The 57,671-nt window shown below is 34.0% G+C and carries 68 protein-coding genes and 2 pseudogenes (1 of these 70 running past the window's edge); 6 read left to right on the forward strand and 64 right to left on the reverse strand.

The window, feature by feature from the left end; genetic code table 11:
• Positions 1-517: 517 nt before the first annotated feature.
• The 8 genes from H7K77_RS11610 to H7K77_RS11645 all read right to left on the reverse strand — a co-directional run bounded on the left by H7K77_RS11610 (position 518) and on the right by H7K77_RS11645 (position 10,462).
• On the reverse strand, positions 518-1,009 hold the full coding sequence (locus H7K77_RS11610) for a YajQ family cyclic di-GMP-binding protein (RefSeq protein WP_186578014.1): 492 nt from the start codon (positions 1,007-1,009) through the stop codon (positions 518-520).
• Between the two features lie 154 nt (positions 1,010-1,163).
• Positions 1,164-2,423 carry a dihydrolipoamide acetyltransferase family protein gene (locus H7K77_RS11615; RefSeq protein ID WP_186578015.1) on the reverse strand — a complete coding sequence of 420 codons (1,260 nt, stop codon included), beginning with the start codon at positions 2,421-2,423 and terminating at the stop codon, positions 1,164-1,166.
• Positions 2,424-2,442: 19 nt separating this feature from the next.
• Positions 2,443-3,426 (reverse strand): alpha-ketoacid dehydrogenase subunit beta, encoded by a 984-nt coding sequence (locus H7K77_RS11620; RefSeq protein ID WP_186578016.1) that lies wholly within the window; start codon positions 3,424-3,426, stop codon positions 2,443-2,445.
• A gap of 1 nt (position 3,427) precedes the next feature.
• Positions 3,428-4,438: a thiamine pyrophosphate-dependent dehydrogenase E1 component subunit alpha gene (locus tag H7K77_RS11625; RefSeq protein WP_186578096.1), complete on the reverse strand. Its 1,011-nt coding sequence runs from the start codon at positions 4,436-4,438 to the stop codon at positions 3,428-3,430.
• Between the two features lie 13 nt (positions 4,439-4,451).
• A complete protein-coding gene (gene lpdA, locus H7K77_RS11630) occupies positions 4,452-5,876 on the reverse strand; it encodes a dihydrolipoyl dehydrogenase (RefSeq protein ID WP_186578017.1) in 1,425 nt (474 codons plus the stop codon).
• Positions 5,877-5,878: 2 nt separating this feature from the next.
• Positions 5,879-6,982: a butyrate kinase gene (gene buk / locus H7K77_RS11635; RefSeq protein ID WP_186578018.1), complete on the reverse strand. Its 1,104-nt coding sequence runs from the start codon at positions 6,980-6,982 to the stop codon at positions 5,879-5,881.
• 20 nt (positions 6,983-7,002) lie between these two features.
• Positions 7,003-8,097 carry a branched-chain amino acid dehydrogenase gene (gene bcd / locus H7K77_RS11640; RefSeq protein WP_186578019.1) on the reverse strand — a complete coding sequence of 365 codons (1,095 nt, stop codon included), beginning with the start codon at positions 8,095-8,097 and terminating at the stop codon, positions 7,003-7,005.
• Positions 8,098-8,419: 322 nt separating this feature from the next.
• Positions 8,420-10,462: a sigma 54-interacting transcriptional regulator gene (locus H7K77_RS11645; protein ID WP_186578020.1), complete on the reverse strand. Its 2,043-nt coding sequence runs from the start codon at positions 10,460-10,462 to the stop codon at positions 8,420-8,422.
• A 122-nt stretch (positions 10,463-10,584) separates the two neighbouring features.
• Here H7K77_RS11645 and H7K77_RS11650 point away from each other — a divergent pair, with 122 nt between their 5' ends.
• The 4 genes from H7K77_RS11650 to H7K77_RS11665 all read left to right on the forward strand — a co-directional run bounded on the left by H7K77_RS11650 (position 10,585) and on the right by H7K77_RS11665 (position 14,831).
• Positions 10,585-10,833, forward strand: a complete 249-nt coding sequence (locus H7K77_RS11650) for a DUF2627 family protein (RefSeq protein WP_186578021.1) — start codon at positions 10,585-10,587, stop codon at positions 10,831-10,833.
• A gap of 10 nt (positions 10,834-10,843) precedes the next feature.
• A complete protein-coding gene (locus H7K77_RS11655) occupies positions 10,844-12,763 on the forward strand; it encodes a DUF294 nucleotidyltransferase-like domain-containing protein (RefSeq protein ID WP_328701099.1) in 1,920 nt (639 codons plus the stop codon).
• On the forward strand, positions 12,763-13,515 hold the full coding sequence (locus tag H7K77_RS11660) for a 3'-5' exonuclease (protein WP_186578023.1): 753 nt from the start codon (positions 12,763-12,765) through the stop codon (positions 13,513-13,515). Before H7K77_RS11655 ends, H7K77_RS11660 begins: the two co-directional genes overlap by 1 nt.
• 260 nt (positions 13,516-13,775) lie before the next feature.
• Positions 13,776-14,831, forward strand: a complete 1,056-nt coding sequence (locus tag H7K77_RS11665; protein WP_186578024.1) for an NAD(P)/FAD-dependent oxidoreductase — start codon at positions 13,776-13,778, stop codon at positions 14,829-14,831.
• Between the two features lie 83 nt (positions 14,832-14,914).
• Here H7K77_RS11665 and H7K77_RS11670 read toward each other — a convergent pair whose 3' ends face one another.
• The 10 genes and pseudogenes from H7K77_RS11670 to H7K77_RS11710 all read right to left on the reverse strand — a co-directional run bounded on the left by H7K77_RS11670 (position 14,915) and on the right by H7K77_RS11710 (position 21,920).
• Positions 14,915-15,418 (reverse strand): GNAT family N-acetyltransferase, encoded by a 504-nt coding sequence (locus H7K77_RS11670; protein ID WP_186578025.1) that lies wholly within the window; start codon positions 15,416-15,418, stop codon positions 14,915-14,917.
• Between the two features lie 231 nt (positions 15,419-15,649).
• Positions 15,650-16,996, reverse strand: a complete 1,347-nt coding sequence (locus tag H7K77_RS11675; protein WP_186578026.1) for an aspartate kinase — start codon at positions 16,994-16,996, stop codon at positions 15,650-15,652.
• 285 nt (positions 16,997-17,281) lie between these two features.
• A complete protein-coding gene (safA, locus tag H7K77_RS11680) occupies positions 17,282-17,881 on the reverse strand; it encodes a SafA/ExsA family spore coat assembly protein (RefSeq protein WP_186578027.1) in 600 nt (199 codons plus the stop codon).
• Between the two features lie 156 nt (positions 17,882-18,037).
• Positions 18,038-18,133, reverse strand: a pseudogene (locus H7K77_RS11685) (sporulation transcription factor Spo0A); the annotation flags it as partial.
• A gap of 267 nt (positions 18,134-18,400) precedes the next feature.
• Positions 18,401-18,793, reverse strand: a complete 393-nt coding sequence (locus H7K77_RS11690) for a hypothetical protein (RefSeq protein ID WP_186578028.1) — start codon at positions 18,791-18,793, stop codon at positions 18,401-18,403.
• 117 nt (positions 18,794-18,910) lie between these two features.
• A complete protein-coding gene (locus tag H7K77_RS11695) occupies positions 18,911-19,411 on the reverse strand; it encodes a super-infection exclusion protein B (protein ID WP_186578029.1) in 501 nt (166 codons plus the stop codon).
• 93 nt (positions 19,412-19,504) lie between these two features.
• A complete protein-coding gene (locus H7K77_RS11700; protein ID WP_186578030.1) occupies positions 19,505-19,669 on the reverse strand; it encodes a hypothetical protein in 165 nt (54 codons plus the stop codon).
• Positions 19,670-19,672: 3 nt separating this feature from the next.
• Positions 19,673-19,834, reverse strand: coding sequence for a hypothetical protein (locus H7K77_RS21050; RefSeq protein WP_222599340.1), 162 nt, complete (start codon positions 19,832-19,834; stop codon positions 19,673-19,675).
• A 48-nt stretch (positions 19,835-19,882) separates the two neighbouring features.
• On the reverse strand, positions 19,883-21,106 hold the full coding sequence (locus H7K77_RS11705) for a hypothetical protein (RefSeq protein ID WP_186578031.1): 1,224 nt from the start codon (positions 21,104-21,106) through the stop codon (positions 19,883-19,885).
• 16 nt (positions 21,107-21,122) lie between these two features.
• A complete protein-coding gene (locus tag H7K77_RS11710) occupies positions 21,123-21,920 on the reverse strand; it encodes an AlbA family DNA-binding domain-containing protein (RefSeq protein WP_186578032.1) in 798 nt (265 codons plus the stop codon).
• A gap of 98 nt (positions 21,921-22,018) precedes the next feature.
• Between H7K77_RS11710 and H7K77_RS11715 the strand changes: the two genes are divergently transcribed.
• Positions 22,019-22,345, forward strand: a complete 327-nt coding sequence (locus H7K77_RS11715) for a hypothetical protein (RefSeq protein ID WP_186578033.1) — start codon at positions 22,019-22,021, stop codon at positions 22,343-22,345.
• Between the two features lie 31 nt (positions 22,346-22,376).
• Here the strand turns inward: H7K77_RS11715 and H7K77_RS11720 are convergent, their stop codons facing one another.
• The 42 genes and pseudogenes from H7K77_RS11720 to H7K77_RS11920 all read right to left on the reverse strand — a co-directional run bounded on the left by H7K77_RS11720 (position 22,377) and on the right by H7K77_RS11920 (position 52,992).
• On the reverse strand, positions 22,377-23,240 hold the full coding sequence (locus H7K77_RS11720) for a peptidoglycan-binding protein (RefSeq protein WP_186578034.1): 864 nt from the start codon (positions 23,238-23,240) through the stop codon (positions 22,377-22,379).
• A complete protein-coding gene (locus H7K77_RS11725) occupies positions 23,240-23,431 on the reverse strand; it encodes a hypothetical protein (RefSeq protein ID WP_222599341.1) in 192 nt (63 codons plus the stop codon). Before H7K77_RS11725 ends, H7K77_RS11720 begins: the two co-directional genes overlap by 1 nt.
• A 1-nt stretch (position 23,432) precedes the next feature.
• Positions 23,433-23,648, reverse strand: coding sequence for a hemolysin XhlA family protein (locus tag H7K77_RS11730; RefSeq protein WP_186578036.1), 216 nt, complete (start codon positions 23,646-23,648; stop codon positions 23,433-23,435).
• A gap of 52 nt (positions 23,649-23,700) precedes the next feature.
• A complete protein-coding gene (locus H7K77_RS11735) occupies positions 23,701-25,599 on the reverse strand; it encodes a phage tail spike protein (RefSeq protein ID WP_186578037.1) in 1,899 nt (632 codons plus the stop codon).
• An 82-nt stretch (positions 25,600-25,681) separates the two neighbouring features.
• A complete protein-coding gene (locus tag H7K77_RS11740; RefSeq protein ID WP_186578038.1) occupies positions 25,682-26,140 on the reverse strand; it encodes a hypothetical protein in 459 nt (152 codons plus the stop codon).
• A gap of 94 nt (positions 26,141-26,234) precedes the next feature.
• A complete protein-coding gene (locus H7K77_RS11745) occupies positions 26,235-26,471 on the reverse strand; it encodes a hypothetical protein (RefSeq protein ID WP_186578039.1) in 237 nt (78 codons plus the stop codon).
• A gap of 351 nt (positions 26,472-26,822) precedes the next feature.
• Positions 26,823-28,013 (reverse strand): hypothetical protein, encoded by a 1,191-nt coding sequence (locus H7K77_RS11750; RefSeq protein ID WP_186578040.1) that lies wholly within the window; start codon positions 28,011-28,013, stop codon positions 26,823-26,825.
• 241 nt (positions 28,014-28,254) lie between these two features.
• On the reverse strand, positions 28,255-30,963 hold the full coding sequence (locus H7K77_RS11755; RefSeq protein WP_186578041.1) for a hypothetical protein: 2,709 nt from the start codon (positions 30,961-30,963) through the stop codon (positions 28,255-28,257).
• A 17-nt stretch (positions 30,964-30,980) separates the two neighbouring features.
• Positions 30,981-31,802 (reverse strand): phage tail family protein, encoded by an 822-nt coding sequence (locus H7K77_RS11760; protein WP_186578042.1) that lies wholly within the window; start codon positions 31,800-31,802, stop codon positions 30,981-30,983.
• The gene (locus H7K77_RS11765) at positions 31,802-33,847 is read right to left on the reverse strand and encodes a phage tail tape measure protein (protein ID WP_186578043.1); all 2,046 of its coding nucleotides are present in this window, start codon (positions 33,845-33,847) and stop codon (positions 31,802-31,804) included. Before H7K77_RS11765 ends, H7K77_RS11760 begins: the two co-directional genes overlap by 1 nt.
• A gap of 11 nt (positions 33,848-33,858) precedes the next feature.
• Entirely contained in the window at positions 33,859-34,008 is a 150-nt protein-coding gene (locus H7K77_RS21055) for a hypothetical protein (protein WP_222599342.1), read from the reverse strand.
• 56 nt (positions 34,009-34,064) lie between these two features.
• The gene (locus tag H7K77_RS11770; protein ID WP_186578044.1) at positions 34,065-34,409 is read right to left on the reverse strand and encodes a hypothetical protein; all 345 of its coding nucleotides are present in this window, start codon (positions 34,407-34,409) and stop codon (positions 34,065-34,067) included.
• A 20-nt stretch (positions 34,410-34,429) separates the two neighbouring features.
• Positions 34,430-35,004, reverse strand: a pseudogene (locus tag H7K77_RS11775) (major tail protein).
• Positions 35,001-35,330: a hypothetical protein gene (locus tag H7K77_RS11780; protein ID WP_186578045.1), complete on the reverse strand. Its 330-nt coding sequence runs from the start codon at positions 35,328-35,330 to the stop codon at positions 35,001-35,003. Before H7K77_RS11780 ends, H7K77_RS11775 begins: the two are co-directional and overlap by 4 nt.
• Positions 35,327-35,674 carry an HK97 gp10 family phage protein gene (locus H7K77_RS11785; protein WP_407926433.1) on the reverse strand — a complete coding sequence of 116 codons (348 nt, stop codon included), beginning with the start codon at positions 35,672-35,674 and terminating at the stop codon, positions 35,327-35,329. Before H7K77_RS11785 ends, H7K77_RS11780 begins: the two co-directional genes overlap by 4 nt.
• Complete coding sequence (locus H7K77_RS11790) at positions 35,667-35,975, reverse strand: phage head closure protein (RefSeq protein ID WP_186578047.1); 309 nt, start codon at positions 35,973-35,975, stop codon at positions 35,667-35,669. Before H7K77_RS11790 ends, H7K77_RS11785 begins: the two co-directional genes overlap by 8 nt.
• Complete coding sequence (locus H7K77_RS11795; RefSeq protein WP_186578048.1) at positions 35,962-36,249, reverse strand: hypothetical protein; 288 nt, start codon at positions 36,247-36,249, stop codon at positions 35,962-35,964. The genes H7K77_RS11790 and H7K77_RS11795 overlap by 14 nt, the downstream gene beginning before the upstream one ends.
• Positions 36,249-36,434, reverse strand: a complete 186-nt coding sequence (locus H7K77_RS11800; protein ID WP_186578099.1) for a hypothetical protein — start codon at positions 36,432-36,434, stop codon at positions 36,249-36,251. The genes H7K77_RS11795 and H7K77_RS11800 overlap by 1 nt, the downstream gene beginning before the upstream one ends.
• 13 nt (positions 36,435-36,447) lie before the next feature.
• The gene (locus tag H7K77_RS11805; RefSeq protein ID WP_186578049.1) at positions 36,448-37,632 is read right to left on the reverse strand and encodes a phage major capsid protein; all 1,185 of its coding nucleotides are present in this window, start codon (positions 37,630-37,632) and stop codon (positions 36,448-36,450) included.
• The gene (locus tag H7K77_RS11810; protein ID WP_186578050.1) at positions 37,623-38,213 is read right to left on the reverse strand and encodes an HK97 family phage prohead protease; all 591 of its coding nucleotides are present in this window, start codon (positions 38,211-38,213) and stop codon (positions 37,623-37,625) included. The genes H7K77_RS11805 and H7K77_RS11810 overlap by 10 nt, the downstream gene beginning before the upstream one ends.
• Positions 38,214-39,386: a phage portal protein gene (locus H7K77_RS11815; protein WP_235988918.1), complete on the reverse strand. Its 1,173-nt coding sequence runs from the start codon at positions 39,384-39,386 to the stop codon at positions 38,214-38,216.
• 192 nt (positions 39,387-39,578) lie between these two features.
• Positions 39,579-41,351 (reverse strand): terminase large subunit, encoded by a 1,773-nt coding sequence (locus H7K77_RS11820; RefSeq protein WP_186578051.1) that lies wholly within the window; start codon positions 41,349-41,351, stop codon positions 39,579-39,581.
• Complete coding sequence (locus tag H7K77_RS11825; RefSeq protein WP_328701100.1) at positions 41,348-41,713, reverse strand: P27 family phage terminase small subunit; 366 nt, start codon at positions 41,711-41,713, stop codon at positions 41,348-41,350. The genes H7K77_RS11820 and H7K77_RS11825 overlap by 4 nt, the downstream gene beginning before the upstream one ends.
• Positions 41,714-41,811: 98 nt before the next feature.
• Positions 41,812-42,099 carry an HNH endonuclease gene (locus tag H7K77_RS11830; RefSeq protein WP_186578053.1) on the reverse strand — a complete coding sequence of 96 codons (288 nt, stop codon included), beginning with the start codon at positions 42,097-42,099 and terminating at the stop codon, positions 41,812-41,814.
• A gap of 17 nt (positions 42,100-42,116) precedes the next feature.
• Positions 42,117-42,326: a hypothetical protein gene (locus H7K77_RS11835; RefSeq protein WP_186578054.1), complete on the reverse strand. Its 210-nt coding sequence runs from the start codon at positions 42,324-42,326 to the stop codon at positions 42,117-42,119.
• Positions 42,327-42,518 carry a hypothetical protein gene (locus tag H7K77_RS11840; protein ID WP_186578055.1) on the reverse strand — a complete coding sequence of 64 codons (192 nt, stop codon included), beginning with the start codon at positions 42,516-42,518 and terminating at the stop codon, positions 42,327-42,329. It lies immediately after the preceding gene.
• Positions 42,519-42,538: 20 nt separating this feature from the next.
• Positions 42,539-42,826, reverse strand: a complete 288-nt coding sequence (locus tag H7K77_RS11845; RefSeq protein WP_186578056.1) for a hypothetical protein — start codon at positions 42,824-42,826, stop codon at positions 42,539-42,541.
• Positions 42,823-43,038: a hypothetical protein gene (locus H7K77_RS11850; protein ID WP_186578057.1), complete on the reverse strand. Its 216-nt coding sequence runs from the start codon at positions 43,036-43,038 to the stop codon at positions 42,823-42,825. The genes H7K77_RS11845 and H7K77_RS11850 overlap by 4 nt, the downstream gene beginning before the upstream one ends.
• A gap of 58 nt (positions 43,039-43,096) precedes the next feature.
• Positions 43,097-43,237, reverse strand: coding sequence for a hypothetical protein (locus H7K77_RS11855; protein WP_186578058.1), 141 nt, complete (start codon positions 43,235-43,237; stop codon positions 43,097-43,099).
• Between the two features lie 73 nt (positions 43,238-43,310).
• Positions 43,311-43,460 carry a hypothetical protein gene (locus H7K77_RS11860; RefSeq protein ID WP_186578059.1) on the reverse strand — a complete coding sequence of 50 codons (150 nt, stop codon included), beginning with the start codon at positions 43,458-43,460 and terminating at the stop codon, positions 43,311-43,313.
• Between the two features lie 88 nt (positions 43,461-43,548).
• Positions 43,549-44,043 (reverse strand): hypothetical protein, encoded by a 495-nt coding sequence (locus H7K77_RS11865; protein ID WP_186578060.1) that lies wholly within the window; start codon positions 44,041-44,043, stop codon positions 43,549-43,551.
• Positions 44,044-44,156: 113 nt separating this feature from the next.
• Positions 44,157-44,756 carry a hypothetical protein gene (locus H7K77_RS11870; RefSeq protein WP_186578061.1) on the reverse strand — a complete coding sequence of 200 codons (600 nt, stop codon included), beginning with the start codon at positions 44,754-44,756 and terminating at the stop codon, positions 44,157-44,159.
• Positions 44,757-44,819: 63 nt separating this feature from the next.
• A complete protein-coding gene (locus H7K77_RS11875) occupies positions 44,820-45,020 on the reverse strand; it encodes a hypothetical protein (protein WP_186578062.1) in 201 nt (66 codons plus the stop codon).
• A 236-nt stretch (positions 45,021-45,256) separates the two neighbouring features.
• The gene (locus tag H7K77_RS11880) at positions 45,257-46,951 is read right to left on the reverse strand and encodes a hypothetical protein (protein WP_186578063.1); all 1,695 of its coding nucleotides are present in this window, start codon (positions 46,949-46,951) and stop codon (positions 45,257-45,259) included.
• 199 nt (positions 46,952-47,150) lie between these two features.
• Positions 47,151-47,291 carry a hypothetical protein gene (locus tag H7K77_RS11885; protein ID WP_186578064.1) on the reverse strand — a complete coding sequence of 47 codons (141 nt, stop codon included), beginning with the start codon at positions 47,289-47,291 and terminating at the stop codon, positions 47,151-47,153.
• 61 nt (positions 47,292-47,352) lie between these two features.
• A complete protein-coding gene (locus H7K77_RS21530; protein ID WP_186578065.1) occupies positions 47,353-48,342 on the reverse strand; it encodes a helix-turn-helix domain-containing protein in 990 nt (329 codons plus the stop codon).
• Between the two features lie 701 nt (positions 48,343-49,043).
• Positions 49,044-49,973: a hypothetical protein gene (locus H7K77_RS11895; protein ID WP_186578066.1), complete on the reverse strand. Its 930-nt coding sequence runs from the start codon at positions 49,971-49,973 to the stop codon at positions 49,044-49,046.
• Between the two features lie 37 nt (positions 49,974-50,010).
• Positions 50,011-50,604 carry a hypothetical protein gene (locus H7K77_RS11900; RefSeq protein WP_186578067.1) on the reverse strand — a complete coding sequence of 198 codons (594 nt, stop codon included), beginning with the start codon at positions 50,602-50,604 and terminating at the stop codon, positions 50,011-50,013.
• 418 nt (positions 50,605-51,022) lie between these two features.
• Positions 51,023-51,442, reverse strand: a complete 420-nt coding sequence (locus H7K77_RS11905) for a hypothetical protein (protein ID WP_186578068.1) — start codon at positions 51,440-51,442, stop codon at positions 51,023-51,025.
• A 123-nt stretch (positions 51,443-51,565) separates the two neighbouring features.
• On the reverse strand, positions 51,566-51,709 hold the full coding sequence (locus H7K77_RS11910; protein ID WP_186578069.1) for a hypothetical protein: 144 nt from the start codon (positions 51,707-51,709) through the stop codon (positions 51,566-51,568).
• 30 nt (positions 51,710-51,739) lie between these two features.
• Complete coding sequence (locus tag H7K77_RS11915) at positions 51,740-52,786, reverse strand: AimR family lysis-lysogeny pheromone receptor (protein ID WP_186578070.1); 1,047 nt, start codon at positions 52,784-52,786, stop codon at positions 51,740-51,742.
• 29 nt (positions 52,787-52,815) lie between these two features.
• Positions 52,816-52,992 (reverse strand): hypothetical protein, encoded by a 177-nt coding sequence (locus tag H7K77_RS11920; protein WP_186578071.1) that lies wholly within the window; start codon positions 52,990-52,992, stop codon positions 52,816-52,818.
• Positions 52,993-53,255: 263 nt separating this feature from the next.
• Between H7K77_RS11920 and H7K77_RS11925 the strand changes: the two genes are divergently transcribed.
• Positions 53,256-53,522 (forward strand): helix-turn-helix domain-containing protein, encoded by a 267-nt coding sequence (locus H7K77_RS11925; protein WP_186578072.1) that lies wholly within the window; start codon positions 53,256-53,258, stop codon positions 53,520-53,522.
• Between the two features lie 141 nt (positions 53,523-53,663).
• Here H7K77_RS11925 and H7K77_RS11930 read toward each other — a convergent pair whose 3' ends face one another.
• The 4 genes from H7K77_RS11930 to spoIVB form a co-directional block, all read right to left on the reverse strand.
• Positions 53,664-54,497, reverse strand: coding sequence for a helix-turn-helix domain-containing protein (locus H7K77_RS11930; RefSeq protein ID WP_186578073.1), 834 nt, complete (start codon positions 54,495-54,497; stop codon positions 53,664-53,666).
• 179 nt (positions 54,498-54,676) lie between these two features.
• Positions 54,677-55,672 (reverse strand): tyrosine-type recombinase/integrase, encoded by a 996-nt coding sequence (locus H7K77_RS11935; protein WP_328701102.1) that lies wholly within the window; start codon positions 55,670-55,672, stop codon positions 54,677-54,679.
• A 162-nt stretch (positions 55,673-55,834) separates the two neighbouring features.
• Positions 55,835-56,617: a sporulation transcription factor Spo0A gene (gene spo0A, locus H7K77_RS11940; RefSeq protein ID WP_186578074.1), complete on the reverse strand. Its 783-nt coding sequence runs from the start codon at positions 56,615-56,617 to the stop codon at positions 55,835-55,837.
• 344 nt (positions 56,618-56,961) lie between these two features.
• Positions 56,962-57,671, reverse strand: partial view of a SpoIVB peptidase gene (spoIVB, locus tag H7K77_RS11945; RefSeq protein WP_186578075.1) — the 3' portion only. 574 nt of this gene lie beyond the right edge of the window; 710 of the gene's 1,284 nt are visible here — the last part of the coding sequence; its start codon lies beyond the right edge, outside the window — the gene reads right to left on this strand; the stop codon is at positions 56,962-56,964.

The raw sequence follows: 57,671 nt of genomic DNA on the forward strand, positions 1-57,671 counted from the left end.
TTTTGTTCAGTTTTCAAAGATCAATCGTTATCATCCTAATAGGAACGACAACTTTTATATTTTATCAAGTTATTTTGATAAAGTCAATAACTTTTCATATTTTAATGCTTCGTTCGCTTTAAAGGCGACTCCAATAATATATCACGTTTAATTAGTGAATGTCAACAAGAATTTCAACATTTATTAGTAGCTCCCGTTAACAGATTTATAATATACCATGGATTTTTGTGCTTATCAATAGAGAAAAACAATTTCTTAATAAATAATAGTATATTGCTATAAAATCCTCATTCCCAAATCATGCTTTCCAAATACCTTAAATAGTAAACTTAAAAATGCAATTTAATTTATCTACTATATAAAAGAGGGGTTAGTTATTATTCTTGCATGTAATTGACAACTATACTACTGGCTCAAGAAACAATATAATATATAAAAAGAGAGCACCAAATTCAGTGCTCAATACCGACCACCACTAGTTAGAGTAGAAAACTAACTAGTGGTGGTGTTTTTTAACTTATCTATAATTAATAAACTGAACATCAATAGGCAAATCAGCATCTTTTATAGCAGCAATAATACCTTGTAAGTCATCACGATTTTTTCCTGTAACACGCACTTGATCGTCCTGGACCTGACTTTTCACCTTAAGTCCCGTATTTTTTATAATTGTATTAATTTTTTTAGCTTGTTCCTTATCTATTCCTTGAACTAATTTGGCGCGTTGACGCACAGTGCCTCCAGAGGCAGCCTCAATTTTACCGTAATCCATACTTTTCGAAGTTACACCACGTTTTATTAATTTACTTATTAATACATCCTTTAACTGATCCAGCTTGTATTCATCATCAGAGATTAGGACAAGTTCTTCATTTTCCAAACTAAGATTACTTTTACTCCCTTTAAAATCATACCTAGTTTTTATCTCCTTATTCGCCATTGTTATAGCATTTGTTACTTCTGACATATCTATTTTTGATACAATATCAAATGAACTATCTTTAGCCATCATAAACCTCCAGATATTTTATTACTATATATTATAGAAGAAGATTAATAATCTGATCAACTAAAATATTATAATTGACTCCCCATAGCCTCTATTCCATTCTAAAGGTAGAACCTACATTTATATTAAAAGAAAAATCCGGGGGAGCCCGGATTTAATAGATTGGTGTTGTATCACTTGAGATGCTTTCTAGAATCCCTTTTATATGTGACATGAACTGACCACATATAACACCATCAAGCACTCGGTGATCTAATGACAAACATAGATTAACCATATCTCGAGCAGCAAACATGTCATTTATGATCACTGGTCGTTTTACAATTGATTCTACTTGTAGAATCGCTGCTTGAGGATAGTTGATTACCCCCATCGATTGAACGGAGCCAAATGAACCTGTATTGTTAACAGTGAAGGTACCACCTTCCATGTCCTGTGGTGTCAAATTTCCATTTCTCGCTTTCTTCGATAACGTATGGATTTCCTTAGCTATACCTTTTATACTTTTTTCATCTACACTTTTTATTACAGGGACAAATAATTCCTGTTCATGCGCAACTGCTATGGATAAGTTTATTTCTTTACGCTGAATAATCTTGTCACCTGCCCAAGAACTATTCAATTGAGGAAATTTTTTCAATGCTTTTGCCACAGCATTCAAGAAAAAGGCGAAATAGGATAAGTTATAGCCTTCATTCTCCTTAAATTTACTTTTCTCCGAATCCCTGTATTTAACCAGATTCGTTACATCAACCTCAATCATCATCCAAGCATGAGGGATTTCTGTTTTAGACCGTACCATATTTTGTGCTATTGTTTTTCTAATTCCTGTGACAGGGATCTCTTTATCACCAGGATCAGCTTGAACAAACTTCCGCTTAATAGTAGGTGGTGTGTATTCAGCCTCTTTCTGCTCCGGACTAGTAGCTACTTGCTCTTCTTTCACATTCGGAATCTGACCAGTTTGAATAATCTGTTCAATATCTTTACGAGTTATTCTACCACCACGTCCAGAACCGCTAACCTGACTCAAGTCTATACTATTTTCTTGTGCCAGACGCATTACTGCTGGGGAATATCTAGATTTCATAGATTGATCCTGTTGAGCGTCGGAACGAACCTCTTGTTGATCCTGTGATTGACTGATCACTTCAGCTTCTTCACCCTTAGAACCTTCTACTTCTATGTAGCACATTAATTCTCCAACTTCTATTGTTTGTCCTTCATCAGCTACAAGTTCTTTAATAACTCCAGTAAAGGAAGATGGTACTTCCGCATTTACTTTATCAGTCATGACCTCTGCAATGGGATCATATTTATTAACATGATCACCCTCTTGTACAAGCCAGTTGCTTACCGTTCCTTCCGTTACACTTTCACCAAGCTGGGGCATGAGTATTTTTTCTAAAGCCAAAGCATGTCCCTCCTTCACTTTAAAATTCTGCCAGATCTCGCATTGCTTTTTCAACTTTATCTGGGTTGATCATAAATTCCTTCTCCATAGTTGGGGCATATGGCATCGAAGGTACATCTGGTCCTGCTAAACGTTTTATCGGTGCGTCTAAGTCAAATAAACAATTTTCACTGATAATCGCTGCTACTTCCCCAATAATACTACCTTCTTTATTGTCCTCTGTTATTAACAATACTTTTCCTGTTTTAGACGCCGCTTCAATAATGGATTCTTTGTCTAAAGGATATACTGTCCTTAAATCAAGGATATGTGCATTAATTCCTTCTGTTGCTAATTTTTCTGCCGCCTGTAGAGCAAAATGAACACATAATCCATAGGTAATGACGGTTATATCAGAACCCTCTCTTTTTACATCAGCCTTTCCAATTGGTAAGGTATAATCCCCTTCCGGAACTTCGCCTTTAATGAGACGATACGCCCGTTTATGCTCAAAAAATAAAACTGGGTCATTATCTCTAATAGCTGCTTTTAAGAGTCCTTTCACATCATAAGGAGTAGAAGGCATGACAATTTTCAATCCCGGTTGATTTGCAAAAACAGCCTCCACCGATTGGGAGTGATACAATGCCCCGTGAACACCTCCACCATATGGAGCACGAATCGTAATCGGACAGTTCCAATCATTGTTCGAACGGTATCTTATCTTTGCTGCTTCTGAGATAATTTGATTTACAGCAGGCATAATAAAATCAGCAAACTGCATTTCTGCTACTGGTCGCATTCCATACATCGCTGCCCCGATTCCAACACCGGCTATTGCAGATTCCGCGAGTGGTGTATCTAATACGCGAGCTTCCCCAAATTGTTCATATAAACCATCTGTAGCACGAAACACACCACCACGCACTCCTACATCTTCACCCAGAATAAACACTTTCTCGTCTCTTGTCATTTCTTCCTTTAACGCCTGGGTCACCGCTTGTATATATGATATTACTGGCATGTTATTCCCCTCCTTGCTCCCCATAAACATATCTATAGATTGTATCCGCATCAGCATACGGCGCCCGCTCTGCATAATCCGTTGCATCATCAATTATGGAACTAATCTCATCATTCATCTGCTTCTCTAATTCTTCCGTTAGTATACCTATATCACGTAAATAAGAGGCAAATGTTAAGACCCCGTCTTTTTCTTTCGCACGATCTACTTCATCTCTTTCTCGGTAAGAGCGATCGTCATCATCACTAGAATGCGGTGTTAAACGGTAAGTAAGTGCTTCTATTAAGGACGGTCCTTCCCCTTTACGCGCTCGATCTGCCGCCTCTTTTACAGCACTATAAACCTCTAACGGGTCATTACCATCAACTGTCACTCCTGGCATTCCATATCCGATAGCACGATCAGATATTTTTTCACATGCTACTTGTTTACTAAGCGGAACAGAAATAGCATATTGATTGTTCTCAACCATAAATATTACAGGTAACTTGTGTACCCCAGCAAAATTCGCCCCTTCATGGAAGTCCCCTTGATTCGAAGATCCTTCGCCAAAGGTAACAAAGCTTACCAAATCTTTCTTTTCCATTCTAGCAGCTAATGCAATCCCTACAGCGTGCGGAACCTGTGTTGTAACTGGCGAAGACCCCGTAACCAAACGGTTTTTATGTTGTCCAAAATGCCCAGGCATTTGTCTACCACCAGAATTAGGATCCTCAGCTTTAGCATACGCCTGTAACATTAAATCTTGTGTAGTCATACCAAAGGCTAACACCACTCCAACGTCACGGTAATAAGGAAGAGCATAATCCTTGTCTCTATCTAAAGCAAAGGACGCACCTACTTGGGCAGCTTCTTGACCTTGGCACGAAACTACGAATGGAATTTTACCAGAACGGTTTAACAACCACATTCTTTCATCAATCCTTCTCGCAAGTAACATAATACGGTACATTTCTATTACTTGTTCGTCAGATAACCCTAATGACTTATGTCGATTTTCAACCACTTCCATACTCCTATCTGTTTTAACCATGTATTTTCCTCCCCTCTACTATTAACGCAGCCTCTCCAATTGCTTCCGATAATGATGGATGAGGATGAATCGTTTGTCCAATCTCCCACGGTGTTGCATCCAACACTTTGGCTAGACCTGCTTCCGATATCATATCGGTAACATGAGGGCCAATCATATGAACCCCTAACAAATCATCTGTCACTGAATCTGATATAACTTTAACAAACCCGTCTGTTTCCCCATAGACAAGAGCTTTACCTATGGCCTTGAAAGAAATTTTACCTTTTTTAATAGAATAACCTTGCTCAATCGCTTGTTGTTCGGTTAAGCCCACACTCGCCACCTCAGGATGAGAGTATATGCATGTTGGAATATTAAGATAATTGATTGGGTAAGGATCTTGACCAGCTATATGGTCAACAGCAACCATTCCTTCATGTGAAGCAACATGGGCTAATTGCATCCCTCCAATTACATCTCCAATTGCATAGATATGTCCTTCTTTTGTTTGGTAATTGGAATTCGTTTCAACAAACCCTTGTTCATTTAAAAGGATATCCGTGTTTTCTAAGCCAATTTGTTCTGTATTTGGCTTTCTTCCAACAGAAACTAATATTTTATCAGCAATGTGAATAGTTGTTCCCTTATTATCTTCTACTTCAAATTGAACTTGATCCGTTTTTACAATGGTATCAGGAAGTATGTTGGCACTAGTAACAATCGAAATACCCTTCTTTTTCAGACACCTTGTTATTTCCTTGGAAATGTCTAAATCCTCTAAGGGAACAATACGATCTGCATATTCTATAATCTTCACTTCTACACCAAAATCAGCTAGCATCGAGGCCCATTCCACGCCAATGACTCCACCTCCAACAATAATGATAGATGATGGCAATTCCGTCATTTCTAGCGCTTGATCCGAATTAAGTATTAATTCTCCATCAACCTTTAGATGCGGCAATTCCCTTGGCTTGGAACCTGTTGCAATAAGAACATTCTTAGGAATTAAGATATCATTTTCTCTACCATCTATATATTCTACCGAGATTGTTCCTGCTGTAGGTGAGAAAATCGAAGGACCTAACAATCTACCAAAACCTTCATAAACATCAATTTTTCCTTGCTGCATCAGTCCAATAACTCCTTTATGCAAACGTTCAACAACTGCATCTTTTCGTTCCAATACCTTTGAAAAATTTATACGAACATCTGAACATTCGATCCCATACTGGTCTGCATCCTTTGATTGTCGGAAGACTTCTGCACTTCTAAGTAGTGATTTAGATGGAATACAGCCTTTATGTAAGCATGTGCCGCCAAGTTTATCCTTTTCGACAATTGCCGTTTTAAGTCCTAATTGGGATGCGCGTATAGCTGCAACATAACCACCTGTACCTCCGCCTAAAATAACTACATCATAATCAGTTGCCATATTTAATTTCCTCCTCTCTCTATGTTTGCTCCTATGTAATCTTTTGAGATTTCTGTTCCTTGTAATACACGTAATGTACCCTGAGCAAGTGCAAACATCACATTTTCTCCTGGATAAACAAGAACATCGGCTATCCAATTCACTCGATCAGATATAGCATCAACTAATCGATTCCAGTTCGCCAACTCACCTGTCAGTACTATTCCATCTACTTGTCCACACAAGACACTACTCATGGATCCTATTTCTTTCGCTACTTGATACGCCATTGCATCTATAATAAAACGGGCATGGTGATCTCCCGCCTGTATCCTAGCTTCTATTTCATACCTATTATTGGTCTGTAAGTGACCAATTAGACCACCTTTGCCAACAATTTTATTGATTAATTCTTCTCTTGTAAACTGTCCTGTATACGCCATATCCACTAAATCACCCGCAGGTATCGTTCCTGCTCGCTCTGGCGAAAATGGACCATCACCATGTAAACCATTATTGACATCAATTACTTTACCGCAGTTATGAGCACCTACTGTTATACCTCCACCCATATGACCTACTACTAAATTAACATTCTCGTACGCCTTTCCCAAATCATTTGCAGCAATTCGCGCAACGGATTTTTGATTAAGGGCATGAAATATACTAATTCTCGGAATCTCTGGAATACCAGAGACCCGAGCTAATGGTTCTAATTCGTCTACTACAACAGGGTCGACTATGAAGGCAGGAACATTTAGATTTGATGCAATTTCGTGGGCTAATATCCCACCTAAGTTAGACGCGTGTTCTCCATTATACCCCATTTTTAAATCCTGAAGCATTTTTGAATTAACGCGGTAGGCTCCACCTTCAATTGGTCGCAACAAACCTCCCCTACCACAGACAGCATCTATTTTGGAAAGATTGATCCCTTGCTGACTCAATTCCTCTAGAATCATCTTTTTTCTATACTCATCTTGTTCCATAACTCTATTAAAATTGGATAATATATATTCTGAATGGTGAATGTTTCTTTCAAACAAACACTGGTCATTCGAATAGAGTGCAATTTTTGTAGAAGTTGTTCCTGGATTTATTACTAATATCCGGAATAATTCAGGCAATCTAAGACCCCTCCTACCGCTTACCTTCTACTAAGTATATGTTGACCATTTTGTAAAAACTGGCTTCGTGACTGGCGAAGACTTTCTATACGCTCTTCCGCCATACGATCAGCTGCCATATAAGTAGGGATATGATCCCTTTTGGCAATTTCAAATACTTTAGTTAAGTTATCATAAATGGTTTCTACACGTTTTAAAGCACGCTCTTTATTATATCCATTTAACTCATCAGCAATATTTATCACACCACCGGCGTTGATAACGAAGTCCGGGGCGTACAGTATTCCTCTATGTTGTAACTCATCACCATGCTTCGCTTCTTGTAATTGATTATTTGCTGCACCTGCAACGACTTTTGCTTTTAATTTAGGTATTGTGTCATCGTTTATGGTTGCTCCTAACGCACATGGTGCATATATGTCACAATCAACGGAGTAAATGTCATCTGGATCTACCGCTTTAGCACCAAATGCCTCTACTGCACGATTAACAGCCTCTTTATTTATGTCTGTAACAATTAGACTTGCGCCTTCTTTATGTAAGTATTCACAAAGGGTAAAGGCAACACTACCAACCCCTTGAATAGCTATTGTTTTTCCATCAAGCATGTCCGAACCAAACATTTCTTTAGCAGCAGCTTTAATTCCCTTATAAACTCCATAAGCAGTAACTGGAGAAGGATTCCCCGAAGAACCAAATGCAGGTGAGATACCTGTTACATAATCCGTCTCCTCATGGATAATGTCCATATCTTGGACGGTTGTTCCTACATCTTCAGCTGTAATATAACGTCCATTCAGTCCTTGGATATAACGACCAAACGCTCGGAACATTGCCTCATTTTTATCTTTTTTCGGATCCCCTATAATAACAGTCTTACCTCCACCAAGGTTGAGACCTGCTGCAGCATTTTTATAAGTCATTCCTTTTGCCAACCTTAAGGCATCCTCGATTGCTGCTTCTTCAGACTCGTAAGTCCACATTCTTGTCCCACCCAAAGCAGGTCCAAGTGTTGTATCATGTATAGCAATGATTGCCTTTAAACCTGATTGCTTATCTTGGCAAATCACCAATTGTTCATAGTCATAAGTTTCCATATAATCAAAAATTCTCATTCTTTTTGCCTCCTAATTTATATTACAGAGTAAGGACTAAAGAAACTAAGGCACACTAATCGTGCAACCTAGTTTTATTTAAACTGTCTTTGATAGTATAAAAGGAAATAAAAGAACCATTACTTATATATTGTTTCCTGTTTCTCCTCAAAAAAACGTCTGGTAAAATCACCCAAATCCGTGTCAGGTTCTATTATTGCTACCTCTTTTTATATTAGCTTGATTACACAATTGTTTTTTTAAAATTCCCTAGTCTACTCTAACTTAAAAAAATTAGATGCAGGCTTCCCTTCAATACATTGTTATTCAACCACCATGCAAATTATTGCAATTTTTCTCTAGAGAGATCATGTTTTTCCATTTTATAATACAAACTTCTAATTGAAATCCCTAGATCAGTAGCTGTTTTTGTTTTATTATAGCCATTTATGTGTAAGGCTTTCTCTATAACTTTTTTTTCATGTCGTTCAATCGCAACCTGTAATGTTTCCTTTTCCAAAACAAACTCATTTGAATTGATTTGGCTTGATTGTTGTAGTAGTGATGGCAAATGCTTTTTTAAAATCATTTGTTCACTCACTTCCATGTTTATCATAGCTTGACTAATCACATTCTCTAGCTCCCGTATATTACCAGGCCAATGATAGCTCTCTAGATAACGGAATACACCTTCTTCTACACCTTTGATCCTTCGACCATATTCTTTATTCATTTTTTCTATTAAATGCAAGGTTAAGATACGCAGATCCGCTAATCTTTCACGCAATGCTGGAATGAAAACAGGCAATCGATTCAATCGATAATAAAGGTCTTCTCGGAAGCTACCTTGCATAATTCCTTTTTCTAGGTTTTCATTGGTAGATGTAATAACCCTAACATCGACGTTAACTGGATTAGTTTCCCCAACCCGTACAACCTCATTTTTTTCTAGGACACGCAGTAATCTAGCTTGGACTGAGAGCGATAACTTACCTATCTCATCAAGAAAGATTGTCCCATTATTCGCTTCTTCAAAGTAACCAATTCTCGTCTCATAGGTATTATCTATATAACCAAACAATTGGTTTTCCATATCCGATTCTGCCCCTGCACAGTGTACATGAATGAATTTATTGTGCTTGCGACTACTCTCGTTATGGATAGCGTGAGCAAAAAGTACCTTTCCAGTCCCAGTTTCACCACGTAGTAAAACTGGAGCGAACATTTTGGCGCTAACTTTCGCTTGTTCCAATGCAACTATCAATTCGCTGGATTCCCCTATGATATCGTCAAAGGAATAATTGTTTTCTAATTTTCTAATGATTTGTCTTGCCTGTTTTAAATCATTTGTTAACCGTTGTATTTCCGAAACATCATGGAGCACACCGACGCTACCTTTTAACTTTCCATCCACTATAATCGGTGCTACATTAACAATTACCTCTTTATTTGTTGGACCGACTCTCATCCTAGCTCCACGAACAGCCCTTCTTGTCTGAAGAACCTTCATGTGGATACTTTCTCCTTCAGAGATATCTGTGGATGCTGGCTTCCCAACTACATCTTCTTCCTTCAACCCAGTTATGTTAGAATAAGCCGGATTAATCATAATTCCTCTTCCAGATTCATCGACAACACTTATGGCTTCTTGTGAGGAATAAAAAATAGCTTCAAGCATTTTCTTCACTTCTTTTAACCCCGTGACTTGTTCAGCAAGATTAGCTACATCTGTCATGTCTCTAAAAACCGCAAAAGCACCCACCAAAGTCTGTTTACTATCTATTATCGGAACCCTAGATGTAATTACCTTCTTCCCATTAGGCAATACAAACTCTCGATTCATTTCCTTCATACAAGACCGAAGAGTGTGAGGTAGCCGAGAATGGTCAATAATTTTTCGTATCGGCTTTCCTATCAATCGCGTGGGGAGATCACCAATTATTTCAACCGCCCGACGATTGACAAACGTAATTGTCTCATGTGCATCTACGACAATCATACCTTCATCCATATGATTTAATATTAAATCCTGATGTTGCTTTTGTTCTTGCAAATTATGTAGTAGCATATCTTTTTCTTGTAAAATGGAGGAAGTTATCCTTTCAACATCACCAGAAACAATGATTGTGCTATCTTGTTTTAATTGTATGATAGCTTCATAAACACTTTCTATACCCGTTGCCTCTATCACAATATCTATATCCCTATCAATCCAAGCTTTCCAATCTTCCCCTGTAGGATACTCGTATTTCTTAGCTAGTTTAATACCAAGCGCATCACTCCTTAAATCGATAACAGCAACAATCTTTAATTGGTCTGAATGATGAAGAAGTTCTATTAAAGCGGAACCTCCTTTTCCAGCGCCTACAATTAGTACACGTTTCATGGGCTTCACACCTTGCATTTTTTTGCATGGTTATATCTTATCCCTTTCTGCACATTTTAGCAAGATTCCTCTGTTTTCAATAGCTATAAGCTTTGCTATACTCAGTAGGAAGAGGTGATAAAATGAGGTTTTTTGCATTATTATTATTAGTAGTTCCAGGAATTATTGCGACCATTGGAATTAAACTTATTCGCGACGCCTTTTTCGGGATTTCCTACCCAATCTTTTTTCATATTGCTATACAGGTGATCATAGGTATAATTTTCTTCCTAATAGGATTAACTTTTATAGGTGGGTTTATTTTACATAGAGACCGAAAAAGAAATCTTACAAAGGGGAGATTTGGAAAAGAATCAGACCAGCAAAAGTAATAAATAGGTGGTGACAAGCTTGGAAGAATATATGGATATGTTTTTACAACAGTACCCTTTCGATTTACTCACAGAAGATGAATTCACTTTACTCACAGTAGGTGCAGAAATAAAAGAATTTAAAGAAAATGAGTTTTTGTTTCACGAAGATCAACACTCTGATTCTATAGAAATTCATTTTTTGGTATCAGGCCTCGCTAAAAACATTATGCACCGCGACAGTGGCAAACAAATACCGATTCGTTTCTATTACCCTAGTGACCTAATTGGAATTATGATCATTCTTTCCAGTGGGGAAATGCAGTTTTCTGTTCAAGCACTAGAGGATTGTCAAACCATATGTTTTAACAAAGATCATTTCATGACTGTTATGAACCAAAACACGAAGTTCTCTAAAGTTGTGTTAGATGAAATTAGTAATTTGATGAAAAGCTTGTATCAAGAAGTCAAATACAAGAGTAACGATGATGATCAATCTGGTGATGTTGAATTATATACGAAACGTGTAGATAAGTTTATGGAGACGCCGATCTTTATTAACCCAAATGCAACTATTAAAGAAGCCGCGTCTCTAATACAAGTTAGAGAACTGGAAGGATTAATCGTTAGCAAGGACAATACGCAGATGGATGGATTAATTAGCTATTCGGAAATAATTGATGCATGTATTGAGGGTAAACAGGACTATCCAGTTTGTGAATTTATGAAAACCGATCACTTTTCGGTAACCGCACAAACTTTCATTTATGATGCCCTCACCTTTTTAAAACATCATCCAACATCTATCATCCCTGTATTTCATAGGACGAAGGTTGTTGGTTTTCTCAGACAATCCTCCTTCTTTACCATTAATGACTCTATTTATTTTGATACGTCTTATAAGATTAGTATCGCTCGATCGCTATATGAATTAAAACAGCTGTCCCCAATTCATAATAAAACATTCCAACAGTTCGTTACCGATCTGATTACTGATGGAATGCTCGGTTACGACATTTGCGAATTAATTACAAATCTAAATGATAAAATACATCGTCAAGTTATTCAGTTAGCTGAGGAAGAAATGCAACAAGAAGGATACGGACCTCCTCAAATCAACTATTGTTTTATTGTCATGGGAAGTGGTGGAAGAAAAGAACAAGGATTTAGTACTGATCAAGATAATGGGTTAATTCTAGCTAATTATCATCATCTAGAGGACGCACCAAAGATTGAAGATTATTTCGCTAAGTTTAGTCATAAAATTAACTACATGTTAGAACAATGTGGATTCCCTTTATGTACAGGGGGGATTATGGCAAAAGAAGCTAAATGGAGAAAAACACTCGGACAATGGGAAAGTGATTTAGTTGATTGGATAAAGAAAATGGATGCGGAAGAGATTAGAGACTTTACTATTTTCACTGATTTCAGGCCTATATCTGGAGATTATGCGCTCGCATATCAATTAAGAGGTAAGTTAACAACCAAAATGCAAAATTCCTTACATTTGCAACAATTACTTATGAAAGATACATTACGATTTAAAGTTCCTCTTCACCCATTTGGTAGGATGATTGGAATCGGAAAGAACCGTGGTCTTAATCTTAAAAAGTCTGCCATCATGCAAATTGTCAATGCAATAAGAATTTATGCGATAAAGAATGGACTAGATACAATTAATACCATTAGCCGTTTACAGGAATTGACCGCACAGGAAAGGTATCACCATCGAGATAAGGAAAATGCCAAAATGGCCTTACACCGCCTTTTAACCTTTAGATTAGAACAAAATCTGAAAGAATTAAAGAGTAATCAACCATTAGGTAATTCCATTAGTATGTATGAGCTATCCAAAGAGGAAAAACGTAAATTAAGGGAATCTTTAAATGTCGCGAAACGGTTGCAACAGGTGTTAGAGTTGAGCTATAACCGGAATCGGGTGGTTTAATGTTACCGATTGATTTGCAAATATTAAAATACTTTTTTTTCGAAAAACCAATCTATCGTTATAAAATGCAGCCATTTTTTCAATGGGATAGCTATTTTACATTAAAAAGTTATATGGATACCATTGCAAAGGATCAAATAATAGATCAAAACTTAGACGAGATCACCTATACTGTATTTGATTTAGAAACTACTGGGCTTATTCCTGAAATAGGCCATGAAATCATTTCCATTGGCGCCATACAACTTAAAGGCTGGAACCAATGCTCAACTAAGACTTTTTACCAAACAATAAAACCTATCCGACCAGTTTCTAAACGAATCCATTCCCTAACAGGACTTAGCAAAAATGAAATTGATCGTGCACCTCCCTTTTTCGAAGGATTTCATAAATTTCTAGAATTTAGTCAAAATAGTGTATTGGTAGCACACCCCGCTAAATTTGATATCCGTTTTTTACAAACGATGCTTAAACGTTGGAAATTACCTAGTTATGAACCTACAGTAATTGATTCTCAATTACTTGCCAAATGGTTACTACCAGATATTAATTCACAGCTTGATCCACTTATTAATTTTTTCGGAATTAAGCACATGGAGCGTCACCATGCGTTAAATGATGCTAAAATGACTGCAGAGCTCTTTATTTCACTTTTACAACTTGCCAAGAAACAAGGTATTTACAGCTACTTGGAGTTAAAAGAAGCCTTACAACCCATAGAAACAAAGAATCCTTTGGAGTTAATCAAATAAAACTTTATTAACTAGAAAAGGTCGATTTTGTCTACAAAGATCGGCTTTTTCTAGTTTGCTTGTAAAATGGACTAAACTGAAATATGGCGCCTTCATTATCAACATAATCTTTATACACTCCAGATTTACACTACTCCATTCCTCAATAAATAATAATTGATAGCAATATATTTCCAAAAATATATTGAAAAGTCCAAAAATACCATGTATGATTAATTGAGAATGATAATCAATTACATTTAGATTCTAGGGGTGAACGAATGAATACAAACGAACTTTATGATGTGACAATAATTGGTGGTGGACCTGCAGGATTATTTTCCACTTTTTATAGTGGATTAAGAGAAATGAAAACAAAAATAATTGAGTACCAGACTCAATTAGGCGGAAAAATTCATGTTTATCCAGAAAAGATGATTTGGGACGTCGGTGGTTTAACACCAGTAACTGGTGAAAGGTTAATTGCCCAGTTAGTTGAACAAGGGTTAACATTCGATCCTACTGTCGTTCTTAATCAAAAAGTGGAATCTATCTCCAAGAATGATCAAGGGATCTTTATTTTACATACCGCTTCTGGTGAAGAACACTTTTCTAAAACAGTTATTGTTGCAGTTGGTAGTGGTATTTTAAAGCCTCAAAAACTCCAAATTGAAGGTGCAGAAAGATTTGAAGTTACGAACTTAAACTATACGGTTAAGTCACTTAATAAGTTCATTGATAAAACAGTTATCATTTCAGGCGGTGGGAATGCGGCTATTGATTGGGCAAATGAACTAGAGCAAATAGCTAAAAAGGTTTATCTAACATATCGTAAAGACAAACTTAATGGACATGAAGCTCAAGTCACTCAACTTTTAAACAGTTCTGTTGATTGTCTTTTTAACACTACCATTTCAAAGTTAGTCGCTACTGATAAAAAAGATGTTATAAAACAAGTCGAGCTGACCAATGCGGATACTGGTGAAGTTTTCACTGTACCGATTGACGAAGTCATCATTAATCATGGCTATGATCGAGATAAAACCTTGCTTGACAATAATGATTTACAAATTGAAATTTTAGATGATTTTTTTATAGCAGGAAATGTTAATAGTGAGTCTTCTGTTGAAGGTTTATATGCAGCAGGAGATATTTTAAAGCATAGCGGTAAACTACACCTAATAGCTGGAGCATTTCAAGACGCAGCCAATGCAGTTAATAAAGCGAAGCAATACATCGAACCTAATGCAGAAGGAATAGCAATGGTCTCCTCTCATAACGATAAATTTAAGGAACGTAACAAAGAATTGATCAAGAGGCAACTAGAAGCAAATTAAACATATTTTGAATAGTTGTTACTTAAAAAGTCACCATTGAATGGTGACTCTTTATCGTTTCTGTAATCTATGTGATACTTTTTTTAGCTAATTCTCCAAAAGTATAGGCTGTCTGTTTCCTTATACATTTCTGCCCCTGTTTTTTCTAAAACTCTATGCGAAGGAATATTGTCCTTATCAGTATCTGCGATCACAAATGAAATATTAGGCTGCTCTAACAACCACTTTTTCATAGCGTTAATTGCCTCTGTCATATACCCGTTTCCTTGATAAGCGGAAAGGGTATAGTAACCAATTATCACTTCTCCATCTTTATTTGGGAGACCTTTTACCATAATCCCACCAACATGACAGTTTCCATCTTTCAATATGATTAACCAATTAGTGTACCAAATGTAATTCCCCTCATCCTCTAGCACCTTTGAACGTCGTATTTCCATGGCATATTTAAGATCCGGACTCAGAAGTTTTCCTGATCCCCTCAAGGATAACTCTTGTTCTAGTTTCTTTGGGTTAAAAATAAGTGATTTTAAGTGCTCTGAACTTAGTGGCGTTATTCTTAATCTTTCCGTTATTAATTCAATCATAGTTCAACTCCAATCCCTATTTTATACGCTTTCTTAAATTAGGTAAACACATACTATTGGCAGCTACTCCCACTATATTGAATCCAAAATAACGGAACAGTGATACTTTTCAATCCGTCATTAAAGTTACTTAAGTTTAGCATCGTAAACATCCATTGTAAATTTTAAACCTCTATATAATCTAAACGTAAAAAAGGCAAAATCACATTGTGATTTCGCCTTAGTCCAAACCTATTCAAAAAATGCTTGGTAAAGTGATTTTACTGCTTTATCTACACCAGATGACTTAATTCCAAACATCATAGATACCTCAGAGGATCCTTGGTTGATCATTTCTAAATTTACATTTGCCCTAGAGAATGCGGCAGTTGCCTTTTCAGCGATACCTATCGTGCTGTTCATACCCTCACCAACGATCATGACCAAAGCAAGGTCTCTTTCGGTATATACCATATCTGGATCTAACTCATTTTTAATTCGTTTAATAACATTTTCTTCCTTTTCTTTTGGAAGTTGACTTTCTCTTATGATAACTGACATATCATCAATACCTGAAGGAGTGTGTTCAAAAGAGATACCTTCATCTTCTAGGATATGTAATAGACGTCGACCAAAACCTAACTCTCGATTCATTAAGTACTTGCTTACATAAAGGCTTAAGAAACCAGTATCACTTGCAATACCAACAACAGGATTCTCACTAGTTTCTTTTTGGGAAACGATAATTGTTCCTAGTCCATTAGGATTGTTTGTGTTTTTAATACAAACAGGAATACTAGCTTTAAATGCAGGAATGAGTGCTTCATCATGAAAAACAGCAAACCCCGCATAAGAAAGTTCTCGCATTTCCTTATAAGTAAGGGATGTAATTTCCTTTGGATTTTCAACGATATTCGGGTTAACAGAATATACGGAATCAACATCTGTAAAGTTTTCATAAAGATCAGCTTGTACACCAGCTGCAACAATCGAACCTGTTATATCAGAACCGCCTCGTGAGAAAGTTACTAATTTTCCATCCTTTGTATAACCAAAGAATCCCGGAATCACAAAAATTCCTTCACGGTCTCTCAATTTATACAAGTGGTCATAACTCTCATCCAGAATCTGAGCATTACCAGGCTCATCACTTAGATAAATACCTGCATCCTTAGGGTTCATATAAGTTGCTTCAAGCCCTAGAGACTTCAAGTATTCACTTAACACTTTTGCCAGTGAATCTTCTCCAATTGCCTTAATAGCGTCAAGTTTTAATGCATTGCTATAATCAGAAGAAAAAACAACTTCTACATCTTGTTTGATTTCAGTAATTATGTTATTGGATATTTCAAGCTGTTCTGTAATATCTTTAAAGCGCTCTAATACTTGGTCAAGCTGTTTCTCATATGATTTCCCAGTTTGATATGCTTCCCCTAAGCCAATCAACAAATCTGTCACTTTTGTATCGTCTTTGCTACGTTTACCAGGTGCAGAAACTACGATCGCTCTTCTATCTTTATCATTCTTTATAATGTTAGCAACTTTTCTTAACTGTTCAGCACTCGCGACTGAACTTCCACCAAATTTAGCTACTTTCATGTTATTTAACCTCTCCATTTGTAGTTTTCTATACAATTCAAAATATTAACATACTTCTAGAATTTTTGTTATCAAAAACATTGCTATAAATCAAATAATCTAGGAGAATTTCTAAGTTAACTTGCGCTCTTATCCCTGATTCATTAAATTTCAAAGGTTTATCCCATCATATGGTTGCTTAAAAGGGTTGGCATATGTCTATTCATATGTAAGAGAACCTTACTATGTTTTCTATATCAAACAGAAAGGCCAAACCATTGAATGGTTTGACCTTCCTATATCAGTTTATTTCTTTATAAATTGTTGTGTCCAGTAGTTCCCATCTTTTACATATCCTACACCAATATGCGTGTATTCCCCATTCAGAATGTTTTTGCGGTGCCCCGGACTGTTCATCCATGCTTTTACTACTTCCCTTGGTGTTTGTTGACCTCTAGCAATATTCTCAGCCGCTGCACGGTAACTTATTCCAAAGTTTTGTATCATAGTAAAAGGAGATCCATATGTTGGACTGTTATGATCAAAATAATTTTTGTCATGCATATCTTGGGATTTATATCTGGCTACCCTTGATAATTCCCAATCAGGTTTCAATGCAGCGAGGCCATATTTAGCTCTTTCCTGATTCGTTAATTGAATAACCTCGTGTTCAATTTTCTTAACAGCATCTAGACTAGGAATTGTTAATTTTTGATTTGGGTAAATCAAATTCGGATTCTTAATTTGTGGATTAGCTTCTATAATTTCCGTTACACCTACTTGATACTTTACAGCTATTTTCCACATACTATCACCGGGCTGTACTATGTAAGTCGATGATTGAGCAGAAACTGTAAACGGTACCAAAGCAAATAGTAACAAAGCGACTATAAGGGTTTTTTTCATTTTTTTTCTTTCCTCCTAAAAATTATTAACATCTCTATTTGTAAAATCCCTCTAAATAAGTATTTTATTCATAGGACGTGTCTTTTTTTTTAGGAGTTACACAAGAACACCCTTCATTGACCAATTAATGGTGAATGAAGGGTGTTCTTGGCATTATTAACTTGCGCGGTGCTCTAAACGAAGACGATCTGCAACCATTGCGATAAATTCACTATTGGTTGGTTTTGCTTTAGAAATACTAACTGTGTAACCACCGTTATATCAAGGTTTATGTAAATATCGTATTCTTATTCATTGTGTTATTTGTTGGTTCGTTTTTAAAAGTTTGTTGGTCATTGGTGTAAGTTGTTATCAACATAATACAATAGATAATGGTATAAGACAAGGATATTTTGAATATAATAATAAGTTGCGGACTCGTAGTTAAACTCGGAGTCATATATACTATAGTAGAAACTCGTCATTTGACTCTCGCTTACTGGGAATCGATAAGCAAAAGAACGTTGATTAAACGCTCTCTCATAACTTTAATTTATCTTTTATGTTATTTAGTTCATTCATTTGATTGTTGAATGTCTTAGGATCTAAACCATTACTTAATTTATGTTTTGACACTGCTTTTAGAAGGTTTTTCTTTGCTTTGTAATAGCCTATTCTTTCATACCATTTTAAATGTTCTCCCTCATTAACTCTTCTCTCCATATCTATAAGTTCGTTAAAACTAGGTTTTTGTTTTACATACTTTCTAATGACATTTTTTATACTTTTTGATAATTTTAGAAATGTGGACTTTCCTACAGATTTAACAAAACCACTAATAATGCCATAAACAATTGAACTAACAACAGTAATAATAATTACATCTATTGCTCTAAGTTTTTCTTGAGTGAGGTAGTCCCAAATTTGTTGCAATGGATGCAACCCCTTTCAGTTTAATAAAATAATAAGATAACTTTTAAAGGTCAGGTTCAACTTGAACCCGAGCTAAAGTCGGAAAGCTTAATCTGTATGTGTCAAACTTATCATAATTTATTTTAAAAGGAACTTTCTTTTTTTAAGATAGTCCCAAGCCCATGGTTGCATATTATACGAAAAATATACTCCCTCATTACTTATACTGGAACTTCTATAAAGGATATTTAGATTTACCAACTCTTGTACAACACCATCAGACATCGATAGGCTCATTGTTCTGGTATTGTTCATAATATACCCACCAAGGACTTCCTTTTCTCGGGGGGTTAAGTGTTTTAACCGTTTCTTTGAATACTTAATGCTAGCAGATCCTCTTCTTTTCCTTTTTATAAACTCTGCGAAGCTAGAGATTATACTTGCCACCAACATACCTAATGAAATAATTAAAATAAGAGAAATCCAAGTCTTAGTTTGATTATATAATTCTTTAACCCCTAACATTTCAGAATATTCACTATTTCCAATAATTGTAGCTAACAAAGCAACAAAGAAAAGACCTAGCCAATATTTATAGTTCATCATTATTACATCCCGAACCCATGACCACTTGTTCATTATTAAAATCCCTTTCTATGACTAAATTACTATTAGTCTTACTTAATAGTAATTTTATCATAAAAAAAGAAACCCAGACTATATTGTCTGAGTTTAATTAGTATTACTTTTACTTAAAGCTTCTTTATAAAGTATCTCCGCTATTGTATTGTATAATAATTCCATATCATGATTTTCTTCATCTTGTTCTACAATTCTAATTTGAAAATTTTTCTTTTTAATTAATTTGATGGTCTTTGGATCTTGCTTCATTAACATTGTCTAACACTCCATACTTAAAAGAGATTCTTCACAAACTATTTCTGCTAATGTTTGATATAAACTATCTGATTGAAATATTGATTCATCTTGTTCGATAAAACTGATAATAAAATTACCTTCTTCTATAATCTCTACTATCTTTGATTTCTTCTTATACATCATTCAAATATAGCCTCTCTATATAAATATCTAAATCAACAAGAGAAATATTTAAACCGTATGATACATCATCAACGCCAAGTGAAGTTCCTTATTAGTATCGCCATTTATATGAAACTTATAATTGATCCAAGTATCATCATGTATTTTATCTTCTTTAATGTAGTTCCTATGAGTTTTAATTGATTCTTTTGCCTTCTCCAACACACTTGAAAAATCATGATTATCAACAAACATGATTACTGCCGCCTTAGAATCTCTCCATGTTAGATAGCCTAAAAGCTGATCTATTGTTTTCAAGAATGATTTCTCACCTCTCCAAAACTTACACTCACCGATAAACAAGTTCTTCCCTTCATACCTGAGGAGGATGTCGGTCTTCCCTTTTTTATTAAAAGTTTCTCCTGTTGCACTTCCATAAAAATGTGGCTCTAGTAACATTAAGAAGTGATCTCTTAAATCTTCCTCACCTTTATTAGAGTAAACCGATGGCTTTCTTTCAAATTCCTTTCCCATGTCATTGATAATACGAAGGATATCAGTATAAACTTCTTCATGTAAAGTTGGATCAGGAATATAATTTCCAGAATCTACTGAAGGTTTTAATCTTATCCTTTTTTTTACATCTGGACTAGGCACGGTAAAAGTTTTTGATACCTTTTCTTTTCTGCGGATTGGGACTATTATTGCTTCTTCTTGTTTTCTTTGATTTAAAATTTCTTGTTTTCTCGAATTAAAAAAATTAGTTATAAAATTTTCAAGGGATTCGTTGTATTTAGATACATCATCATTTACATTTTTAAACATATCATTTATCTTTTGGTTTACAGATGTTATTTCTCCATTTAATTCTTCTACTCCATCATCGAACTGCACGTACTTATATACCAACTCTCCTTGTTCTACTTTTAAATAAGGGAAAGTTAGCGTGGATCTGGAAGGCTGCATGTTCAATAAATTCCTATCTCCATCAAAGGGGATATGATAATAGTAAACAGGTCTAGGATAATATTCTCCAATATAGACACTATATCTGTTAGGAAAATATTCCGATGGGATGTTCTCTTCCGTTCTCTCAACATCTGCCTTATCAGTATACAGTTCCAATAACTCTATGGTGAACTTTTCAACTAAGTGATTTATATATTCATTTTGATTTACCTGAAGTATATAGTCCTCAGTTTCTGTTTTTATATTGTTTTTAATTTTTTCTTTCATATTATTTAAGTAATCGTAAAGCTCAGTTTTGTAAAATAATCTCTGTCCAAATTGCAAAATATTTTATACCTCCTTACTCAATATCATTTACTTCTATTACTTTTTCGATTTTTCTCTTTTTCTTCTCTATTAATCCACTCATATATTTATCAAATGATTCTTCTGGATAATATTCATTTTTAGTTGTTGTTGAGAAAATAGAAAAATTAGTCACAGAACTTATTGTTTTCGCCCATTCTGCACTTGAGGTTTTAAGTCTTGGTATAGATTCGTATAAAACCTTTAATTGAGAGATATGTTCACCCAAATCTAGATCTGACAAATCTGAATAGGTTTCATGTATTCTTAATGTGATCATATTCTCTAGATCACTATTATTTGCTTCCTCTACACTAGTATTCTTTCGTATATAAATCTTGTTAATTTTAATATCATTACTTTCTTTTTTAGAAATAAATGGGATGTATCTATTTTGCTTAGGAATATAAACTATCATGAATTCCTTATTTTTAAAATCACCATACAAATCATTATCATCGTATCTAATCAATTGTGAATCGAATATTAAATTATCTGGCAGATAATTGCTTACCTTTCTTTGAAAATCCGTGATATCCTTATCCAATTGAATCCCCACTGGTTTGTTTTGTTCATCTTCTACCCCGAATACAATAACTCCCCCACCACTATTTGCCATCGCAATCATCAATTTAGCTAACTTTGTTTCTTCAATAAGTTCGGCTTTAAAATCCAATTCGTTTGTTTCGCCATAGTAGTTTTCCATTAAACTTTGAAATGTTGCAATGTCTAATTGGTTACTATCAGTGTCAAATGCTTCCAGAAAACTTTGATTACCAATTTTAAATCCCATAAATAACATCCCTTTACCAATTTTGTTATAATATACCTAGTATATCATTTTATAATAATTTAGTGATTAAAAATAGAAAGGATACGGGTGAATGCTCTATGGATAACAAAACTATAGATTTGAAAGAATGGAAAATTAAGAAGAAAAAAGATCGCATTATTAAATACTTAGAAGAAAACGGAGTTAAAGCTACTGAAGAAAATATAGAAAAGGTAGAATATGAATTGGACTTTTCTGAAGAATTACAACAAAATATAAATGAGAGTAATTTAGATAAGCTTATAGATAAGGGAGTGGTTGTCTCTAGTTATTTTTCATCAGAAAAAATGCATTTAATTTTCCCTTTAGAAAACGGCGGAACTATTAAGCTTGATATATTTGTTGACTTAAAGGGTAAATTGCAAACAGATATTGACATTAAATAAGCCCCACCACCTTTGTGGTGAGGCTTTCTTCTTACTTAATTCTCTTACCGTATTTTTCATTTACATAAGCTCTACGATTATCGTAAATAACTTCCCACCATCCAGGAACGGAACCAGAAATATTAATCTCTTTTCCTTTTCCAATTGTAGTTAAGTTTTTACTATTTGTGGATGACGGTCTGTCACAAATGTAAGCTGCATTAGATACGTTAACGATCTTAATACGTCCTTTAACAGGAATACCTTCTGACTTAGGCTTAGATGCATTATCTAAATGTTTTTGCGTAACAGAACCAACAATACCATCTACAGTTATTCCTTGATCCTTCTGGAATTGTTTGACTGCTGCTAGGGTTTCACTACCAAAATCGCCATCTGCGCCATATTTAGGTAGTTTATATCCTAACTCAATCAATCTATTTTGTAATACCTTTACTTCTGTGCCTGAATCGCCTTTTTCTACGTAATCCTTAGATGATCCAATATTTACAGATTTACCAAAAGTGTCTGTACCATATCCTTTATAAACGTATTGTAGATGAGGCTTGTCTATGAAACTATTCCAATCTCCACCCCATTCAAAACCAAGTCGTTTAGCTTCAGCTACTGCCTTCTTTACATCTGAAGAGTTGTAACCACTCCAAAGTGTTTCACCCTTAGAGTTTACTGGTACAAAATCCAATGCTTGACCAACTAAATGGTAAGACTTCATAGTTTGTGAAACACCTTTTTTAATGTTCTCACGTTGTTGTGCTTCTGTTCTAATTGTTTCATAGATCAATAGTTCAATATCATTTTTAACTAAATAATCATGCCATTGTAAGGCTTTAGCTTTTGTATTATCTGCTAAGTTAGCAATGTTATCTAGGTTTCTATTTTGATAAATTAAAGCCATTATTTGCTCTCTCCTTTCTGTGTGTCCAAAGCAGTGGATTTACCAAAGTAAAATGAAATAATGGAAATAATGACAGTCTGTATAAAATTAGTTTCTAATGTACCGTTAACAGATAAAACCAAAAATAAAGCAATGACTACTAAAGCAATAATTTTTCGAACTTCAATTAATTTACTTAATTTTTCCTTCAATTTAAATACCTCCTGTAAGTACAATCTTTAAAAATGCTCCAATTACAGCACCGACAATTAGCCTCAGTATCCATGTTGTATTACTGTCAATCTTGTCTATTTTTTTCTCTAAATTATCTATCCTTGTTTCAGTTCTTGTTTGTCTGTTATCTAAGATGGTTACTTTATCTTCAAGGGACTTTAATTCTTCTCGTGTTGCATATTGTAGGTTTTCCAAGGGTTTACCTCCTAACATTTTGGCAAATAAAAAAAACACCTTCAAATTGGTGTTAACTGCTAGTTCCATTATTTTTTAATTCCACTATTTCCTTTTCTAATTCTGTAACCTTGTTGGACAATTCTTGAATTGCTTTCCATGACAAAGTATTCATGGCGTATTGCTCTACACCTTCACCACTTTTAACATGGTCGGGAGTCTCTCTTTCAAGAATTAGACCGTACTTCTCCTTGTTAACATTATTTTCTACATCATTTTTCATTCGATACTTATAAATAACTGAATCGTTTATTAAGTCTAAGGCGTTTTCTGTCCACTCTTCTATGTCTTGTTTCTTTTTTTCTGAAGATGTAGTACTGAATTCATTTGCAAAAAACGTGCCACCCCCGAAAATATTTACTTCACCTACTCCCCCTAAATTGGTAACAGTAGAATTTGTGCCATCAGTGTAAATAGCAAATCCACCTGTAGAAGATCCATTACTTAAATTTTGAAAATATAGTCCACTACCTTCTAAATCAGCCTGAAGCCCATTTACATTGGTTGTACCACCTTTGTTAACCTTCACAGAATTTTTGTATAATGATATTTCTGTATCTCCGTATGTACTTTTCCATAAGCCATCCCATATTGTAGCTGTACCACCTTCACCTTGTGTTACAAACTTACTACCTTGTATGTCGACACCTTCAATATTAATGGCTTTTAATGTCCCTGCATTAATGACATCAGCAACAAAACCCTCACCAGTCATAGCTGTTCTAAAAGTTTTACCACCGTCTTTTGATATTCCAATACCTCCAGAGTTAAAAACGACTATATTGTTGTTATTATTCTTGTCAATAGCAACTATCCCACCATCTTCAGGATATTGTAATTCAGTCATAGAATTATGTAAGGCTTCAGTGGCTTGTTTAACAAATGAATCCAAAAACTCATACTTTACTGTATCGCCTTGAGTTAAAATTTTATTGACTCTGTTTGCAGTTTTCTTAAGATTAGTAAAATCACTTGTTATATTCTCTTTAAAGTTAGACAAAACAACACTTGAATTAGTTGGTTCTTCGGGATATTCAGTATATTCAATTACTCTAGCAGTAATATTAATACCTAATGGCTCATAAATAACATAGATTGTGTCACCTAGATTAATTGTTTCCCCTTCATATCCTGCCTTTTTTAACTCAACAAACTCAATTTCAAAGCTAATCTCAGGTTCATCTTGTAACTGTTCCTTTAAAGCACTTTGTAATGATTCTACTGTTGTATATCTTTCATCGTTAAATGGTTCAGCTTCGATAATTCCATACTTCTCAGCATTAGGAGAAGTGTATTCTGCTTCAATGCCATCCTTACCATAACCTTTTATGTATGTTGCTAGATTGTCAGTATTTACTGATTTAGAAATGGTCTTTAGGTTATGTTTATACCTAATCTGATAATCAGTTTTAACCCCAATCGTTTTCTTAACAACTATTACACTACCGTCAATTTCCATTTCAGCGCCAAACTCATCTAAAGCTGTTTGTATTAAACTAATCGAATTAGCTTCACCAAACTTTTCAAATGGAATACTTGGGAATGAGCCTTGAACACTTGATGTATAACCCGTTCCTTCTAACGCATGATTCATGCAACTTGTTAATGTTAATGAACCGGTCAATACCTTATGTTGGAAATTACCTATCAAATCAAAAAATACATGCTTTGTTACAACACTTTTAAACGACTTGTTTCCAAGTGAAGAATGATCCAAAGTTTTAACTCTATAACGATTGTTGTCATACTCTATAATTGATTCTTCTTGAACTAAAGGAAATGAATGTTTGTTTGTTTCATTTTCAAACACTAAAAAAGAGAGCGAATGATTACCATTTACTCTCCGGTTTCTTTCTAAATCCTTATAAGTTGTTAGTTTCTCTACATTTCCATTTATGTCAATAACATTCATTTATTTTTATCCACCTCCAAAAAATGCACAAAAAAGAGCAATCAGACTAAATGACTGCTCTTTTGATAATTATAATTATGACCTAGAATCTGTCTCTGTAATCTTTTAAATGATTTTGAATCCTATGTATTAAATCTACGTATTGCTTTATAAGATAATCATGATCTGTATCTTCTGTTTCTTCATTAAACATACAATCTGCAATTCTTTGATCCATTTTCCGCACAATATCTGCAACATCGCTATGAATTAGATGAAACTTTTCGTACAGTAACGGTCTTATACCTTCTTGATATAACTCAGTCTCAAAATCTACAAACGTTCCACCTGCAGGAGTCACTAATAGACTTTCACCATCGATTTTCAAAACTGAGTTATATACTTCAAGAGTTTGTATTATTTCATGTTTACGTTGTCTCAGGTTTTCAATTTCTGCATTTTGTTTTATGGATTCTTGTTGAGATTTGTTAGATAAGTATCCACCAATGTAAGCTCCACCTAATACCCCCAGAACTGGAATTAAAACTGTTGATATTTGCATTAAATTTTCCATCATTACACCCAATCTTGTTTTAAGTTTATTTTAACAAAGTTTGGGCAACTCGCAAATATCTATTACTCTGAATTCTTCGATCCTACATTAAATCTACTTCCTCGGTGTCTATATCAATAATGCTAACATCGACTTGAAGCATATCAGCTATTCTATTGCTCAAGCTGTTATTAGGATCTTCTAAACTACCCTCAAGGTTGTATTTTCTAACTAAATACTCAACTCTTTCTCTTTCGGTAGGGTCTTTTATGTTTACCGAGATTTCTGAAATCATAAAATAGTCATCTGCATAGGAATGATCAATTATGATATTAATCATGGACATACCTCCTTCTTTTGATGGTAGTATAACAGATAAAAAAGTAGGTATGTAACTTTAGTCTCTTTAATAGGTATTACAAAAGTAATACTTTGTATGACAATGTATGAGAAATGTAATACATCAATATAGTTTAAAATATCAAAAATATCATCTCTGTTTTCCTTTGATTTACTTAAATTTACTCCATTTTCCTAACCTGAGAATACGATAAAATTCCAGTTTTAATTTATATAAATTCTGCATACCGATAATTATACGGCACATAGAAAATGGAGTAAGAGCTGTTAAAAAATAAGACTCCTACTCTTACGACGGTTTTCTTCCAACTTCGTCAATTTTAATCAGTTTCTAAATATTCACAAACCCATTGTTTATAGGTATTTCCCATATACCATTTATCACACATTCCACGGTAACATTATTGCCCTGTGCAAGTGTTTCAATATTACCTGTCATTCCCCTGAATGAGTCTCCTGTTTGTCTCAAAATACGAAGGTTGGTTCCAGTTACATTATAGAAGGTGTATTTTAAACCCTTTTTTGCACTTGGTAAATTAAGTACAAATCCACCTGTTGCCCCTTCATTTGAAAATATAGACTCACTATCTCTATCTAGCACATTACTTGTTGTTGTCCTCGGTATTACTTTTTTCTTCGTTCCTGAATAAGTACCGTCAATATCAACACTATACGTTTCAGCACCACTTCCATTTAATACTTTGCTATTTCCTTGTTCGTCTATTTGTTCCCTTTTTACTAATGCGTTATCTATCATATACTGATGTTCAAAGCCACCACTACCAGTATGACTTTTATAACGCCTGACGTGTTTGCTTGTTGTTACTTTGTTAACAAAATAGTAGCTTACCCCTTTAACTGGTAGACTACCAAAAGCATACTCACTCGTGTCATATTCAATAGAAAACATGGTTTCAGCATTAGGAAACTTGGAAATAATGTAATGTGTATCATCAGTATTTGCCCCCATACCATGTCGCCACTTACTAACGCCATTTAAACGATATACGGTGGATGCCCTCTTTTCTGTTGCGTTAGTACCACCCACATTGTCTACGACGTTTGCAGGATGATAAGGAGACAACAACACATTTTCGTTGGCGTTCTTAATTTCAGGGTTACTTGTTTTAATATAAGTTCGTAACTGCGCTGTCCATGCACTGTTTTTAGCGTCATAACGTGAATGGTCGTATATAGTTAACTCATTTGGGTGAGTAAAATTATTATAGTTCCATACCACCCCAAACGGAATAAAAATAGTATTTGGTAGCGTAAGAGCGTCAACAATTGTCTGAATACTTGTTGTTTGATCTGTTACTTCATCTGCAACAACGCCATGTTCGGTAACATTTATCCCCCTATCTTCTAAATTATTTTCTGCTTGCGAAACTCTTCCATCAATATTTGATAGATCTGTCTCAATTTCTACCAACTCACCATTAACACCATCTATTTCTTGACGTATTGTTTTCCCGTTGCTTGCATTTTCGACAAATCTACTGTCAATTTTGTTTATTGTCATTCTTAAAATCACATCCTTTAAATATGCATAGAGTTGCATAATTAATCTGTCTTGATAAAAACCTCATTTTATTGGAAGTTTTGTTATATTTTTCTAAAATTAAGTTGGTATACAAAAAGAAAAAATGCCAACTCGAAAGGGAATAACCCAAAGGAATTGACATTTTTGAATCTAAGTATATTTATTTAATTATGTGTATTTTAATACAGTAGTCTAACTAGTGATTTTGTTTTTGTGTGGGCTACTGTGATAAATACCAATACCCAGCATAGCCTATAAACTCGTATGCTCGGTTTGCGACTAAAGTTAAATCGTTATCTCCTTGTACTGTGCCTCCAACCGGAACAATTAAGCTGTTACGACCCGCCACTATAAATAATTTAACTGTTTGACCGATCCACATGGGAGGCTCAAAAGGTGTTAATGAATCAAGAGTTATTGTTGTTCCTCCAGTCCCTGTATCAATACGAAGTAGTTCACCAGAAGATAGTAATCTCTGATTTAATATTTTACCTCCGTTTGAAATACTAACAGAAGATGTTGAACCCTCGTTTAACTTAGGGGGTGTACCCTTCAATCCTGTTGACGGCACACCTGTAATATCAAACATAGGATCTGCGTAATCGATATTTAACTTAGAACTATCTACTCTTTCAGGTTTTTTACTATATAAATCTTTGATTACCAAAGCAGTCCCCAAATGGCTATCTACTAAGTTAGACCCCAGTTCAATATTCGAAACTCCTCTTGCAAACAGAGAGTGTAGAACTTCATCTGCCTGAATTTTATCATAGGAGAATCTGTATAATTTACTTTCAGTCCCATCTCTAGTTTCAATTCTTATAAGAACTCCGACTCTATTAGTGGTTACCTTACCAATGTCAACATTGCCCTTTTGGTTTCCTTGAATCCTCACTGCGACATTATTAGTGTTCGGGACACCTGTTGGGTTTAAAAAAGTAAAATCAACTTCACCAACTTCTATATTTGCATAGTCCGATTGAATGTAAACTCCATAAAAACTGTCAGAGTTTGTCAGGCTTGGAATTACTCCCTTAATTTTTCCTATCTTATACCCTCTCATGACGTGCTTTGATTCATCTTGAATCCCTTGTTTAGATACAGTAACAAAAGGCCCGTCATTTATACCGTATAATTCTCCGATCTTATTATTCCCACCGAATCCGTTGTGTGAAATAACGGCAATAGCCTCACCTACACCACCCACTTCTTCGACTTTTAGTGTCTCGCAGTTGTAGCTTGCAGAATCGTCAATAGCATGTCGACATCCTTCTGAATAGATGTATTTATTTATACCATGTCGACATCCATGCATGGAAACCCCATATCCTTGCCCACTTCCTGTAGCAATTGGCTTTTTGAAGTAAGAATCGCCGGACTTTGGCAAGTAACAAAATTTAAACCTTACACCATGCCTAACAAATTTTTCTACTGTGATTGCCTCGTAACTAGGCTCTTCACAATATTCAAAATAAACAGCGTGCCAATTGTGTGAAGCGGTAGGTTTAATTAATGGATGACCTATTATTCTAGGTCTTTTGACTGGATTAATCTTCACAAATCTAACCGAACCTGTATTCATGTCTGACTCAATAATACCTTCAATCGTAACGGTTGTAGCATCAATCGATTTGATTTTTAGTATCTCCACATTTACGTCTGGAGTTAAGTCACCAGGTCGTACCGAATCATCAACTAAGTAACCTATATCGCCTGGAAGCAACCCTGTTGAGTCTGACACTTCAAATGATCTATCTCCGAATACTGGATTTCCGACAACAGTCCTAGGAGTTTCTTCCGTACCTCTGAACCCAACAATCTCATCTACATCATTTGCGTTTATTAGCGTACAATCTCGAAACTCTATAGCTAAATCTTTTGTGGCTATCATGTTACCCTTGTAAACCCCAGGAGGAAAGACGATCTTAGAACCTTCACTTATTCTATCGTGAAGGCTATTAAACACACTTGTCATGTCAGTAGCTCCGGTGTTATCTGCTCCTTCAGCAACAATAGAATACTCGGTTATTTGTTTTAGATTTACTTTTTTGTCTAATTCAGCGTCAACGTATTCTTTTGATGCTTTCTCTAACATGTCTGCATTGATTTGATTTATTGATTCATCGTGGCTAGCCAATGTCACACTGTGGTTAGATATAGTAGTAGTATGACCATCAACTGTTGTTTGAATATCAGATTGTAATGGAACAGATTCACTAAAATACTCTACAACAACTTTTGTGCCAGCAGGAACACCTTCACTTAATGTGATTGATTTGCTAGTCGTTTCTTCGTAGTTATCTGGAGTATACTGTCTTACACCTTCCACATAAACTTTTGTTCTTCCTTGGAATTGGTCATAAGTGTAGGTTAATTCAAATAACGATTGTCCCTCGGTTGCTACAAATGTATCTCTTGGCGTTTTAACTGTACCAGTTCCATCATTACCTTTTTTTGCAACTAATGACCAATAAGTATTCTCAATAGCAACAGATGGATCTGGAGGATTATTGCCAATATTATTATCTTGTAATGACATGTAAGAAGAGCCATTAAAAGAAACAATATTATTTTTTTGATATGTAGAAGTAGTGTTGTATATTTCTGCATATTTAGTTTCAGATACTAGGGTGTTCGCATCATTAACAGCTTGTCTTGTTAGATCCCCTTGTGTTTCCGCATATTCTCCTTGTAATTTTGCGTAATCACCTTGATTGGATGCATACATTCCTTCAGCATTGGCATAGTCACCTTGTTCGCTTGCATAGACCGCTTGAGTAGTCGCTTCATTCGCAGCTTCCAACGCTTCCATTGCACCAGAACCAAGCTCCTTTAAGTCTGACTCTATATCTAACAAATTTTGATTGTATGTATTTCTAAACTCTCTATTTAATTCAGTTCCTGTTGGTTTATAAGGATACTTTGTCATCTTTCACATCCATCCTTTTATAAGTAGTAAAATCGAAAATCAAAATCAATTTGAAAATCCCCTATATTTCCAGTAATCTCAAAGTCATTCCATCCTGGGATTATTGTGATCACTTCATAATTTGTATCAGCAAAAATAGACAGACCATCTTTGTCTGCCTTTACTCCATCTAAATGAATGGTTTCCCAAGATTCAGATGTTCCGTAATATGTCCATAAATCATTAGTAGTTAGATTCTTAATAGTTAAATTAGATGACGCACCTTGATATGTTATTTTTAAAGGTAATTCATTAGGATCAATTTCTTTATCACCCGCATTGAATATTCTAAAATTACTGGTTGTATGCAAGTATGTAGGGTTTTCTGTTGATAATCCCTGTCCAAATTGCCACAAACCTGAATCAAAAATAAGTGGATCTTGAGTTGTACCAATTGATTCTGCATAAGAGGAAGAAGAAATTAATGTAATTTCAAATTTTCCTACCAATGCTGTTCTATTTATAGGGTAAGGTGAATTATATTTAACTTTCCATCGTTTAGAAGGTTCAGCATCATTAATTATGTAAAAATACTGTCTACTATCAAAAATCTTAAAAACTTCATTTCTGAAAAGTCTAAAATCATAACCATCAAGCGAAATAAATCCACCAGTTATATCAATCTCCCTACCTTCATAAGTCGTACCAAAATCTAAAAAACCATCCCTATTTGGAATGGTTTCGGTAGTAGTATTTGGACTTGGAGATGATATATTGAAAGATTCAATTATTATGCCTGCTTGTTGCATATCAATCTCTGTACCATCAAATTTTATTACTTTAAAATTACTTAGATTCATCACCTCACTCCATTCACTAAAGCATCAGATTTCATAAGTTTGAATAATTTTGCTGCTAATTTTTCAATATCTTGTTCTTTATTTACATAGAAATTCGCACCATTAAACAATCCTTCATAACTAATATTGTTATGAGTTTGAGTAGTATTGCCGCTACTTGAGCCGTTACTATTAGAATTAGCCATATTAAAATCTGAAGAAATGTTCTTAGGTACTTTTGGTATAGAGACTTCTGACATACGTTGTGAAGCCTTTTTAATCTGGTTGCTAGTTGATTCCATTCCATTAGCTAACCCCTCACCAGTAAATACACCTATTTGTTTAAATACCCGTGAAGGCGAATGTATTCCTAGTAACTTTTTAGCGCCTTCAATTGCACCGCCTACTACATCCTTTACGCTGTCCACAACTTTTGAAGCCATCTTTTTGACACCATTTATTAAACCTTGGATAATGTCTTTACCCATCTGAAGCAAATCTATCCCTCTAAAGAAATCCATAACATTTCCCCAAATTTCTTTTATGGAATCAATCAATGATCGCATTTTTTCAGATATAGAGTCTTTGAAATTTTTAACCTTTTGAACAGCAGATGCTACCATTTCTATAAATTTTCTAATTACCCAATCTTTTATTTTTTGAACAAAATCAGTTACCTTGTCTTTTAACTCTAAAAACTTAGTCACAACTTTTAAAACAAACTCAGTGGTTTTAGCCTTTATCGTATCCCAGTTTTTCCATAAGGCAACACCAATTGCTATGAGTGCCGCTATGACTCCTACGACTATTAGAACAGGAGCAACGATTGCTCCCAAACTAATACTCAATGTTCCTGCAATGGCTATAATTCCACCAATTGCTGAGATTAGAGTTCCAATGATCATTAAGAAAGGCCCAATAGCAGCGACTATACCAGCTATAACCAAGACAGTATTTTGCCCCGTTGGACTTAATTGGTTAAACCAATCTACCAACTCAGTAACTTTTTCGGTAATCTTTGTCATGATTGGGGATAGAGTCTCACCAAGTTCAGCCATTGATTGTTGAAAGTTAGCTGTACTTTCTTTTGATTTGACTAGTTCTTCATTATTTTTTCTATATTGTTCATTAACTTGCGTTAATCCTGTACTTGCTAATGTTTGTAAAATATAGTCTTGAGTCTTACCGCTTTCTGCTGCTTCTGATAGTCCAGTATTAAAGTCATCTAAGTTAATACCCAGACGTTCTAATAATTCAGCAAAGGGCCCGATAGCTTGACCAGTCGCAACAGTCTCCTGAAGACCATCTGCTAACCCTTCAATTTTCAACGTATCAGGAAATTTGATCAGCGCGCCACTAAGTGCTTCAAGAGTAGTAGTCAACCCTTGTTCATCAAAATTAGTAGCTAACAAGTTTGATAGTGCTTCAACATTAGCATCAGCATCGTCTGTTATTCCGCTTAATCTTATAAATGCATCATTAATAGTTTCCGTTTTTATCCCTGCTGTTTCAGCATTTGTTTCAAGTCTACCCATTGCTTGCCTAAACTCTTCAGTACCTTTTGTAGCAAGACCTAACCCTGCGATAAGAGGAGCAGAGACAAATCCAGTCATGGAACTACCAGCGTCTTTTATGCCGCTGCCTATGCCCTTCATTTTGTCTCCTACTTTTCCCAAGTTATCTCCAAATTTATTAACCTTTGTTTGAGTTGTTTTCAACCTATCTTCAAAGTTTTCAAGTTTACTTGAAGTCTCAACTAATTCTTTTTGAAAGTCTCGATATTGCTTTTCATTTATTTCACCTTTATCAAATTGCTCTTGTACTTCTTTTTGAGCTTTCTTTAGGGTATTTAATTTTTCTGATGTCGTTTCAACTTGATCAGATAATAACTTCTGTTTTTGTGCTACAAGTTCTGCATTACCAGGATTAAACTTTAATAGCTTTTCTACATCTCTGAGCTCAGTATTAAGGTCTCTAGATCGCTTGTTAACATCTTTTAAAGCTTTATCGAGTCCTTTTGTTTCTCCATCAAGTTCTATAGTTATACCCTTAATGTTTCTAGCCAATTGCTCACCTCCTAGAAGGAGTCAAAGTCAGACTGTTTAGCCCGTCTTGTCTTTTCTTTCTCCGGTTTGTTTTGTTCGATATATTCATTTATGTAGTCCAAGCACATACCAATTGTCATAACTTCTAAGTCGTCATAATCAATCCCACATTGCTTACACATAAATAAAAAAGAATCGGTAGTAATAAAATCACCATCCGATTCTTGACCATCATTTTTTATTTTTTTTTACCCTCTAGAGAATGGAATAATAACCCCCGTAATTCCCCTACAATCTCAATTATCGGAAATACTTCAAATTCATCCAACCACTCTAAAGGTTCTGGAATTTCTTTATGTGCTGTCTTTGCCAAAGCCCAACAAATATTATAAAAAACTTCCATGTCTAAACTTTTAATATCTTCATAACTTAAATTTTTCTTATTTTTCACTTTCGTTAAACTCTGCATTTTCATTAAATCTGCAAAAAAGTCACTATTAAATTGTTTCTTGTATCGTAAAGGAGTTGAACCTTTAGACTCAAACCTTACTTGTTTACCATCAATTGTTAATGTTTGTTCCATTTGTCTTCACCCTTTTTATTTTATACTGCTGGAGTTTTCACATAGACTGCATCATACCAAGCATCGTAAACCGTTGCAGGAGTTGTTTCTGTTGTTTTTGTCTTAACTGCATAGTCTGTATCTCTAGGACTAGATATGAATGTTAATTCATTAGCGTTAGGCTCAACTGCATCCGTTTTGTAGTAGATCCAACTGTAGGACGGTTGGCATTACAATTAAACAATACATGACGTGTAGCTTTAACGTCCCCATCAAATTCAAATAGCAGTGCAAATGGTTTTGGTTTGGCATTTGTCTTCTCTGTTAATACCATATCCGTATCATCTTTAACCTCACCTAAAGCATCAATAGCGAACTGTTCTGGTATATTAGCAATAGATAAAGTGCCATCGTAACCTTGATTATTAGGTGCAGAATAGAACAACATATCATCTGCATAGAATTCAACCATATCGCCTCTAGGTTCTAGAGATATTTCAACCGCCCCAGGCATTTTTATTGGTGCATCATAAGTAATTGCACCAGTTGCTGTATCTTTTGTAAATGTAGCATAGTGTACATTTTTTAAACCGAAAGTAACTTTGTTACCCATTATATCAACCTCAATTCGTAAGTTTTTTGAAATAGTTTTTCTGATTCAATCCATAACTCTGAAGTTTCAAAAGGAATTTCATTTTGTTCAAATAAATCTTCTATGATTTCTTCAGTCTGTAGATTCTTTTTATTTGTGTATAACTCTACCTGAGCATTATTAACCTTTTTATATACCTTATTATCAGCAAAGAGATTAGAAGAATTGTTGATTAAATAAGTAATATAAGGTGGGTTTGGAATAGGTGAATTGGTTGTTTCAGTGAAATGCGAATAAGCCACAGGAAGCCCTGTAGCATCTAATAAATTCTTTAATTCTAATAAATTCACCCTTTAATCACCTTCTCGACCTTTTTAACATAATTATCAATTGCTTCTTCCTCTGCTGGTTTAATGTGAGGAATTGCTTGAACTCTTCCCCCACCTCTTTTAACATGTCCATTTTCTAATAAATGTGTTAATTGGTAGTCAGTCTTGTTATGTACAACTTGAGCAGTACCGTTCTTTTTTGTTTTCCATCCCTTTGCATAATCACCTGTTAATTTTGGACTATTATTACGTAAATTAGTTACCGTTTCTTTTGCAGTTTCTTTTTTAGCTTCTTCTAGTCCTTCTTTAACTTCATCGGTATATTGAGATAATGCCCTAGCAATTTCTTTTGATATATCATTCATTGCCAACATTCCTTTGACAAGTTAGTTCTATTTCTTCGAAGCTCTGCTTGTATGTTCGAATAATTGAGTAAGTTACACCTTTATACTCAACTTTCTGTTCACCTTCATACTCATAGGCATGTATAATAAACTCAATTTCAGGCTTCATTCCGTTAACAGAAGCATTGTAAAATTCGTTGCTGCCTATTGAATTAACACTACACAAGACTTTTTTACTTGCCTCAACCGGTATTTGATTTCCAAGGTTATCAACATCAATTCTCTCAGATATTAATATTAATTCATGATCATACAGTGCCACTTGTACCACCGCCTAAATGAATCATTAAATTATGTAATCTAAATTGTAAATGTCTTGGCAAACCGGCTGCACTATCTTTGTTTTGGTATCTCCATGTAGAATAATCTACAACGACCATCAAATGATAAGGGCTAGCACTATCAAGCACTAACCCTTTCTCATCTTCCAATTCAACTAATATACCTTTAATAATCTGAGTTAAATAAGTATCTCTAACAGTTGAACTAATTCCTAATCGGCATTTCACTAATTCTAGGATTGTTGATTCATCCATTACTTATCGCCTACTTTTTTACTTGCCCTTTTCGTTTTTTTCTCAACAACCTCTTTAACTAGTTCTCCATATCTTGATGAGTTCATTTCTTTAAAACGTTCTTGGGACACTACAAAAGTATCCCCTGATTTTCTTTTAACGTTTTCCTTTAAGTCTGTAAATGGTTTAATTGCTTTGACTTTCATCAAAACCACTCCCCTAGACTGCTGCTTCTGGAGAATATGTTACATAGAATCCTGCTTCAGCATCAGTTGTTTCTACATCAAAACGTACAAAGCCTGCAAGCAATTGACCATATACATCATTGTCAACCCACTTGACTGAAGCACGTTTACGGTCAAACAACGCCGCAAATGCTTTAGGATCACCAATGAACCCTACCATGTCACCTGCTACAGTTCCAATAACATCATCATCAAGTACAACAACCTCGTGACCAAATAACTTCTTACCAGACTTTACAGTTACATCACTTTGTAGTAAGTATTGACCGTTATTGTCTTTAGTTGTATCTAATTCGTTATATAGAGATGCAGAGATAACTGCTTTTGGAGTGTAAACTTTCTTTAAATCAACGTTAAAAACCTTCTTTAAACCATCAAATCCTGTAACAGCTTTAGCAGTTGCAGTTTTTAGTACTGCTGCAATAGCTGCATTTTTTGTATTTAATTCTTGGTCTTGAATTTCTTCTGCAATCATACCTGTGATATCATATTCTGCATCATCAATAACTTCTTGAGAAACAGGGATATATCCACGGTAAGTTTCGATATCGTAATTAACCTCTGCAATAGAAGGTTTAGCTAATTCTGGATTAGCTGCTAATTCAGCAACAGAAATCATTTTGCTTCCAGATTTCTTGATAATAGGATATTTACCAGACGCACTTTTAACAGGCTTTGTGTTGATTAGTTTTTCTAAGTCAACAACGTCTTCAGGAGCTTTTTGTGGAGTAAGTAATTCTTCAGGAATTAATGCACCACCATCTACAGATGTGTAACCAGCTCTTACATGCTTAGAACGTACATATTCGTTAATTGAGTCTCGAACCTCTAAATTTTCATTACCTTTTTTCATGTTTTGTTTGCCCCTTTTTTCGTTATTTGCAGGTTTATTTGCATTTAATTGTTCTAACTCGGTTTCTAATTCAGAAATTTCTTTTTCTAAAGTTATCTTTTGAGTTCTAAATTGTTCTTGTTCACCTTCAAACTTAGTAACTGCTTCCTCAACTACAGCGATTTCCTCATCAGTTTTTGCTTCCTCTAATGATGTTTCCAACTCTTGTGATCTAGTTGTGAACTCCTCTTCTTTAGATAAAAGTTCAGTAAGTGTATTTTTACGTTGTTCAATCTTTCTTGAAATCGTTAATTGTCTTAATGCCATTGATTAATTCGCTCCTTTAATTTTTGTTTTCTTAATTCAATTTGTTTTTGCTTATGTTGATCAAAGTCTCTTTTTCTGGCTTGTACACCCGTTTCCTCATAAGCCGGGAATGTAACCACAGAAACTTCATGTAGGTCAATATCTAATAAAGTCCACTTAACAGTTCCATCATCTCGCCATTCCTCGTCTTCTTTTCGGATATTAAAGCCAAAGCTACATTGATCTACGTCCCCACGCTTCACACGAGAATATAGATTCATAGCATCGGTATCTTCAGGGTTAATTTTGATACGTCCCCATAGACCATGACTATCAACTTTTAATTCCAATGTACTAGTCTTATTTCTACCTAAGACAAGACCTGTATCATGGTTAATTAATGCTCTAATATCATTTCCTAAAGTATTATCAAATGCGTTAGGTGCAATTGATTCAAAAGCGCCACGGAACAGTTGAGTTTCTTTGTTGAAAACAGCAAAGTATCCCTCAATGTATATATCATTGTCATTGTCACTCTCTGCTCTAGTGGTCAAATCCGTTTCAAAAACACTTCTATATTGTCTTTCTTCAGCTCGACTCATTTACTCACCACCTTTCAGTTTGTTTTGTTCACCTAACTTATTGGCTGGAAGGTAGTTTTCAAGAATAATCAACTCTTCCATTTCTTCATCTGGACTTAACCCAATCCAATCTCTTAATTCATTTCTGCGTAATGCATTCCTGTCTACCATTTCCGTACCAGCCTTTATAAGTTCAATCATGTCGTATGAGTAAAGGCTTCTTGGATTAAATTTGAAATAGAAATTAGGACTATAAATTAGTTTTCTAGTTAACTCTTGCTCAATAATCTTTGCAATTGGCAGTATTGATGTTTTGATAAAGTTGTTAAATTCTTTTGCATCAAATTCACCTACACCAATTAAAAAGGCAGGTGCTCCTAATAGCCCTGCAACTGTCTTTTTATCTAATTCAACTGCTTCATTTAAGGCCAGGTCTTTAAGAGATAGAGGCTTAACTTGATCTATATTTAATAAATCTGCTGGAATTATCCAAGGCTTCCCTGCTTCTGTTGATTCAAGATATTTGTTATAAATGCTATTTCTACCCTCTTCAGATGCTAACTCCAAAGTGTTTGCATCTACTTGAATAATCAAAGATGGTGAGTATTTACCACTCATAAATGCTTTCTTAGTAGATGTTGCCTGTTTTAGATTGTTTGTTATATCTCTCAAATGAACACGATAACCCCTACCTACATAAGGACGGTTAGGATCTGGATTCATAGAGAAGTGAAGCACCTCATCATGACTATATCTCTTTGTTCCATACGTCACGCTATAACCTTCATCAGTGTCGGTTATAGATGTGATATTCGGAGCCAATGGAACTAAGTTTTTAATGGTTCCGTCATCACTGTAAACAGGAAATACAAAACTATTCCCATCACCTTCGCCAATCATTGTGCTTACAATGTTGTACATCCAATTTTTTCTAGTCATTAATTCAAACGGATCTATATCTAATTTTCTTGATAATCCATTTTTCACACGGACATCTCCACCTTCTCTGCTCTCCATTAGATGGATAGTCATAGAAGAAATTAAATCTGCCTTAATGTGTTGAATTGTTTTAACTTCAGGACAGTCTAAGATGGTTCTATAACCGGGTATAGTTAGAGTGTCATATGCAGTTGTTTGAAACCATTGTTCAAAACTGGTTGAACGAGTCTGCCTATTACGTGTCAAGAATCCCAATATTATTCACCCCCTTTATCCTTATAAATGAGTACAGAGATTCCCATAAGTAATAACCCTGTTATGACAAAACCCATTATTATAGAGAATATAAAACACCCTATAGACACAAAAAACACTCCTAACAATAGGAATGCTTCAAATAAATTATCTATAAATCTTTCTTTAAGTTTATTGATTTCATTCACCTGCCTAACTACTTATCCACTTCTTAGCAGTGTTTGATCTTTCTAAGTTAATAATTTTTCGCATAGCACTAAATACCGATGCATCGAACAAATCTATTCTTGAATTATTAGTAACTTTTTCATACTTAATAGCATCATCAGTCATTTCTATACCTTTTACATTCTGTACACAATACTCATACGCTTGTGAATGTAGATAATATAAATTTCCATCTTTTGCTTTCTTCTCAATTCTTCTAAATCCTTGAGTCTTTTTCCAGTGAAGTTGAGGTTCTTCTACAATTGAAAATCTATTACGTTTCATAGATAGATAAAACTCTTCACCGAATTTTCTATCAAAACCAACTTGCTTAATTTTGAATCCTAAGTCACGCATTTCAATAAACCATTTAACTAAGTCTTCATGATTAGTTGTTGGAGTATTTGTCATTGTAAGCCAGCCATCATCTTGCCATCCGAACAGTGGAATACCGTCCTCTTCTGCTTTCTCATGTGCTTTTACAATAGGAAACCATGCATGAGTGATAATGATATCTACCTCTTTTTGTTGGCCTTTTTCTGTAAACTTATAAGTTCCATATAAGGAACTTGCTGATAGATCATAAAGCTTCGCTAAATCCGCACCTCCATACCACTCGATAGGTAGCTGAGCTAATTCCCTTAAATCTAACTTGCCTTTAGAATAACCCCAATTGTAATTTCTATCGGAGGCTTTAAACTCATCAATATCAAACCATGCGTTCATTTTACTTGTGTATATATTCAAACTTTTACTAAGGAAATCTTTTCTTTGTTGAGGGTCGTCTTGTGCATCCTGTGCTTCTTCAAGCATTTCATCTGGTCTAATTGTCACACCGTAGTTTGGATTAGCACGTTCATGCTGAGTCTTATCAGCGAAGTCTACAAATCCATTCTTATCCTCATCTGCCTTTGCTATGAATATAAACATTGATTCTTTCTTAGCTGTTTTTGCTAGTATTTTCTGACAATATTCTAAACGTCTATAACAGAAACTTGTCATATCGTCACCAGCAGTTGTAATACCAATCATTAGTTTATTCGTGTATGCCTTCATAGCTTCCTTAATGATGTTATATTGTTTAGGAGTCTTATAAGCGTGTAACTCATCTGCTATACCCACGTTACAGTTTAATGAATCTTGACGATCAGGATTTGCCGCTAATGCTTTGATATATAGAGAACCATCGTCTCCAAAGTCTTTACTAATGCTATGTTCTTGGTTGTTATCTAGTATTCTAAATGATTCTTTTTCTCCCATTCTCTCTAAGTTAAAATTGATAAAATTAAAACTTTGTAAAGATTGTTCTAATGCCGCACCAACAATATAAATCTTTGAACCAGACCTAGCTTCAAGTAAAGCCATTGCCCAAGATAATGCTGCAACAAATCTTGTTTTCCCATTCTTTCTAGGTAAATAAATAAAGGCTTCCTTATACCTACGGATACGAGTTCCGGGCATAAAAAAGCCTAACAAATTGTATATTATGTATTTCTGCCAAGGTTCTAATAAGAATGGTGTACCTCTTAACGGTGTACCGTCTATTGCTTCCCCTTGGTCATGGACAAACGTTGTTTCTATTGCATCGATAACAAAGTCAGCATCGTCTACTTTAAATTCATAATCATCTCTTTTAAGATCATCAAGAAACCTTTGACAACCTTGTATTTGTTCTTTGTTTGCAAGTTTCTTTTCACTCACAATACTTTCAGCATATTCTAATACTACTTGGTAATTATCTACAGTAGTATTAATCATTTTCTACTCCTCATTAATCTTTCTAATGGTGACTCTTGTTTAGCGCTACTACCTTTACCGTCATCTTTCTTTTTGTTAGATTGAGGATTAAGGCAAAGTCTATCAGAATATGCTAAGTAATCTTTTCTTAAATTTTCTAATGTAGCAACAATAGCAGACTTCTTTGTTCCACCTGCACCTGTTGTTGTTTCGTATTGATAACCACTTTCTTCAAAAAGTTTTTCGGCTTCTAAATACTGCTTAAAAACGTCCACATATATGTCAATAATTGGATTATATTCTTCTTTATAAATTCCAAGACTCTTCATGTCTTTAATTGTTGTATTCCTTATTTGACGCTTAGTCGGTATCTTTTTTGACACACACTCACCACCTCCCATTTCTATCTTGAAAAAAGTTTTCTCAAATAGTCGCTCTATTGGAAAAGGCTACCCCTTCCCGGTACCCCTTAGGGAATAATTCAATCATTAAGTAGGGGGGATATTCTTTCCATCCACTTTAAACCTTTGTCAGTTAATTCATCTGTAATCCTGTCATGCATTTGGTTATGGCATGTTCCACAGAGACTGATCAATGTTCTGCTATCTAGCTTATACTCTGGATACTTATCTAATGGATAGCAATGATGGGCTATTGTCGCTGTAGTAACCTTTCCATACCTCTTGCATTCTCGGCATTGATATTCATCTCGTTTAAGTATATTTGATCGCTTACGTTTCCATTGTTTAGTTCTATAAAAGTTTGCCATTATCCATCACATCTCCATCATGTGAGTGACATCAATCTCTCAAATGTAATGTTTGTTATTTTATTAGGATCGATCATATGGTATATATCATCTACATCGCAGAACCTAATATAATCATTCCCTCTTAATGCTATACTTTCTGCAAGCCCCATAGATAAAGCTTTCTCTTCTCGTACAATTATTTGACCATTATCTAAATAATATATAATCTGAATTTCCTTACTCACTTACTCATCTCCCATATCTCTCGTAATAGTTAATCCTTCAATATTCTTATCGTTTAATTGTTTTACTGCCTCGGTTTGAATCTCACTTTCCGCATTTAAATAAATATAAGTGAATACTTCTAACAAGTTTTTATAAGAGTCTAAGTTTTTTATATCGCATGTTACACGAAAATCCTTTGTAGTTGTATTCATTAAATCTTCTCCCCCTAATATTAAAATTTATCCATATCTGATTGTGTTGCTGATTTTCTTTTTCTATCTCGTCCATGTTTGTATTCCATTAACCTGTCTTGGTTGCCATGTTCAATGGTTGTTATTCCAACATTTTTACAGTCGTTGAGATATTCAATCAGGATATCAGGTAAGGTTGCCTCGACTTCACTTTTATTTGTTTCCCAATCAAATTTAACTCTTACCTTGTCCTTAACTTCATCACCCTTATAAAAAACTCTAGGAACACTTGTAATGTTGTCTAACTCAATAGTTAAAAGTCTACTCATTCACTCACATCTCCTTTTTTAAAGGCTCTATCCATCAAATAGTCAAGTATTGTATATAGGACAAGCATACTTGTAAAGAATAGTCCAATAAACTCCCATGTTATACCCATCTCAATCAGTTTGTAATAAACTACATCAACCAGAGCAATAGAAACAAATACACTCAAAGTAACACCAACAGCTAATAATAAATTTCTAATTATACCTTTCATTCAAGCATCTCCCTTTTTTAAAATTTGACCATAAAAAAAGACACCCTATAAAGGAGTGTCAATTACCAAAAAACCAAACGAAAAAAATGATGAATAATATTGTTATACCTACTGTTATCCCTATTCCCCATGATAAGCAACCTACAACCAGTTTCTTATCCTTTTCGCTTTTAATCGGATTTTGCCATTGATTATCCATATGCACACCTCTTCATATTAACTATCTATACTAAGTATACATGGATATTTCTGTTAAAAATAGTACTATTATTTTATCCGGTAATTTCATCATATTTAAGTAATAATCTAACTAGTCTCTCTATATTTGGTGATCCGATCTCTTTAGCCATTCCTACTCCTTCTACATGTACGGTGTATGGTACGTTGTCATAATTATCTACTAACCTCTTGATGTCTTCCATAGATAATCATCCTTTTATCTATATAATTTGAAATAAGGAAATACTCTCCTATTTTTATACAATGTACAATACGAAGAGGTATCTGAAATTAATCAGATGCCTTCATGTATTCGTAATCCATTTTATTAGCAAGATAGTTTTCAAACGTTTCCCAATCTAATTCATTAAAATTGTATAGTGTTCCATGAAACCCAAACTTCCTTTTATCCCCCGATGGTTCAGTTTTCATAATCCTACTATTATACTCATCTCTAGATGCAGTATGTTGATAATATTTTCTAACTATATTTATCACATCCCTATATGCATTAATATAGTCACTGCCACCAAATTCAACTACAATATCATTAATCAATTCACCCAGTTTAATTACCTGAGATTCTGGCATATAAGAACCGACACCATCCTCTATTTTAAAAAGATCAATATTATATTGAGCAAGATAAACCTGCCTAGACAGAAACCTCATCTTTGACAAGAATTGTTGATTTCCTAAAAATTTATCCAATATAACCAGGGATTCTTTTAATTCCTTATCAGTAGATAAATTTTCTTGAAATTGTTGAGCGTTGTAAAATTCCAATTTAGAACATCCCTTCCATTGTCATTTACTCAAAAATGAGTATAAATAACTATTCGACAACAGAAGGAAATAAACCTCTAATTATGTAAAATTATGTATATATTTAATTATAATTATGTAAGACTAACACTCATCTTCTCATGCAAATGTTTAAAACTCTTTCCATGCACAATATTCCAAATCCCACGATAATCTCTATTGAATGCCTCACAAGTCATTTTTATGAAATCACTAACCTTACCGTCCATTTCTATCCACTCTTCTAGTTGCTCCAAGATTAAACAAACATCTTCTTCACTGATTCTCGGTCTAGGCTTTTTCATTCTCTCAATAGTAGAAGGTTTGTATTGCCCTTTACGATCCGTCATCTGTAAATTACTTATTCCATTTACATGATTTAAATCTTCATCAATATGATCAACTTCAATTCCACCACGCTTAAACATTTCCAACGGCAATCCACTATAACTTGCCATAACAACCCTAGAAACACAATAACCATGTCCTTTATTGTTTTTATCATACAATTTAACATAAACGTACCCATTGTCGTTTGGCTTATTTGAAAGCCACTTATTTGACTTTACCGACCATACACGACCATTAATTGTATCGACTAAGTAATTATCAAATCCTTTACTAGATGGAATGGGAGTTAATACTACGCCATCTTTTTCCACTACCTCATTCTTTCTCTCTTTAATCTTCTCCATTGATCACTTCTCCTTTGATTATTCTTGAATATAAAAAAGCACCCAACCAATGTGGCTAGATGCTTAACAGATATCTTTCAATAATTCTTTTATCTTAATTTCAATTTCTTTACTCGGCTTATATTTTTGCGTGTACATCAAACTAATTAATGATTGGCTCACATTTAACTTCTCCCCAAGTTCTTTTTGGTTCAATCGATTAACTACCTGATAAACTTGTAATTTAGTTATTAAGTCAAGTTTTTCAATGTCTATTCTATTCATAAATAATTACCCCTTCCCAATAAAAATAGCTGAACAATACTATTAATACTGTTCAGCAAATCAAGGGAGAAGTTGAAAAGGTATTAACCCTTCCAATAGATAATAGGGACTTGTCTACAAATTATTGCAATTATTCGTACAATATTAATTGACATTTTTTAAATTTTTATTTATAATATTTCCCTTCGTTTTCACAAAAACAAAAAGGCATCTCCATTATGGAGACACCCAATTTTTCAATCTCTCTTTCTGTCACACTCTTTACAAACTGATTTAAGTCCATTCCCCCTACCAGTATTCTTCTTATTTTTACCGAAGTTTCTCTCACTTGCCACTTTTTCCTTTTTACACTTGGAGCATTTCACTCTGCCTAACTCTTTCACTTCAACCTTGTCTAAGTATGTATTCGCTATTTTCTTACTAATTTGTCTAACTAAAGTCTTTAATTTTGTTTTATTTAATCCTTCAAACTTATAATTGTTATGTAGTAAATTAATGATATATCCATATATATCTTCTCGTTCATTCAATTTACCATTGCTTGATGTACCGTTCATTATGGTATTAATTATTGCAGATTCATAATCTAATAGATTAGCAGCCTTAACTAATTGTCTGAACTCACCTATTAAATGATGTTCGATAAATGAATTACTATTTTTATGTTTATCCTCAATACTTTGGAATAATGGAACAGTATATTTATATCTAATCTTTTTACCATTATCATCATTAACCGGATCAGATGTAAGTTGTTCAATCTTTAATAAGGATTCAATGTGCTCATAATCGCCAAAATCAAACTTTTCTAATAGTTCCTCCTGGTAAAGATTAGTATCATAAGCAATTGCACTACTTCCCTTAACTCTAATAGGTGGTTCTAGCCTTTCTTTCATAACCGTCATCTCATATCCTAATTCTTTAGCAATTCTTTTAGCTTTAAAATATTGACTCAAACCATTGTTTGCGATACCATAAAAATTGCATATATCATTAAATTTATTTTCCAATTCTTGTGGATCTGTTATAGGCGACCAAACCTTATTTCTTAACAATTCCTCAAATTTCATTGGATTCTTTTTAAATTTAATTACTGTTTCTTCACTTAGCCTCGATTCTCCCATTAACCAACGAGAAAAGGCTTTTTCTTTTTTTCTGCGTAATTTATCTTCAACGCCTTGTATGTATAGATTTCTCTTGCCTTCGCTTTCTTCTTCAGTTTGTTCCTTGTGAATACCCAACTCTTTCTCTAGTATTTCTTTAGCCTTAAACATTTCAAATAGTTCAGGGTGATTTTCGAAGTCTTCCGGTTTAATATTCTTATTCCTTAACTCTCTTTTCTTATCCTCTGACAGTGAATAATTAGTAATTAAACTTTGAGCTTCGTCATTTTGAAACCTTCCCACTACATCTTCATGTATTCCATTCCTAGCAGAAGCACCTACATCATCGTCATCGTTTATGTATATCTCTTTCCTTGCATTTCTGTCTTCGGCATAGCTGCTCATGATGGGATACTCTTCATCTTCCGTTGAATCGATAAGGTAATCCGCCATCTTTTCTAGTTGTTGGTTTATTCTTTGTTGTTCAGATAACTTACCATATTTCCCTATATTAGAATAATTGTAGTGATAAGCTTCTGTTTCTATATAAGATTGTAACCCTCTATGTAAAGAACCATTTTCTTTTTCTCCTATTATGTTATGTAAGATTTTATTTCTTTCAATTGCATCATCAACCAAATAATCTAGTTGCTTATAAATATCAGAAACTGTTTCTTTAATATTTTTAGATTGATTTCTTTTTAGCTCATTGCCTTCGCCATCATATGTTATGTAGGTTGCAAATCGATTAAACTTTTCATTCCCTTCTCTTAGATATTTAGACTCTTCATTCTTTTGACCCTTCACTTCAATAAATCTGTTATTCAATATTCATCTTCTCCTTTAAGACTAATTATAATTTGGCTAGTTGCCATAACGTATCAACTCCTTTCATTTCAAATTCAACTTTAATCATTCATAAAACTTATCTATCAATCCAAGCAAATCATCTAAAGCAGTATCAGATATTAAAACCACATTCATTTCCTCTTCTATTTCTGCAGGTATGTATAACAACTTTTCACCCCTAACCTAATATTTCTCTTGACCAAAAATCAACCAATGCATCATCTGCTATTTTATTATCTTCTTCATTGATCGAGTAAGACAAATGGACTTTAATTTTGTTATCAGATATATCTTTTAAATAGATTCTTTCATCATCCAATTTTGTCCGTTCATATACTCGATTGTTGAATATACATTTACTTTTAATTTTTAATCACCTCCTAGACTACTTCGTAATATTGATCTCCATCTAAACCAAATTTATTAAGATCATTTTGCATATCATCACTAATTGGACTTTCACCCCATTCTTGATCTGTTTTAGCATGCTCATCCAAGTTAGCAAAAGGATTGTATTCCTGTTGTTGGGGCTGCTCGTCTTCAACAATCGGCTCTGATTCCTTAACCCCTTTTCTTTTTAAATATTTATCTATAGTTGTTCCATGTACGTCTGCAAAGCTGCTTATAACCTTGATACTTTTTAAAACGGCATGTTCAAATTTGATACCTTTCTTATCATTTTTTTTGACGTATGTAGCAATAAGATTATGTTTGTTTAATTCGATGAGCATGTCTGATACTTTATCCTTGTGACAATTTAAAAACTCAGCCATCGTTTCAATCCTTGCCCATGCCTTTTCTTCTCCGCCATTGGATAATCTCAACAACAATAGGTATAACATCAATTCTCTGGAAGTGAGTTTACATTCATCGTAAATGTAGTTTATCGTTTTATAATTAATCGTTATGTAGAAATCGTCTGGTTTAACTAAAGGATCATCCTTCAACTTTCCTTTATCATCTTTAATTTGTTTTATCTTAGGAACATCCGTGGCTTCCAACACAATTAATTTATCCTTGCCATTCTCAGCATCAAACGTTGACCAATCATCTATTGTATGGTTCTTAATCACCCCAACATCCTCTAACGATTGTAATAATTCAATTAACTTTTTGTATGATAACCTTTTAACCTTATTTATCTTGGTGAATTTGATTAGCTCAGACAACGTAATCCTAAACACATGATATTGATAATCTTTGTAACTATCTGCGTGTATAATTTGGTGATACCTGAAACGGAATAATTGTAAATAAAGATTTATCCCCTCCTCTTTTATTTCCTTATAAATGGATTGACTACCACACTTTTCACCAAACCACAGTGACTTGATTTTCATACTGCTTACACAAAAATTGTTAAATTGCACCTGAATAAATACCTCCATTAATGATTAAATTTTGAATAACATGTAAAGAATAAATAATAAACAACAAAGGGAAGAAGGTTTTGAACTTAATCTTTCAAGGAATTAATCTATAACGGGGAAATTGGTTTTTATTTTCACCGTGAGATATTAATTTAAATTTACTCTAAATTATTAGTTCAAGTTCACTTAATCCCGTTTTTGTCATTAAATTTGGATTTTGGATAATTTGTAATCCTGTTTTTGTCACAGTTTTTCAGACCACTTTTCTAAAAACCTTGATATATCAACATTCTTTGTCGTCTCCTATACATACCGTTTTTGTCACTGATTCTTTAATTTTGGACATTTTGTAATCCCGTTTTTGTCACAGGTGTTATGCAATCGTCCTAATTATTACGCATATATAGTTGTTTTTTCGCAATAAAGCCTGTTAAATCAAGGTTTCATACCGTACCGTTTTTGTCACTGTACTCTTGTAAAGCGTTATCTAATTCATCGGTGATAGGGAATAAATAAAAGTCTTTCCATGTTTTAGGATGGATACCGTGACAGATATAAGATAACGATCTATCACGTTTTAGGAATTTGAGTAATTTTTTATCATAACAGAAAAAATATTGTTTCATTCTTTGGGTAGCACTCCTTTGGGTAATTGTTAATGTTGTAAGATGTAATGTTACATTATGTAATAATAGATGTTGTTATTTTAGTTTTTTTCTAAAATCGTCGTACATTGTTTTATACTCTTGAAATAACTTTGCATTTCCACCGTGATCTGGATGTAATATCTTTAATACTCGTTTAAACTCCTTTTTAACTTCACTGTCTGTAACATTAGACGATAAACCTAATTTTTCACGATAGTTAATGTTGTTTTGTGCAATATTAGAGAATAATTTAGACCAGTCATAGTTAGATTGTTTAGAGCCTTCATTTTTTCTTTCGATAATTAATTCTTCTAATTGATCAAGTAGCGAATCAATCTCATCCTTTGTTGAACCTTTTACTAATTGATTGTCTATTTCTTTGTTAGTGTTAAACAGTCTACCTTCTAGTGACACTGTCAGTTCAATATATCTGTTCATTTGTTTACCTGTTATAGCTGAGTAATTAATTAACAAATCGTAGAAACTTGACCTTTCACGAATCTGTTTGCAATTTCTATAACTCAAATCAATGTCTCTGATTTTATTCTGAACGTTTATAGAAAAAAGAGATAACCATTCAGCTATATCTAAATCCAACTGATACTCTAATTCTTTAAAACATGGGTGTAAGTTTTTGGATAGTCTGTTAACCCTTTTACTAAAATCGTCCTCATAATCTGGAACTTTTTCTTTCAATTCCTTATTTTCCTTTTCCAACTTCCAAATTTTAATCTCTAATTCCGAATTTTGTTCGTAAATTTCATCTATTGATTTACTCAGTTCTTTATTCTCAATCTCTTTATACATGCCTGTCCTTTTGTCTATAAAACTGATTAAACTAGAATAACTAATATCAAATCCAGCTTTACGATATTCTGACCGTGTAGCCTTAATCTCCCCTTCTCTCAGCCATCTTCTAACCGTTTGAATATTATCGGTCACACCTGCCTCTTTTAACTTCTCAAACGCTTCATTTGTGTTCATTTGAATAACCTCCTAAATTTGATTAAATTCTTGATAATTATTTCACTACTTTCAGATAACTTGGTCTAACCTTCTTGATACCAAATGAACGTCCATTATTGTCAACCATATATTCCTTGCCGGTGTGATCCATATATTGTTTGTATGTATTAATTCCTACTTTATTTGCCCATTCTTCAGCTATCGAAGGCTTACCTTCAAATTTCCGAATATTACTCATAATATTTAAACTAGCAACCAAAAACACTCTTACAGTCAAATTGTCATATTCCATTAAGAAGTGAGAAGATTGATCACCTATGATATTATCCATTCCTATTTCGTTTACCGTTTCCATTGTTGAGAAGAAATCTTTAACTCCCCATTTTTCACCGTCATAAGTTTTACGGATAGGAAAAACCGTCATAAATTCTCTTGGAGTCAACCTTTCCACAGACTCTTTAATTACATTAACTAATTGAAAGTCATGCATCGCTCCTTGGTAATCAACAGCTTTATACTTACTGTTTACAGACTTAATACCGTTAAAAATAATCTTCTTTAAAGTGTCCTTATCTATGTTTTCAACATCCTCTGCCGCATCCTTTAACGTGCTTGATAATGCGTCTAAATACAATTCACTTTTACTCATTTAATCTCTCCCTTTTTAAATTATTTTTTGATTCTCTATTGCATTTATCCCAGTAGTGGTATATTATATAATTAAGATAAAAGTTAAAATTAGCCACAAGTATATACATGACTTAATTAAAAGAATAGAAAAGTTAACTCCACCGAATTAGATGGAGCTTTTTCCTATGCATAAATATCCTTAAATTAATTATACATCAAAGATGGTCAAATATCAATACCATATTACTATATAGTTTGTCAATATTTATTTATTAAGTTGTGTTTATGCGCTATCATTAATAATTGTTCTGCATATTGTCTAAGTGCGTTATCATAAACCATTTCAGATTCCTACGTTTTTTCTTTCTTTTTAATTGTCGCTTTGAAAGTATAATGTTTTTTAATATCCATACCGGAATCGAACCTCCTTTAAAGATTTATAGTTTGATCATGAAATCATCTGATTCTTCTTCATAATCCATATCCCAATCTTTCAAGATATTAATAAAAGGAACTTCTACTAAATCTTGTATCTTTTCATACAATTCATTGTGTGTTATATTTGAATTGTCCATTAACGAGATATATCCAACAGTGACAGGCTCTTGAACTACCACTTCAAGGGTCTGTTTTTTATTTGTTTTCATTCCTTCAATAAATTCTTCTAAACTCATTGTTACCTGCTTACGCTTATGCGTTCGATATAATCCTAAGTCCTCTGCAATTACTCCTGTATAAAACTTGTCCATAAACTCAACGAAGTCCTTATGCTCTTTGATGAGGAACAAAAATTGCCTCTGATGATCTCCTTGATTGATTCCTAGTTCGGACATTGCTTCTTCTACTTTAAAATTCATTTTTCTCTCCCCTTGTTCACGTTTTTTTATTTTAAAATTTTTGTGAATATCTCTTAAAATTACTAAAGACGCTACCCTTAATAAAAAAGGTAACGTCTTATTAATTATGTAAGTCTAGGTTGTTTAACCTACTGGAGGATCAGGATCTTTTTGTAAGCCAATATTTATTACAGTTTTATCACCTTTGCCTACTGGTGGATCTGGATCAAGAAAACCAAAGCTTATGATTAATGCAAGAGTACCTAACAACAATAAACCTTTTTTCAATTTTATCACCCCCTTTCAATTTTTGGAAGATTAAATATTATTTACCATTGATTTAACTAGGCTTGTTTTTATTCCCATGTCCAACAATGCCTGTTCAGGAAGTTGAGCAAGGAACCTATCTTTGTTGTTAGTAAATCTAGATAAAGATTCCAACAATAAGTATTGATCATTAGATTGAATCCCTTCTAGATACAAATCTAAAGCATCATCATTATCACGTTCAAACTCATTGTTTAGATTGTTAGACATAATCATGTTTAGCTTATCAAATCGTAAATGAATATCATGGACAACCTTCTCAGAATATGCTTCATTAAAATACTTAATTGACACATTGGCATAGTGATTCATTTTTAATTGAGAGTCATTGAAATAAGACAGTGCAATAACATGATAAGCGAATGCTGTATAACTAATACCTACGTCTGAATCAATTATCTTAAATGCATACTTACGTGCTTGTAGCGGTATGTTTAATACTCTTAAAGATATGTGCGAATACATTTGATACATCCTAGCCTGGTATGATGATTTAATGTAGCCGTCTTCTAGTTCATCAGATTTTAATTTTGCTAAGTTGTAGATCTGTTCAACTAAGTCAAACTTTTTTAGTTCATAGAAGTGATACATTTGCATAATTTGTTTGAATAGATGTAGTTCAACATTTTTACTATCTGAACAGATAATTGCATTGTACATCTCATTACTATTTATTGAACCACTTTTCCACTTAAGATGAGTATCATAGATGAATGACCATTGATTTAATTCTTTATTACTGTAACTATTGCTTTTATTTATCAATTCTTTTAATCCGTCAAAATAATGGTGAGTGCTGCAGTACTCCATTGCGACTTTAATGTGTTTTGGCTTGTCTATTTCTTTACAATATTGAACCATAAATTCTTCTTCTTTTTCTGGAGCCAGTAATTTAACAATATCCAAAACCAGTTCAACTTCAATTTTCTGGCCATCTAAAAATTTGAAGATAGTTCCCTGTGAGCAATTTACTTTTTTGGCAATCTCTTTGTATGTGTAATCTTTTACTTCCATAACGTTAAGTAAGTGTCTTCTCATCTATTGCAGCCCCCAGTCTTAATTTAATTTTAAATTATTCTATCACTAGCGTTTATTAATTCATTCCCTTGGTAGTAGTCAGTTGCAAAGACAACTCCATCTTTACGCAATGATCTCTCAAGGTTGCATAGTTTATCGAAGTCAGTAAATACCCAAGACTGATATTCCCCGTTTTCGTCATAATACCGGATGTTCCAACGCTCCATGCTACTCACTCACCTTTGCTAATAATTTAGGCATTAATCAAAGTTAAGTAAAGGAACAGTGCTGCTAATATGCCTAGTGATATATAAAATCTGTTTATTGTTTTCTCTTGCATTTATTCACCCTCCCAAGTTCTAAAAGTTCGACTTCTTGTATATTATAGTATTAAATATCGAACAACAAGTCAATGCTTTTGATACAACTTATCGAACTTTTTTTAAAAAAATGATATAATCATATCAAATATAAGGGAGGATCTAAACTTATGGTAAAGAAAGAAAGGCGTAAAGCTACTACAATAAAAATCAGTTACAAACCGTTTGAAAAAACATTGATTGATAAGGATAAAAAGAAAGTTGATTTAAAAAATGATTTAGGCATTTCACCTTCTACACTTCAAAAAATGAAACATGGAGAGTACATAGCCTTAGATGTAATAGTGTTGCTTTGTGAGTACTTAGATTGCGACAGTATATCCGATATAGTTGAAATAGTGCCTGTTGATGACAAGGAGATAATAATTGAACAATAATATTAAACCCAAGATATCTAAGAATGAAAAAGGAGAATCCATTATCTACATTCCTGGCATAGGAACATTTTCTGAAGTGGGTTCACCCAATATTGAAAAGTTAGTTCGACTGCTATTAAGACATGATGAAATAACCAGTAATTAGCCTTCATTTAACCAGTCATAGTAAAGCGTATTTGAACTATTATGTACCTCAGAACGCTTTATTTGATGGAATACGTTAATTAGACCACCATAAAAATATTGATTGAATGTGGTACGGATATAACCGTTCTTATAGGCAAATACTGTAGTCTTAAATACTTTAATTACTTGATCTACATAATGATTAATAGGCATACTTAATCTAGCTTTGTTATAAGCTATTAAGACACGTTTCCACAATCCATATACTTGTGACGGATTAAAGAATGATTTTGCTATGTCAATAAATGATTTATTAACGTTGGTTGGGATAAAAGACGAATCTAACAGTGACAAGTTGTCCCGATTCAAAGTTGAATCCGGCTTTACGTTATTACTTTGTTTAGAAATGTTTATACTCTGCTTATATTCTGTTTCACTAGAAAATTTTGTCCGTTGAGATCTACTCTCTGTAGGTTCAATCACCTCATTATCAGAGTGACATTCAGAATGACTTTCAGACTGCCACTGTTGGATAACAAAGATGTTTGAACCTTGCTTACCTGTATTTTTTCTTGTTTTAATTTTTTTGATAATCCCATAATCAACTAATGAATTAATCGCTCTTATAACTGTTCTGGGGCTTATAGAGAGACGTTGTGCGATTGTAGCATATTTACTAAAGCTAACACCTATAAACTTTACTGAGTGTTGCTGTAAGTCTCTAAGGACTTTGTATGTAGATTCGTTGAGGTCAAATTTGTGATGTTTAAAGAAGTTATTGATATTAGTATCCATTGATTTGATTGAATTAAACGAAACTTCATTTTGAAGTTCTCTGATATTTAACATGAGTTTCTCCCCTTGAACCGTCCATTAGGGAAAATTAGTCATAACTAAATAAACGTTTGCCAAAACGCTTTTTTTCGATTATAATATTTGTAGTTGATTAAATATTTTGACCTCTACGCCAATAGAGATTAATCGAGTATGACTATCCTTTTATGGATGGTCTATTTTTTTGTTTAATTTTATAAATCCAAATTATTTAATGGTGAATGCCTCTGATAATTAAGTCTTATTTCATCATCTGTAAAGTCCAAGTAAGCCCTAGCCGTTACTTCTGCGGAAGAATGTCCTAGAATTCTGCTTAGTGTGGAAAAATCTCCTTGTGATCCTTTTCCACTACCTATTCCACCTGTCAAATAATACTTAGCAAATGAATTTCTCAACAAATGAGGATGTACATTTATATTAACTTTTTCCCCAACCTTTCTTAATGACCGTTCAAAATTTCTAACGTCTTGTTTAGTTCCTCTAATTGTTGGAAAAAGATAATCACTATCACTAAACCTATCCCTGTATTGAATCCATCTTTTTAGATCTACATTCATTTTTCGAGAAAAATAAACATACCTCTCCTTGTGATTTTTTGGATTTCTAACGAGTAATGAACTGTACTTAAAATCAATGTCATTCGGCATTAATTCAACACATTCTCCAGCCCTTATTCCAGTGTCAAGACATAACCTTACTTGAATCCACAGCCTATACTCATGAAATTTTGTAATGTCCATGGTATTTAGAAGCCTTTTTATTTCCTCAGGTTTCAATAGTTGTTTCTGTTTCCGTGTAGGCTTAATATTCTCGATATTTTCAACGGGATTTCTGACAATTTCTCTTTCCTTATATAAAAAATTAAAAAATACCTTAATGTTCCTTAAATAGTTTGCGATTGTAGTGTCTGAAAGAGAGTGACCCAGATCTGTTCTACGGTCTGGATAGTTTATTTTCGAATAATGACCATTAGATACAACAGTATATTTGCCCCTTTCACGTAAATATTTAATATACTGCCTTATATGACCACTTCTAATTTCATTTACCTCAGTTATTTTGTGTTCGTTTTCCAGATACAACTGAAACAAACGTATTGTTTGTTCGTATGATTTTAGACTCTTGCGACTTAAATTTTTTGAATCGCAATAAAGCATAAAATTATCCAAGTGAAATTCAATATTTTTCACAACAAAAAAGCCTCCCATCCCATTGTTTTTTACACAATGAATAAGAGACTTTTTAGTACAGTCAACCCTAAGTTGTTTATTGGTACAAAACAATGTTAGTTGGTCAACTGTGTCACGATTTTCATTTACATAAACCTTTATAAACCTTACTCCCACAAGGGATTAACTTGCGCGGTGCTCTAAACGAAGACGATCTGCAACCATTGCGATAAATTCACTATTGGTTGGTTTTGCTTTAGAAATACTAACTGTGTAACCAAATAGAGAAGAGATTGAATCCATATTCCCTCTGCTCCAAGCAACTTCAATGGCGTGGCGAATTGCTCTTTCTACACGGGATGCAGTAGTATTATATTTCTTTGCTATATCTGGATATAACACTTTCGTAATAGACCCTAATAATTCAATATCCTTATAAACCATTGTAATTGCTTCACGAAGATACATATAGCCCTTAATATGCGCTGGTACGCCGATTTCATGAATAATGTGAGTGATATTTGTTTCGAGGTCTAGTTTCTTCGTTTCTGTAACCCTTTGTTTAGGAATTTTATTTTCTATTGTCGTCTTAACACCGTGGGTTTGTCTTACTTGATCTGCTAAATTCTCAAGATCAAAAGGCTTAAGAATGAAGTAAGATGCACCTAAGTCTACAGCTTTCTTTGTTACCTCTTCTTGGCCGAATGCCGTTAACATAATAACATTGGGGTGTTTTGCCCTATTTTGTTCTTTAATTTTCCCAAGAACTGCAAGGCCGTCCACATGAGGCATAATAATATCAAGAACCAAGACATCTGGTTCGATCTCATTCATTAATTCTAAACATTCTTTCCCATTATAAGCTGTACCGATGACTTCGATATCGGATTGATCCTCAAAATATTCCTCCATCATTTGGATTAGCTCTCGATTGTCATCGACCAAACATACTTTAATTTTTTCCACTCCAAGTTCCTCCTAACGTAGTCCTGTTCCACCTTACATTTTCGACACAAGTTCGAAATTTCCTTCTTTTAGCCAAAAAAGATTTGATTTTTTTAAGATTACTTTACTTTTCTCTCATTTACTTAGTATTTCGAGTAATTATGACAAGTATTTCGTGCTTTTGTCGAAAAATCTTTATATTAATTATAGCACATTTACCCAAAGTTTCCTATAAATTTATTCTTTATAATATATTTCGAAGTTTATCGTATATCTTTATCATATTGTAAAAAGTTGAAATTTATTAGTATTTTTTAAAGTTATGTAGCAAAAAAGCTCTTATCTGTGATAAGAGCTTTTTTGCTTTAGCTTGCTTCTTGTTGTCCCTTGTATATATCTATACCCGCTTCATGTAACATCCATTCTATATGCACACCATACCCAGACGTTGGATCGTTTACAAATACATGAGTCACTGCTCCAACCACCTTACCATCTTGAATGATTGGACTACCGCTCATCCCTTGAACTATTCCTCCAGTTTTATTTAGGAGTTCTTCGTCCGTAATTTTGACGATCATCCCTTTTGTTGCCGGGTGATCTTGTTCCACACTATTAACAATTTCAACATCAAATTCTTCTACCTTTTCGCCTTCTACAACAGTCAAAATCTTTGCCGGTCCTTCTTTTACTTCCTCTGGAAGGGTGATTGGCATTGGCTTATTATATTTACTACCGGAAAGCTTCTTATCCAATTCTCCAAATACACCAAATGGCGAATTCTTGGTAATATTCCCTATCTTATTACTACCTGCAGAAAATTCAGCTTTCTTTTCTCCAGGTGTTCCATTTGAACCTTTTTGTATTGACTTAATTGTGGAGCGCATAATAGTACCGTCATTAATTTCTATTGGTTCTCTTGTATCCATATCGGAAATAACATGGCCTAGAGCTCCATATTTTTTCGATTCGGGATGATAAAAGGTCATAGTACCGATCCCTGCTGCTGAATCTCTGATATACAAACCTATTCGATATTTTTCATCCTTAGCATCTAGATAAGGCTTCAATTCCG

The organism is Aquibacillus kalidii (assembly GCF_014280935.1).
Lineage (GTDB): Bacteria > Bacillota > Bacilli > Bacillales > Amphibacillaceae > Aquibacillus_D > Aquibacillus_D kalidii.

What these genes read in the sequence shown, in the direction of transcription:
- H7K77_RS11915 (WP_186578070.1), bottom strand. Translation starts at nt 52,786, where the DNA reads ATGAGAAGACACTTACTTAACGTTATGGAAGTAAAAGATTACACATAC.
- H7K77_RS11930 (WP_186578073.1), bottom strand. Translation starts at nt 54,497, where the DNA reads ATGTTAAATATCAGAGAACTTCAAAATGAAGTTTCGTTTAATTCAATC.
- H7K77_RS11720 (WP_186578034.1), bottom strand. Translation starts at nt 23,240, where the DNA reads ATGGCTTTAATTTATCAAAATAGAAACCTAGATAACATTGCTAACTTA.
- H7K77_RS11660 (WP_186578023.1), top strand. Translation starts at nt 12,763, where the DNA reads ATGTTACCGATTGATTTGCAAATATTAAAATACTTTTTTTTCGAAAAA.
- H7K77_RS11735 (WP_186578037.1), bottom strand. Translation starts at nt 25,599, where the DNA reads ATGAATGTTATTGACATAAATGGAAATGTAGAGAAACTAACAACTTAT.
- H7K77_RS11740 (WP_186578038.1), bottom strand. Translation starts at nt 26,140, where the DNA reads ATGCAAATATCAACAGTTTTAATTCCAGTTCTGGGGGTATTAGGTGGA.
- H7K77_RS11745 (WP_186578039.1), bottom strand. Translation starts at nt 26,471, where the DNA reads ATGATTAATATCATAATTGATCATTCCTATGCAGATGACTATTTTATG.
- H7K77_RS11850 (WP_186578057.1), bottom strand. Translation starts at nt 43,038, where the DNA reads ATGAAAGGTATAATTAGAAATTTATTATTAGCTGTTGGTGTTACTTTG.
- H7K77_RS11875 (WP_186578062.1), bottom strand. Translation starts at nt 45,020, where the DNA reads ATGAATAGAATAGACATTGAAAAACTTGACTTAATAACTAAATTACAA.
- H7K77_RS11820 (WP_186578051.1), bottom strand. Translation starts at nt 41,351, where the DNA reads ATGATTAATACTACTGTAGATAATTACCAAGTAGTATTAGAATATGCT.
- H7K77_RS11770 (WP_186578044.1), bottom strand. Translation starts at nt 34,409, where the DNA reads ATGGAACAAACATTAACAATTGATGGTAAACAAGTAAGGTTTGAGTCT.
- H7K77_RS11760 (WP_186578042.1), bottom strand. Translation starts at nt 31,802, where the DNA reads ATGAATCTAAGTAATTTTAAAGTAATAAAATTTGATGGTACAGAGATT.
- H7K77_RS11800 (WP_186578099.1), bottom strand. Translation starts at nt 36,434, where the DNA reads ATGAAAGTCAAAGCAATTAAACCATTTACAGACTTAAAGGAAAACGTT.
- H7K77_RS21055 (WP_222599342.1), bottom strand. Translation starts at nt 34,008, where the DNA reads ATGTGTAAGCAATGTGGGATTGATTATGACGACTTAGAAGTTATGACA.
- H7K77_RS11925 (WP_186578072.1), top strand. Translation starts at nt 53,256, where the DNA reads ATGGTAAAGAAAGAAAGGCGTAAAGCTACTACAATAAAAATCAGTTAC.
- H7K77_RS11830 (WP_186578053.1), bottom strand. Translation starts at nt 42,099, where the DNA reads ATGGCAAACTTTTATAGAACTAAACAATGGAAACGTAAGCGATCAAAT.
- H7K77_RS21050 (WP_222599340.1), bottom strand. Translation starts at nt 19,834, where the DNA reads ATGATGTATAAGAAGAAATCAAAGATAGTAGAGATTATAGAAGAAGGT.
- H7K77_RS11755 (WP_186578041.1), bottom strand. Translation starts at nt 30,963, where the DNA reads ATGACAAAGTATCCTTATAAACCAACAGGAACTGAATTAAATAGAGAG.
- H7K77_RS11645 (WP_186578020.1), bottom strand. Translation starts at nt 10,462, where the DNA reads ATGAAACGTGTACTAATTGTAGGCGCTGGAAAAGGAGGTTCCGCTTTA.
- H7K77_RS11670 (WP_186578025.1), bottom strand. Translation starts at nt 15,418, where the DNA reads ATGATTGAATTAATAACGGAAAGATTAAGAATAACGCCACTAAGTTCA.
- H7K77_RS11620 (WP_186578016.1), bottom strand. Translation starts at nt 3,426, where the DNA reads ATGCCAGTAATATCATATATACAAGCGGTGACCCAGGCGTTAAAGGAA.
- H7K77_RS11845 (WP_186578056.1), bottom strand. Translation starts at nt 42,826, where the DNA reads ATGAGTAGACTTTTAACTATTGAGTTAGACAACATTACAAGTGTTCCT.
- H7K77_RS11675 (WP_186578026.1), bottom strand. Translation starts at nt 16,996, where the DNA reads ATGAAAGTAGCTAAATTTGGTGGAAGTTCAGTCGCGAGTGCTGAACAG.
- H7K77_RS11860 (WP_186578059.1), bottom strand. Translation starts at nt 43,460, where the DNA reads ATGGAAGACATCAAGAGGTTAGTAGATAATTATGACAACGTACCATAC.
- H7K77_RS11895 (WP_186578066.1), bottom strand. Translation starts at nt 49,973, where the DNA reads ATGAACACAAATGAAGCGTTTGAGAAGTTAAAAGAGGCAGGTGTGACC.
- H7K77_RS11610 (WP_186578014.1), bottom strand. Translation starts at nt 1,009, where the DNA reads ATGGCTAAAGATAGTTCATTTGATATTGTATCAAAAATAGATATGTCA.
- H7K77_RS11840 (WP_186578055.1), bottom strand. Translation starts at nt 42,518, where the DNA reads ATGAATACAACTACAAAGGATTTTCGTGTAACATGCGATATAAAAAAC.
- H7K77_RS11900 (WP_186578067.1), bottom strand. Translation starts at nt 50,604, where the DNA reads ATGAGTAAAAGTGAATTGTATTTAGACGCATTATCAAGCACGTTAAAG.
- H7K77_RS11750 (WP_186578040.1), bottom strand. Translation starts at nt 28,013, where the DNA reads ATGACAATAAACAAAATTGACAGTAGATTTGTCGAAAATGCAAGCAAC.
- H7K77_RS11855 (WP_186578058.1), bottom strand. Translation starts at nt 43,237, where the DNA reads ATGGATAATCAATGGCAAAATCCGATTAAAAGCGAAAAGGATAAGAAA.
- H7K77_RS11795 (WP_186578048.1), bottom strand. Translation starts at nt 36,249, where the DNA reads ATGGATGAATCAACAATCCTAGAATTAGTGAAATGCCGATTAGGAATT.
- H7K77_RS11700 (WP_186578030.1), bottom strand. Translation starts at nt 19,669, where the DNA reads ATGTTAATGAAGCAAGATCCAAAGACCATCAAATTAATTAAAAAGAAA.
- H7K77_RS11870 (WP_186578061.1), bottom strand. Translation starts at nt 44,756, where the DNA reads ATGGAGAAGATTAAAGAGAGAAAGAATGAGGTAGTGGAAAAAGATGGC.
- safA (WP_186578027.1), bottom strand. Translation starts at nt 17,881, where the DNA reads ATGAAAAAAACCCTTATAGTCGCTTTGTTACTATTTGCTTTGGTACCG.
- H7K77_RS11650 (WP_186578021.1), top strand. Translation starts at nt 10,585, where the DNA reads ATGAGGTTTTTTGCATTATTATTATTAGTAGTTCCAGGAATTATTGCG.
- H7K77_RS11785 (WP_407926433.1), bottom strand. Translation starts at nt 35,674, where the DNA reads ATGAATGATATATCAAAAGAAATTGCTAGGGCATTATCTCAATATACC.
- H7K77_RS11805 (WP_186578049.1), bottom strand. Translation starts at nt 37,632, where the DNA reads ATGGCATTAAGACAATTAACGATTTCAAGAAAGATTGAACAACGTAAA.
- H7K77_RS11625 (WP_186578096.1), bottom strand. Translation starts at nt 4,438, where the DNA reads ATGGAAGTGGTTGAAAATCGACATAAGTCATTAGGGTTATCTGACGAA.
- bcd (WP_186578019.1), bottom strand. Translation starts at nt 8,097, where the DNA reads ATGAGAATTTTTGATTATATGGAAACTTATGACTATGAACAATTGGTG.
- H7K77_RS11920 (WP_186578071.1), bottom strand. Translation starts at nt 52,992, where the DNA reads ATGGAGCGTTGGAACATCCGGTATTATGACGAAAACGGGGAATATCAG.
- H7K77_RS11710 (WP_186578032.1), bottom strand. Translation starts at nt 21,920, where the DNA reads ATGGGATTTAAAATTGGTAATCAAAGTTTTCTGGAAGCATTTGACACT.
- H7K77_RS11715 (WP_186578033.1), top strand. Translation starts at nt 22,019, where the DNA reads ATGGATAACAAAACTATAGATTTGAAAGAATGGAAAATTAAGAAGAAA.
- H7K77_RS11665 (WP_186578024.1), top strand. Translation starts at nt 13,776, where the DNA reads ATGAATACAAACGAACTTTATGATGTGACAATAATTGGTGGTGGACCT.
- H7K77_RS11905 (WP_186578068.1), bottom strand. Translation starts at nt 51,442, where the DNA reads ATGAATTTTAAAGTAGAAGAAGCAATGTCCGAACTAGGAATCAATCAA.
- H7K77_RS11695 (WP_186578029.1), bottom strand. Translation starts at nt 19,411, where the DNA reads ATGAACAAGTGGTCATGGGTTCGGGATGTAATAATGATGAACTATAAA.
- H7K77_RS11810 (WP_186578050.1), bottom strand. Translation starts at nt 38,213, where the DNA reads ATGAGTCGAGCTGAAGAAAGACAATATAGAAGTGTTTTTGAAACGGAT.
- lpdA (WP_186578017.1), bottom strand. Translation starts at nt 5,876, where the DNA reads ATGGCAACTGATTATGATGTAGTTATTTTAGGCGGAGGTACAGGTGGT.